This window comes from Streptomyces sp. NPDC042259 (assembly GCF_055582085.1).
This window is the reverse complement of the sequence record NZ_JBVJDW010000011.1, coordinates 131112-188782: the sequence shown is the minus strand read 5'-3', so window position 1 is coordinate 188782 and position 57671 is coordinate 131112. Positions and strand designations below refer to the sequence as shown.

Here is a 57671-nt window from a genome sequence, read left to right as displayed (position 1 = left end):
GCGGGTTGTGGACGCTGAGCTTCGACAGGTAGGGGGGTGGCCCGGTGCATAGGCCTGTGCGCAGGCCCTGCGAACTCTTTTCGGGAAATGGCGTGACTGGCACTGATGACGCCTGGCTTCGTGAGCGAAGCTTAGGGGTGACTCAATCGGCAGGTGAGCCTCTGCGCCGCCATGCTGTCGGCCCGTCAGCCGGAGCGGCTGCGGCTATCGCGTCGGCGGAAACAGAGCCGCTGCGGTATGAGCCGGGGCGTCGGCCCTCACGGCTTGGGGTCGGCTACGGAGTAGCCCATGGCTGGACGGTCCGCAGCCCGCTGTGAGCCGACGCTCCATTGATGTGCATCCCCCGCACCTCCGTCATATGACCGACCGCCGGTCATCGACTGGATATTTGCATGGGCAGCACAGCCGGTCAAGCGGAATGCGACCGGAGGCGCTGGTTTCGATCACTGGGCGCCGCGCGGCCTGATAAATGCAGCAGTGCAGGTGGGGCGGCAAATCGCGGGTATCGGCACGAGGGCAGTTGCACACCACACGAGGGGCAGTTGCACACCAGTCGCATGTCAGCCGAAGGTCAGGGACTGGTCAGCGAGTGTTGGCATAGTGAGGCGTGCAGCCCGGCCGAAGCGAGTCGGCTGCGGTCGGCCAGGACGCCACTGACAGCGTCCGCGTTCGACAAGGAGAGGTACCCGAAGTGGCCCAACGGGGGCTTGAGGTACTGCCTCAGCCGGGCTCCGGCCCGCGCAGGTTCGAATCCTGCCCTCTCCGCCCACCTGCGAAGGCCCTTATTGGATGCCAGGGGTCAGCGAATTCCGCCTCGCTCAATCCGGTGTACGTCCATGGCAGCCGCCGCCACAGGAATGACTCGTGAGGCTCGCCTCACAGGATGCTCGGCTGAAGGTTCCTGCCAAGGCAGAGCCCGGCGTGCCGGTGCGCTCGTGAGGCGCTCTGTATGTCACCGGGCCCATGGTCAGTTGCCATCTTTCGAGCCGTGGTGTCCACAGTCGGGTATTCCGCCTTGGGCGGCTGACGCGTAGGCACAGCAGACGTTGCTGCTGTGCCTACGGCTGGCGGGGCGGCTGTTCAGAATGCTTCAGGCTGGCGGAGATCCTGTATCAGCGCGTCGATGAGCTCTTCGGTGACGTGGTTCATCGTGTAGAGGTGCACGTAGGGGCGCTCTGCTCCGTCGACGTTCAGGGTTTCGGACGAAAGCGAGTACTTACGAACAATTTCCGCGTTAGGTCGCCGGAAGCGCACGGTCAGGGCCTGCGGGCTGCGTGCCACCCACAGGTCGATCGCCAGTTCGTCCTGGAGGGCGACGAGGCGGTCGTGGACGTGTCCAGCCATCCGCTGGGCGTGCACGGCCCTCCGTATCTGGTCATCGTAGGAGTTTCTGGCCAGGTGGTCCCACAGGACCAGGGCGGACAGCCCGTTGCGGGACCCGGCGAATGTGGTGTCTGAGGCCCCGATGTACTCCGCTGCCCTGGGCGGGATCATCTGCAGGCCCGTGCGGGTCATGAACACTCCGCAAGGCCAGGGGGCACCCATCCACTTGTGAGCGCTCATGGTGAGGCTGTGGACCTCGGGCAGACGGAAGTCGAAGACCGGAGGAGCCTCTGCGATGACGTCCGCGTCGCGGGCCATCTCCAGGAACGGCGCGTAGCCAGCGCCCAGTGCGCCGTCGACGTGGATCCAGTAGCCAGGGCGGACATCGTAGGCGCTGTCCTCACCGCGACCGTGGTAGACGCGACGTTCATCCAGGCCGTACTCGGCACAGATCTCACGGACGGTGCGGGCAGCCGTGGCGACGTCGTCGTAGGCGCCCTTGAAAGTGGAGCCGTAGTTGAGGTTGACCAGGATCGGGTAGCCCTTGCTGGCGAAGAATCGGACCAGTACGGCGAGCTTGTCCACGTCGATGGCGCCAGTGCCGTTCATGCCACCGACCGATGGCACCTCGGTGGGCCAGGGAGTGCCAGGGGCGAGAGGGTTCTCGTCCGGGTAGCGAGTGCTACCCACGGCGTGGAAGGTGTCGATGCCCAAGACCCGCACGGCCTTGGTCAAGGAGTAGTGGGTGTCCTGGGAGAAGAACGCGACAGGGTGGTAGGCGTTGGGGCTCTGTCCCTCCTGGCGGACGGCCTGGCCGTAGACCACGCCGGACGGGGCTTGCGTGCCGGATTCGACCTCCCTCAGCAGCAACCTTCCGGCCAGGAAGTCGCGGGCGTTCCACAGACCGTACAGGTTGCCCTCACTCGATCCCATGGTCAGCAGGTAGCCCCAGTAGGAGTCGGGGTCGTCGTCGCGGTGGGGCCACTTGGCGTTCCATAAGGACGCGAAGTAGTCGAGGACGGCCCGCTCGAGGACCTTGGAGTTCGTGGTGAACGCCCCTGACTGGTAGGGGTCCCCCACGTTGTTGAGGTGGCGGTCGAGGTAGTGCCCGAGGCGTTCCTTGAGACTGAGGTCGTTGTTGATCTGGTAGCCGATGAAGCTCTCGGCCTGCTGGTCCACATAGTTGCGGAACAGGGACTCGGCCTGGGCGTACTGCTCGGCGTCCAGGCCGCTCGCCGGCAGCTGCACCTTGGCGTAGGGGACTTCGGGGACCTCGGGGTAGGAGTCCCGTGGGTCACCGGCCGGAGCGGATACCTGGGGGATCTTCTCAAGGACGCTGAGGTGGCTGAAGGTCTTTTGCCACGGGGTGTCCTCGGGGCCGTATGGGAGATCGGGCATGGGGGCGTTCACTGATGTCGTCACGGTGTTTGCCTTGTCTCTTCTGAGGTCTCGTCCCGTAATCACCGCGTGCGCCGACGCGCTGTCGGTAGTGCCGCCGGCCCGGTCCGCCTCGCTGTCAGACGAGGCGGACCGGGCAGGGCACCGGAGTCAGGTCAGTCGGAGGATCTCGATGGCTTCCTCGAGGCCCATGTAGACCAGGCGGGCTGCGGCCATTTCGTCCGTCCACCGCTCGGCGGTCGTGTAGCGCTCCTCTGCGGAGGTGTCCAGCAGACGGCGGCCGGGCCATACCTCGTAGTCGCCGATGAGGTCGGCGTGCTGGTGCATGCCCTCCTGGAAGAGGTGTTCGCGCTCCATGATGTACTTCTTGTCAGGAATTGTGTCCCACAGCTCTCGACCGCGGACGATGATGTCCATCAGCCTTGCCCGGTACTCCGGGTGGCGCTGCAGGTGATCGCGGACGATGGAGCTGCCCACTGTCAGGTGGCGGATCTCGTCGATCGCGGCTCCGCGGGCGATGGCACTGGCGGCCGGGTCGATGAGGTTCCACTTACGCTCGCTCAGCTCCGCCGCCGGCGCGAGCACACCTTCGATGATGATCGTGAAAACGGCTACGCCGCCGATGAAGTCCTTCTCATCACGCACCGCCTGCAGGGCGAACTCCAGGATCGGGTCGAGGACCTCGTGCTTGTAGTCCGCTGACAGCTTGGCGATGGTCTTGTGGAGTTCCTCCTTGGGGACTCCCATCTCGACCAGGTGGTTGCGGAACACCATTGAGTGCCGGGCTTCGTCCATGAGCTGAGTCGCGAAGAAGTCCATCTCCGGGAGCCCGGTGGCGTGAGCCACGTAGTACGCGAGGGCTCGGGTGCCTTCGGCTTCGGCGACCGAACGGCACCCCAGCTCCAGCATCTGGGCGGCCCGCAGAGGGCCGTCCTTGCGCATGTGCTCGGGTGTCACCTCGTCAGCGGTGTGGCCGTTCTCTGCACGGTCGCGCAGCGTGCCCTGAGCCACTGCCTGGAACCAGTACGCTAGATCGCACTGCTCCGCCGTCAGGTCGAGGTTCATGGCGCCGTCGAGGAGGGTGGGGGCCTGGTCCCAGTCGGCCTCGGTAGGGATCGAGAGGGTCATGAAGTGGTCTTCCTTTCAGGAAATGCGCAGGTGAAGTAGAGGGGCGGCCTTATTCCAGGCCCGCCGGGGGGCTGGGCACGCGCCACCCCTGGCGCCGGACCACATCACGGAACTCGACGTCGTGAAGATGACCGGCGAAATTGACCAGCGGACGCCCGGGGCCTGTACGGGCACTGACGACCGTGGCGATCAGGAGTGCGTCGGCGTCTCCGACCAGGACCTGGTCGGAGAGGCGGCAGGTGAGCCGTGCCAGACAATCCCGCAGGACGGGAACACCGGATTCCTCGTCCGTCTCCCACTTGACGTGATCGAACTGACGCAGCCCGGCCGGCCGCTGCGGGTTGGCGAACCAGTCAGCCAGCAAGGCCTGGCGGGACGAGAGGACGTTGACCTCGAACTGCCCGCTCCGCGAGATCAGCTGCGTCATGAATGACTCACGGCGCAGACTGATCGACATCATCAGCGGGCGCTGCGAGACCACGCAGGCGGTGCTCACCGTAGCTCCGTGCACCGTGCCCTCGTGGGCGGCGGTCAGGACCGCCACCCCAGTGGGTATCTGGCGTGAGACGCTTCGCAGCCGTTGTCCCTCGGTCTCGGTCGCATGGTCCTGCGGAATGGTCGCAGCAGTGACTTGTGTGCTGCTCATGGCCCCGTCCTCACGACGCTGGAAGCGGTGGTGGTGTGGGCCCGAGGCTTGGCGAACAGGTTCTGGGAGAGCTTGGCGAACTCTGCGTTCGCCACAGGCTCGAAGGACAGCGCGAAGGGCTTCATGAAGTTGCCGAAGACTCCGCGGTCCGCGCAGAGGTGGATCGGGATGACCAGCAGCGCCCATTCCCAGCCGCTGACCACGACCCACAGTCCGAGGACTGCCCCCTGGGTCAGCAGGCTGTGCATGGTGTTGTACAGCACGTAATAGGTCTTTGGGATCTGTTTGTCCGGGCTCTTCCGGTAGGCGATAGCCCCGGGGATGTAGCCGATGAGGTCGATGTAGACGAACAGAAGGATCGCCGGGAACCAGCGGACGTCGCCGATGTGGGCGATGAAGAACCCGAGGGACACGGCGAGGCCGGCAAGATACTCGGCCCGGTGGAGGCGAACGGTCGTCGGTGACTCGAAAGAATTAACTTGATCCATGGTGAGGCCACCCGTCGGTGCTTGTCGTCGCGTAGCGCGGTTCAGATCTGCAGCGGTCCGCCGTTGAAGTACTCGACCAGGTGGGGGGACGAACTGGTCCGGCCGGGCGGATGGAAGGCAAGGGGGTGAAGCGCCGACGAGAGGTAGGCGACGTCCAAGGACTTGATGAAGGCGATGCCTCCAAGAAGCTCGACCGCCTGGTCAGCGATGGCCGCCAGCGCCTTTTGCACAGCGAAGCGGGTGGTCAGGCATCCGGCGACCGCCTCCTCGCCGGCGAGACCATCGCGGATCGCACGGGCCAGGCCTTCCGTCAGGGAGACGGCCGACTCCAGTTGAATCCCGAGGGCCGCCCGGTCGGTGATGCTGCCACGACTGCGTTCCATGACCATCTCGGTCAGAGCACTCGCAGCGCCGACGTAGGCGGAGGTGATCAGCATCTCGAACCAGACGAACGCGGCCGTCTGCAGGTCATTGAGACGCTCAGGGTCATCTGCGGTGCCGCGGATGACCAGGTGCTCGGGCACGTGGACATCCTCCAGGCGGACCTCGTCGCTCTGCGAGGCCGCGAGAATGGGGCTCTCCCAGAACGGGTGTACCGAGATGCCCTTCGAGTCGGCGGGAATGAGCAGCACGGCCAGCGACGTAGCACCGTCGGTGCTGGGCAGGGTGACGCTCGCGGTCAGCAGGTTCATGGAGTGCGAGAGGCTGCAGGGCTTCTTCGATCCGTTGAGGACAAAACCGTCCTCGACGGCCGTAGCCGACACCGATGGGTTGAGGATGTCCTGCTGGGTGCGTCCCTCGGCCCAGCCGGAAGCGAGCAGCAGCCCCTCCGGCGCAATGCGGGACAGCAGTTCCACCTGTGACGGGCTCGGGGGTACGACCCGTTCGGCCAGGGCGAACAGCATGGCCGCCGTGAAGTTGTGCATCGTGGCGGCGGCCGCGAGGGAGGGTGAGTAGGCACCGAGCGCCCGGGTCACCCGGACGGCGTCCAGGGCGTCGGCCCCCAGCCCCCCGTAGGCTGCCGGCACCAGCAGCCCGGCCCCGCCCTGGGAGCGGAATATGTCGAGGATGGGGCTGCCGGCCGTCTCCCTTTCCAGCAAGGGGATTTCCGAGAGTCCCTTGAGTAGCCCGGGGTGGAGACGGTCGGTCGTCTCGCGTGCAAGATCGAGGGAGCGCATGCGCGGAATCCTCCAGCGTCAGATCGAAAGCCGGTCGTACGGATGGGACTCGTTCGCCCATTTCGCGGTGAGATCCTGACACGGGGATCTGACTACCGCCTGATGCCTTCCTGACACACCGCTGCCAAGCACTCTGGAAACCAAGGCCTGACATCTCGATGACGCCCCGCTGACGGCGTCCTGCCTGTGCCTCGATTGCTATTGATGAAGGCTCATCACAGGCCGCACTATGGTGCTGCGCCTGACCTCATGCCCCCACGGGCTCGCACCTCCGGCTCTCGGTAGCAGCGGGCTCCAGGAACGCAAGGAGAATTTTGATGAGTGTGCGCACCCAAGATGCGGTTGGCGAAGTATCAGTCGATTATGTCCTCGCCGCTATCCGCGAGTACTCGGCATCCGAGAATCCGAGCTCATTTCTTGCCGTTAATGAAGGGAACTCCTACTTCACCCTTCCTGGCCGCCCCGGCGTCGTCGTCTACCGGCCGGCAGGAAACCACCTGATCCAGTTCGGCGGGCCGTTCGCCCCAGACGAGTCGTACGAGGACCTTCTGCTGGGCTTCCGCGCTTTCGCTGGAAGCCAGGGCCGGGCCGTGAGCTCGATCCAACTGCAGGAGCGAGACGCTCGGATCTACGCGCGCCATGGCTTCACCGTCAATCAGGTGGGAGCCTCCTATGCCGTCGACTTGAGTGCCTTCACCCTGGCCGGATCCCGGTACATGCAGCTCCGCAACAAGATCTCGAGGGCACTTCGCAGCGGGCTGACCATCGTCGAAGCCGACTACGAGCAGTGGGCACAGGGCGTCCTCGAAATCGACCGCCTCTGGCTCCCGATCAAGGGCGAAAGCGCCCGTCCGCTGGAGTACCTGGTCGGTCAGACAGGCGGTGACATGCAAAAGCACCGTCGGCTCTTCGTCGGCCACATCGAAGGCGAGCTGATCGGGTACGTTTCCTATTCCCCCGTGTACGGCTCCAACCCGGGGTGGATGCACGACCTGAGCCGACGTCGCCCCGACAGCCCGGCCGGCGTGATGGAGGCGATCAACAAGGCCGCCATCGACGTCTTCCGCAGCGAGGAAGTGCCGTGGCTCCATTTTGGCTTCACTCCCTTCACCAGCATGAGCGATGACAGGGAGGTAGAGGGACACAGTCTTGGATTCAAGTGGCTCATGCACCACCTGTGGGAGAATCAGATAATTTACCCGTCTTCGACGCAGCTCGCCTATAAGGAGAAGTGGAACCAGAGCCTGGTGCTCACCGAATACGCTGCCTTCGACGGCAAGGCGAGCCTTGAGGGATTCGTCAATGTCTGGCGAGCCGCAAACGCGATGTAGCCAAACCCCGTGCGTGCAGACCCGGTATTCACCTGTAGAGGAGAGCAGAATGTCAGGCGAAAATATCGTAGTCCCGTCAGTGCTTGAATCCGCGCAGCAGCGTACGGCGGAGTTGTTCATCCAGCTGTGTGGTGACCCTGACAGCAAGACGGTTGCGGCCGCCGCAGACGAGGCGCTGCACAAGCTGGACGACCTGCTGGCCGCCACTACCGGACGTGCCGTGTAGGACCGTGGTCTCACGGTGGGGCTGGCCCTGGAAAGCCTTCCGGTTGCTGGGTAACACTCGTGAGGAAGGTAGGGATTTCGGCGGCGGGGTTACGCATCTCCTTGCTGGCCGTGTGCACGGCGGTGGTCTCGAAATGCCATGCCTTGGACGGTGGCCGGTCATGGATGCCTGCGTCAGGTGGACGTAGCCGCCGGGGCTGTGCTCTGCGGAGAGGGTCAGATCGTGCTCGAAGAGCACCAGATACACGCTCCTTCCCAGCCCCGGAAGTCCTCGGCCACTCAGGAGAGCTAGGGCGCTTCGTTTAGATCACTGGGCAGACCACGGGAGAGTGCTTGGGGACACGTTCGTCGCTGGTGCCACGACGTGATGTTGCGTCACACCGGCGGGAGAGCTGGGTCCCAGGCGGCCCGAGCACCAGCGGTGTCCGCCTGGTGCCGGTCCACGAACTCGGTCAGGGTACGGGCGAATACTTCGGGCAGCTCGAAGGGCAGTGCATGCCCGCTGTCCAGCACCAGGTAGCGGGCACCGGCGATTGCGTTGGCCAACTCTTTTTGGTGGTGTGGAGGGACGATCAGGTCCTGGGACCCGGACACGACCAGGGTGGGCGCGTTGATCCGGGCCAGCGCCGCGGTGATGTCCACCCGTGTGTTCAACGCGGCTTGACGGGCCATGCCTTCCGCGTCGAACAGTTCATTGAAGCCGGCTACGCCCTGCTCGAAGTCCTCGATCCGGCGCCTGGTGAGCGTCCCGGCGCCGATCGCGGTGACCTGCAACACCCGCGAGAGCAGGTCCTTGTCCGCGCGTAGCAGCCGCTGCCACAGGTCGAACTGGAACTGCTGCCACGGGTCGGTCACCGCCCAGCCCGCATGCAGGAAGAGGGAACGCACCCGTTGGGGGCTCTCTCCGGCGACAGCGGCTGCGACCGTTGCCCCCAGGGAGTGCCCAGCCAGGTGGAAGGTGTCCAGGCCCGCCGCGTCCACGGCGCCCAGCACCTGGGCGACCAGGTCGTCGACGGTCAGCGGTGAGCCGGTGTCGGTGGTGGCGCCCGAGCCGGACAAGGTCGGGGCAACGATGGTGTAGCGGTTCTGGAGGGCATCGATCACCGGGCCCCAGTTGCCCTCGGGTGTGGCGCCGGTCCCGTGCACCAGCACAAGGGCAGGGCCCGAGCCGACGACCAGACAGTCGACGGCACTGTCACCACCGGAGGTTGGGACATGAACGGTCTTGTACGGCATGGCGGTTGAGCCTTTCAGTCGCGGGCGGTCGAGACGCTGAAGACCCGGGTGTCGGCGATTCAGGCTCGGCCAGCCGGGGCGCAGAGGAAAACTGGCCGGTTGCCTGACCCCTCGCGCCGAGCGGGGACAGGGAGCAATTGATGCATGCGCTCTTTGCGGGCGATTGCAATAGTTGCAGACGCTTGCTATTTGCACAATGGGATAGATAAATTCGATTGGATCAGCCAGTCGTTGGTCTGGGTATGCCGTTGGCTGATGCGCAGTGGGCGCGGATCGAGCCGTTCCTTCCGGACCGGAGGGAAGCGGGGTGGCCGGTGGCGTGACCACCGGGAGGTGATCGATGCGATCGCCTGGACCGGATCGCAGTGGGTTCACCTACCGGAGAGGTATGGCAACTGGAGGGGCGTCTACGACCGGCTGCGGATGTGGGCCGTTGACGGCACGTGGGGGCGGGTTTTCCGCACTGATGGCCCAGGCCGACGCCGACAAGGACCTGAAGTGGGCTGTGGCGGTGGACTCCACGATCGTGCGAGCTCACCAGCACGCCGCCGGGGCCCGCAGATAAAGGGGCCCTGGTCGGCGAGCCGGACGACCACGCCATCAGCCGGTCCCGCGGCGGACTGACCACGAAGATCCATCTCGCAGCCGCCGGTGACTGCCGACCGCTGGCCTTCGTCCTGACCGCCGGACAGGCCGGGGACGCACCCGCTTTCGCGGACGGGATGGCCCATGTGCGCCTTCCCCACCGCCGCGGACGTCCTCGCACCAGGCCGGGCATCGTCCTGGCCGACAGGACAGCAAACCGCCTGGTGGCCGCAGATGTCCCCGCCCGCAGCAACAGGACCGCTTCCACGCCCATACAGACAGAACCGCACCTGGTTCCGAGCACTCACGCCCAAACTGCTGGGCGCGAGCCAGCCTCGTCTTGTCAACAGGGCTCTCGGGCCCGGGCACGCTCAAAGGCACGGCTCGCGCCCGGAGAACGGCAGCTACCGCCGACGTTCGCTTCCCATTAGGCGCACTCCTCACCCGCGATCCGCGAGCACCTACGCAGGCGCGGGATCCGAGCGGTCGTCCCTGTCCCCGCTGATCAGCGGGGACACCCTGCGCGTCGGGGGCAGTCGCGGCGGCAGACCATTCGCCTTCGACCGCAAGGTCTACAAGCAGCGCAACACCGTCGAGAGGCCCATCAATCGCCTCAAGCAGTGGTGCGGCATCGCCACCCGCTACGAGAAGACCGCACCTATCTACCTGACCGGACTGCACGTCGCAGGCATCTCCTCTGGTCTACCCGGTGATCCAAACGAAACTGCCTAGCCGTCGAGGCCGTCGCCGCCCCGGTTTCGCACCAACGTCACGTCGTTCACCCATTGCCCACGGGCCTTCACGAGGAAGTCGAGCCTTGGGTGACTCCCGAACGGCCGTGCCGACTCGAAGAACAGCCGGTGGACGGGCCCCAGCCCAGGGTTTCCGACCCGGCCCCGCGGGACCGCCGGCGTCGCCATAGTCGATCACCCAAACAGACTGGAAGGCTATGCGATGAACGGGGCCTTCTGCGGCCGACATCGTCACGGCGGTGAGGCCCGCGTGCAGGCTGCCCATGAGTTCCGCCGTCGGCACAACATGTCGCAGGCCCGGAGACGTGTGGGGGGGGCTACCGCCAGATGGCGGCAGCCCCCCCACACGTTTATATGACCTGGTCAGTCGCAACGACCGTCAGGTCCGATCCTGCTGAAGCCGGTGTAGGGCACCAGGGCTGGGGGAACAGCGATCGATCCGTCGCCCTGTTGGTACTGCTCGAGGATCGCCACCACGGTCCGGCCAATGGGTAGCCCTGAGCCGTTGAGGGTGGACAGGTACTCCCTCTTGGGCCCGCGGCGTACCTGGATGCCGGCCCGGCGGGCCTGGAACGGGCCGCAATCCGAGACCGAGGAGATTTCGCGGAAGGTATCCTGGCTCGGCAGCCACACCTCGAGATCGAATGTTCGGCGAGCCGAGAACCCGAGGTCACCGGCGCGCAAATCGATGACGCGGTAATGCAGCCCCAGGCGTTTGAGGCATTCCTCCGCATGGGCGAGCAGCAGCTGGAGCTGGTCGGCTGCGTCTTCTGATGTGCACAGCCGCACGAGTTCTACCTTGGCGAACTGGTGGAGCCGGATGAGCCCACGAGTGTCCCGCCCGTACGAGCCCGCTTCCGAGCGGAAGCACGCGGTGTGAGCGGTCAGTGCCAGAGGCAGGTCCGCGACCGGGAGGGTCTCATCTCGGTAGAGGTTGACCAGCGGGACTTCGGCCGTCGGGATCAGGTAGAGATCGCGGTCCTCGGCCACCTGCGTCTTGAAGAGATCGTCCTCGAACTTCGGCAGCTGGCCCGTGCCGGTCATGGTCTCCCGGGTCACCAGGTGCGGGACGCTGTACTCCCGATAGCCGTGCTCCTTGGTGTGCAGGTCGAGAAGGAAGTTGGCCAGAGCTCTTTCGAGGAGCGCCCCGGCCTGCACGGCGACCGCGAAACGCGCTCCGGAGAGCTTGCCGGCCCGCCCGAGGTCGAGGATCCCTGTGGCGGTTCCCAGGTCCACATGATCCCGGGGAGGGAAGTCGAGCTGTGGGGGCCGTCCCCAGCGCCGGACCTCGACTGCGGGGTCCTCCGGGCCGCCATTGGGCGCCTCGTCCAGCGGTAAATTCGGGATAGTGAGCAGCAGGTCCTTGAGCTCGGCGTCCAGCGTTCGCTGGCTGTCCTCGGCTTTGCGGATGCGTTCCTTCAGCTCCCGGGCCGCTTCGACTCCGGCACGGCGGTCCTCCTCGCTGGTCTCACTTCTGCGCAGTCGTCGCGAGATGGTGTTGAGGTCTGCGCGCAGGTCGTCCCGGGCGGCGATTGCCTCCGCACGCCCGCGGACGAGGGCGCGGAGGGCAGCGTGGTCGAGGATGTAGCCTCGGCGCGCCAAGCGCTGTTCTGCTGCGCCATCAGGCGACAAGAGGGCGTGCGGATCATGCACGTCGTAATACCTCCTTGGACGGGCGGACAGCGTCGTGTCCCTAGATGGCCAGGGCTTTCTCGAGCAGGGGAACGAGGTCATCCGGCCCGAGCTTCGTGAGAGCGGACCACGCTTCGGCGATGTCTTCCGGTCCGTCGGCGGCCAGGAATTTGTCCGTCACCAAAGCGCGGTGTTGGACACGCAGAGTGGGGCCGATACCGCCGTGGGGGATGGAGAGCTCCCGGGCGTAGCAACGGCCGTCGCGCATCTGCACCGTGACACGGGCGGGCGTCGGTTTGACGGCTTGGGTGAAGTCCTTGAGGGGCGGGCCCACCTCGCCGGCCAGGTCCGGCATGCCGTCGCCGCCGAAATCCCGTAGCCACTGGGTGCTGCGGTCTCCCGCCTGGCGGATGGCCTCGCCCATCGGCGCGTCCCCCGTCATCAGTGCCTTGGTCATGGCCTCGTTGTGAACCAGCCGGACCTTCGAGGCCAGCGCCCACCTCTCGGTTTGGTCAACGGCTGGGGGGTAGAAGTCCTCGATGCCCAGGTGGCCGGTCAGCAGTGCCGTCGCCACTGGGTAGGGGGTGGTGAGCACCATGGCGCCGATGGGCGTGCGGGGGCCGTCGAGGTAGGGCTGCGCCTTGCGTGCCGCGAAGAGGGTGTAAAGGGATCCTTCGACGATGATCTCCTGCACGTCGTCGGTGCTCCACTGCCCCATCAGGGAGTGCAGCTCGGCCGCGCAGTCGATGGCCGCGTCGATGCCGGGCCCGCCCGGGTGGAGCTTGAAGGAGAGTGTCTCTGTATGCCAGCGTCGGCCTAGGCCGGCGGTGACCGCCTCGGGCAGCGGCACTGTCGCGAATCGGGCGAGGAAGCCGTCCGGGTGTTCGACGATGTCGGTGGCGCCTTGGAGACCACTGGCTGCCGCGTCACAGGCGTCCATGGCCATGCGCACGGCCACGGGGACGTGCAGGAGGCGGGCGTCGCTGATGATGAAGCCGTGCATCAGCGTCCAGGGGGGCGTGCTCAGGGCCAGGGCCAGGGCGTTGCGCCACTGGTGTGGGGACGCCTTTTCGCTGGCCAGACGCCCGGCGACCGCGCCGACCAGGTGTGTGTGCAGGGCGGTCTGTCCCCGGAACGGTCCGAGTGTGGCGGATGCGGTGATGCGGGCCGCGCACTCGTTGGCCACGATCACCGAGAGCAGGAGGTCTTCCCCGGTCAGCCGCAGGGCATGGGCGAACGCGAGAGGAACTGCCACCGTCGACGGGCCCAGATGGCCCGCGTAGGCGGTGTCGTCGAGGTTCAACCAGGCGCCGGCGCCGGCCAGTACCCGGGCGGATTGGGCTGTGTCCGGTTGGAATGGGGCGCCGAGGGCGTTGGCGAGGCGTTTGCCTTCGCTCTGCTGGAGGCCCACGCGGATGGCCGCCATCTGGGACAGGATGTGGCTCGCCGCGAATTCCACGACTCGTTCGGGCACCTCGTGCAGTTGCAGGGTGCTGGCCCAGTCCGCCAGCTCCTCCAGCACGGTCCGCTGGTCGGGGCGGGAGTTGGGGCTGGCCGGTGTCTGGTCCATGATCATGCCTCTGTCGGGTGGGGGGTTACGAACACGGGGAGCACCTGTGGCAGGACGTCGATCGTGATGGACGTGGCGTCGCCGGGTAGCACTTCGCCGTCGTGCTCGAAGCGCAGAGGTTCGCCGTCGGTACGTTCGACGGTGATGCTTTTGCCCCGCCGGTAGGTGACGTGCTCGGATGCCACGTGGGCACCGCCTTGGCGCATGAGGTCGAGGGCGGTCTGCGCCGGGATGCCGGCTCCGATCACGCAGACATCGAGCAGTCCGTCGTCCGGCGCGGAGAACGGCATGGTCTCGTAGACGCCGGCGCGGTAGCGTCCGCCGCCGACGTTGACGAGGACGGTGTCTCCGGCGTGCACGGGGCAGCCGTCGACGAGGACCCGTCCCGGGTAGGGGGAAAAGCGGGTGAGGACTGATTGGATCGCGGCCTGGTAGCGGGCCCTGCCGGCGACGGGGATGGTCAGGGCCTCGGCTGTGGCTTCGGCGAACAGTCCTGTGCTCGCGCCGAGAACGACGAGGCGGGAGGTGCCTGCGATCTTCGCGAGGTCGTAGGTGCGCAGCTCGCGGCCTTCGCCGGTGAGACTGGCGGTGAGGGCTGTCTGCCAGGGCACGTCCTGCCAGAAGTGCCGGTAGTTCGAATTGCCTGTGCCGCCGGGCAGCACGAGCAGGGCGGGCGGCTGAGCGCCGCTGTCGCTGGCCTCGAGCAGCCCGGTTACGACTTCGCGGACGGTGCCGTCGCCGCCTATGGAGACGATTGTGGTGGGGCGCTGTTCTGTCTCGTCCAGTGCGCATTGGCGTGCCAGCTGCGTCGCATGACCGCGGTTCTCGGTCCAGAGCACTTGCACGTGGCCGGCGTGGGAGCTGCACATGCTCTCGACCTCCGAGACGAGGTCGCTGCTGGTGGATCCGGCTCTCGGGTTGGCAATCACAGTTACCCGGCGGTCTTCTTTGGCCATGATGCCGCTGTCGGTCAAGGAACCTTCTCCTGCCTCGCGCAGACGGATTTCGAAGAAGAGCAGGAGGGGCCCTGCAGGGGCGGAGAGGGCAGGATTCGAACCTGCGTGGGCTTTCACCCGGCTAGGCGCGGTCGCCTGGCCCCCGTTGGGCCACTTCGGGTACCTCTCCAGAAGCGCCTGCCCTGGGGACCTCCGGGGCCCGGGGCAGGCACCGCTGGGTTGAACTGTGCCCGAGGCCTCTGACTGGCCCCTGACAGCCACCTGACTGCCAGGGCAGGCTCATCCCGAAAAGGGCGTCAGCGGTGGCCGACGGTGATCGGCAACTGCTGGAGGGCGTGGGACCTGAAGGACTTCCGCCACTGGAGGGCGCCCTCGGGAACTGCGAGGTCGATGCGGGAGAAACGTTGCAGCAGGGTTGCCAGCGCGATCTGTACTTCCATCCGCGCCAGTGGTGCCCCGAGGCAGTAGTGGATGCCGTAGCCCAGGGCAAGGTGTGCGTTGTCCGGGCGCCGGATGTCGAACTCATCGGGGTCGCTGAACCGTGCGGGGTCGCGGTTGGCCGAGCTCAGGGCGAGCATCACGGTGTCGCCGGCAGGGATCGTGACACCGCCGATGACCACGTCCTCGGTCGGGAAGCGCCGGATGGCCAGCTGATTGGCGTGGGTGAAGCGCAGGATCTCTTCCACCGCGGCCGGCAGGCACCCGGGATCGGCGCGCACGGTGGCGAGCTGTTCGGGATGACGGAGCAGGGCCAGCAGCCCGCTGCTGATGAGGTGCTGGGTGTTCTCGCTTCCGGTCCACAGGAGCAAGAAAGCGAGGGAAAGGAGCTCGTTCTCGGTGAGCCGGTCCCCCTGGTCGCGCGCTGCGATCAACCGGGAGAGAAGGTCATCCCCCGGGGTGACGCGACGCAGGGCGATCAGGTCCAGGAGGTAGCCATGGATGTGCTCGACGGCTTCGGCGACCTGGCCGGGGTATTCCGGGGCCAGCATGGCGCCGGCCCACCGGGAGAACGGTCGGCGGATTTCGTCAGGGACGCCGAGGAGGTCGCCGATGATGACCAGGGGCAGCGGGTTGGCATAGTCGGCGACGAGGTCTGCTTCGCCACGTTCTGCGATGGTGTCGGCCAGCTGCTCGGCGACGGCGTGGACACGGTCCTTCATGCTCTCGACGTGCCGCGGCGTGAAGGTCTTGGCCACTAGACGGCGCAGCCGCAAATGGTCGGGGCCATCCATGTTGAGGAGGTTGGTGTCCAGAGCCGGCGGCAGTGTGAATCCTTTGTAGCCGGTACCCGAGTGCGCCTTGTCCACGGTCAAGCGGCGGTCGTTCAGAGCGGTACGCACGTCGGCTTCCCGGGTGACGAGCCAGATGGGAGATCCGTCGGGGGTTGTCACCCGGTGCACGGGGCCGCTTTCGCGCAGGCGGGCGTGCATGGGGTACGGATCTGTGAATGATGCTGCGTCGAACGGCATGGGAAGTGTCTTGTCCGTCATGAGGATTCCTGGGTGGGTGCAGTGATGGTCATGGCCGGGAGGCCCGCAGTGGCGTGGTTGGGGATCTCGCGGAAGGCGCGGGCGAGTTTGCGCTGGAAGGCCAGCTCTGCGGCAAGGTCCGGAGGATCTGCCGCCCGCGGTGAGGCAACGTGTTCAGTGGGTCTTTCATCGTGGGCTTTTGCCTGTAGTGCGGAGGCAAGCTGAGCTGCTTCGATCACGGCGGCGAGATCGGTTTCGGACAGGCCTGTCGTCGGCGGGTCGCGCCGGGCACGTTCGGCTACGGAGGGGTCCATCCAGACGCGAAGAGCCCATTGCGCGTCTCGGATCTCGACGATGAGGCGGTAGAGACGGGTCCGCAGGTCGGTGCCGCGTTCCAGGTGGAGTACGGGGGCAGGTACCTGGGCGGTGACGGCGCGGTGCAGTGGCCTCAGTTCCCAGTAGGCGCGTTGGAATTCGATGCGCTGCCATATCCGGCTGAGGTGAGGGCCCCAGTCGGGGAGGGTCCACCCTGTCACCCGGATGACCGCTGAAATGGCGACGGCGATGGGAGCGACCGGCTCCCATGCTTGCCCGTTGCTGCCCAGCTGGCCGGCGACGATGTCGGCGATGCGGCAGAGGGCGTAGATGAGACCGAATGGGACGGCCAGGGAAATCATGAGCAAGCCGCGCCGCAGCCAGGGGGTGGGGGCGACCTTCGCGTGCTGCCATCCGAGGAAGAGCATGTCGATCTGGTTCGCGCCGTAGCCGAGCAGATAGACGCTCAGGTAGGCGGGATAGTACTGGGCGTGTGTGACGGCGAAGTTGGCCGACTGCTCCCCCACACCGCTGGCTAGCGAGAACAGGGCCACCATCGCTACCAGGATCACCGCGATGGCGCTGAGTCGTGGCACCGCCTTGCGCCAGGCGATGCTCGGCTCGTGGGACAGGTGCAGCAGTACGAGCTGCTGGCAGGCCACCTGCAGGATGACGCAACTCTGAGTGAACAGCCCGGAGAAGTTGACGATGCCCACGGCGTGACTCGTCGCTGTCCATACCACCGGGGTGGAGACGGTGTACGTGAGGACCAGAAAGAAGAAATTTCCGACCAAGGCGACCTGAACGACGGATCGGTCAGTGAGCAGGATCCGTAACTTGTATAAGAGAGCCAGAAAGGCGATGACGGCACACAGCGGATATAAGCTGCCGTTCAGGTTCTGCTGAAAATTATTCATTTCTCCCTCGATCCGGTCTTTCCAGCGCGGAGAGACGCGCAGCTAATTCCTGTGCTTCCGGGGGCACCATGGGAATCTGCTCCACGTTCCACGCGCCGATCCTGCGGCCGATGAGCGAACCGACCAGCTCGGCTTCGATCTCGGCTTCGGAGTGAGAGTGCTCGCGTCCCAGGACCCGGCGGATGAAGTCCGGGTCCAGCGAAGGCAGCAGCAGCTGGGAGACCTCTGCGGTCATCACCGGGGCTGAGCGGTGGCCGCAGAGCAGGTGTCCGATCTCATGCAGGACCACCTGATGCTGGTGGACGGGCGCCAGGAGCTGCTCGTAGACGATGAAGTCGGCGTCGTCGAGGGACACCCACAGGCCGTCGGGGCTCCCGGGCGGCAGTCCGAGCGGAAGGAGATGAATGGGGCGTCCGGTCATCTGGCTGATGCGCGCGCAGAGTGCCTGCACAGAGACCTTGTCGTGCTCAGGCAGTTCCAGCGAACTCACGAGCTGCTCACACCGCTGCTGGAGCCTTCTGCTGTCGGCTCGACGCCACCACACTGTAGGAAGCTACTTGTTCCGGGCGCCGGGATCCGGGTGGCCGTTGGCGGGGTCCGGCAGGTTCTGCAGGGTGTTGCCCGCCGCCTGCGCGGCGGCGATGATGCCCTTGACCAGTTCCGACAATTCGGAGACCGAGGCGTTCGCCGCACCCGGCACTGCCGCGGAGCGCAGCGCCACGGTGTGCACCGTCTGCTGCCTCAGCGCCCTGACCGTCTCCAGCTCCGCGTTGACCTCGCGGAAGACCTGCTCGTCGAGGAAGTAGGCCGGGCGGCGGATGCCGAGGCTCTGGGCTACCTTCATCAGGGTCTCGATAGTCAGGTTCGTTCCGTCGGCTGACTCCGCCGACGCCAGGGTGCGCTTGGACACCCCTGCGCGTTCGGCGAGTTTGGCCAGGCTGAAGGGGCCCTCTGGATGGCTGTGGCGGATGTACCGGAGCCGCAGGGCGATCGTGGACTTCGCCAGGTGGGCCATGTCCTCGGCGGGGTGGTCCGACGGTCCCGGGGATGCTCCCTGCTGATTCCCTGACACTTCATCACCACCCGCCTTTCCATTGCAACATAATGCACCGATTGCGCAGCATGTTGCAACGTTGCACGCTCGGGCTCTATGGTCCTCGTGGCGGGGGAAGCAACCTCAACGGGGGGCTACTACAACATGCTGAACAGGCATCGGCATCAGGGCGAGAAGACCGCTACCGGGGGCGGACCACCCCGAGGCGCACGGCCCAAAACGCGTCACCCCATAGCGCTGTGTATGAGCACGTGACGCTCCCTGGTTGACGTGTGAGTCGGCGTAACTTGCCTGCCCGGTCCCACCATACCCAAATAGGTGCATGATGCACCGTCTGTGGGTGCGTCAGTTTGAGCAGCTGTTGCTGGGCGGGAACCGGCGAGCAGCCGTCCTGGGCTCAAAAGGACGCGCAGCGGCATCTCGGCACACCCGGGATCCCGTGGCCGCAACAGCCCGGCGCTCATCGACCTGCACGAAGGGCGCGCTCGCAACGCAGTTCTCGTGAACTCGCAGTTCACACGCCCTTGCCACTCAGGCCCGCGCTTGACCGCTGGGCCGCGCAGTTCCTGCGCCTATCCCCATGTCTGCTGACGCGAGGAGAGAGTGATGACCTGACCGTGAAGGGGGCGGACAATGCCGCCCCCAGTCGCTTCCGGTGTTACAGCACCGTCTGAAGCGACCCTCACGTCACCGCTCGGCTTGGCGGCCCAGCGGTCCCTCGAACAGCCCGGTTGGCGCCGGTCCGTTTGAGGTCAATCACCCCTTGAATGCCTCAAGGGTTTTGCACGGTCCGCAGGCTGCGGACCGTTGTGTCCCCATGAGAGGAACAGCGCTCATCATGCCCGACCGGGCTGACATCTGTCAGCTTCCGCACCAGTCGAAAATCATCCCGTGGCGTCTTGACTCCAGGGCGTGCGCCGCCTGGTGCGCGCTCCCCCCGGTGACCGGGGCCGTCGACGGGCCGCTGAGACCACCCCTCCCTCAGCACCAGAGTCGTTCGTCGACAGCATCCTCCCGCACGGTGACGAATCGGCCATCCCTCAATGCCCTCCAACTCAGCAAGAGCATGCGGGTGCGTCTGCTCACGGCGGTGCGCGCGTTACTGGAGACCGTGACAGGGCTCCCGGACACAGCGCGGCTGGGCACGGTAGTACTGGCAGCGAAGGCCCGCGCCTCCTCCTCCCAAAGCCGCATCTGGGCCGCTGAACTGGGGCGCTGGCTCGGCGTATCCGAATCGACCATCGACCACACCGTGCTGCCGGCCCTCAGAGAGGCGGGAGTTCTCATGACCCGGCCGGTGATGAATACCTCGGGCCGAGTCACGGGACTGGAATATGTGGCCCTGCCGCTATGGCGGGCTCACCAGGCCAAGGACACCAAGAACCCCTTGATGCTGTCCCAGAGGGAGCTGGCCACCCTGCTCCGGTTATGCGAAGCCCTGTTCGGGCCCGGCTGGAACCCCATGGACCGACCGGCAACAGAGCCCGGTTTGCTGGCGGGCCGGCACGGGCGGGGAGCTGCCACCGACCGGCTCGGTCTCCTGCTGATGGTGCTGACCACCCGGCCAAGCGGATGGATGCAGCTGTGCGGCGGCGCCGTGGACACCAAGCGCGGCCGGCCGGCCGCGACGGTGGCCCGACTGCTGGACTGCTCCACCTCGGCCGGGGCAAAGGTCCTGGCACGGCTCGCCCAGAACGGGGCCGTCGAAGTGATCCGCAGGAAGACCCAGTCCGGGCTGCGAGCCCGGTGCCGTGTGAAAGTGCCGGCCGTCGCACAGGCCCATGGCCGGGCTCCAGAACCGCTACCCACTGTCCTCCCGGCAGCCACCTGCGGCGCCCAGCCTCCGGCCAGCCCCGACGCTTCGGCGCCAGGCAGAACGCAACCGTCAGAGCGCCCTGCTGATACACCCGGAGGTGGCGGCCCGACGACTCGGCTCTCTCCAGGCACACCACCTGGACATACGCCGCACGACCACGGCACCACGCCAGAAAACACAGGGCACCCTGCTACTGCCCTGCTCCACACACACCACGCTTCTCTGGTCACGGGCAGAGGTAATAGTGCTGGTGATCTCGGGTTATCCGGCGAAGCCGCTTCGGGGGTGACCCGCCGTCGGCCGGTACGCGTGCCCGCGCGCAAGGACCGTTCTCGGCGGAGTGGGACTTTGGGGCGACAACCGCGGCTGCCCCGTCCACCGCAAGACCTGGAGATCGCGCTGGCACCGGTGGAGCCGTTGTGGGCGCGCCTGCAACACGGTACGGCCCAAGCCCTCATCGTCACCGCGACACGTGCCGAGCTGCTCCACATCGCCGGCCTGACGGACAGTGACAGAGCTCATCAGATCCTGGCCGACCGGCTGACCCGCCGCCTGGACCAGCAGGGAGGTGCGCATACCGTCAGTGACCCCGTGGGCTGGCTGCTCGCCCGCGGCCTGGCCCGGCGGCCCGGCTGCCCGGACCCGCGCTGTGACGAGGGCACCCGGCTGGACACCGGCGCCGACTGCGAGTCCTGCCGTTCCCTGATCGCCGACCGGCGGGCCGTACGGACATCCACCGCCCTCCAGGTCGCGGCCGACATGCCGCAGGCGACAGCAGAGCAAAGACGGGCTGCCTGCGAACAGCGTCTGCGCGCGCGACTTGCGGAGGACGCGGCCCGCGAAGCGGTCGCCCGTGAGCGGGCCGACACCGAGCGAGCCGCCCGACGGGCGGCTGCCGCTCAGGCCCGTGGACAAGCCGCCTCCGACCAGCTCCACCGGCGCATGACGCACTGCGAGGGCTGTGGTGTGCAGGGGGCCCCGGAGGAGTGCGTGGTGTGCGCTGCGCACCAGGCTGCGGAAGCAGCGGTGGAGGAGACAGTCGTGACGGTCCTCGCGGCGTCGTACAGGAGCACCGGCGAGGATCACGTTGCCGGGCAGGTCGAGGCGGCCGTCAAAGGCGAGCTCCAGCGTGTGTGCGAACGCGCCCGCGCTGACGGGGCGAGCGATGAGTCACTAAGGGCCCTGGCCCGGTTGACGGCCGAGACGACCACGGCCGAGTACCGGCGCTCCGCTTTGGAACTGCTCGCCCGCTCCTCTGAAGCCGAGACAGAAGGGCACCAGGTGTACGCGGCATGGATGCGCGGCGGGCGCGGCTACGCCACCCGCCAAGCCGCTCACGCTGCTGCCGTGAAGGCCGCTGAGGAGGCCCGGGCTCGCGTGGCCAGACAGCTGTTCTCCGACAGGCTGGCTGTGGTGCGGGCCTGGAGATCCCGAGCCGCTCAGCGCCACGTACCCGCTCGAGGGACGTACGCGGTAGGTGCGGCGGCGGCCCGCGCCGCTCTTCGTGCCGCGCGGGCCCCATTCGACGCAAAATGACCTGAAACGGGGGCGCGCCGGCAAGCCTCCGGGTCTGTCTGCGGCTTTTGCCCAGGCCGCAGACGGACCCGGGGGGCGGCTAGGCGGCGGCAGCCGTCGCGGCACCGGTTTCGGAGTCGAGCAGGACGGACATGACGTATCCGGCCAGCCCGTGGACCGAGGGGTAGTTCCACAGGGCCGTGACGGGCAGCCTGATGGCGAAAAGCTTCTCCAACTGGCTGCACACCACGACCGACATCACGGAGTCGAGGCCGAGCTCCGTGAGCGGCTGCCCGTAATCCAGCTCGTCCACCGGAATCTTCATCTCCCGTGCCATGCGGGCGCCGATCTCAGCAGCGACCCGCTCAGCCAACGCCTCCCCGGGCAGGTCCCGCCAGGACAATGACAGCTTGGCAGCGTCGGCGGATGCGTTCTCCTCAACGCCCCCTGCGTCGTCGATCGCTGCGGTCTCAGCGGCTTGTGCCTTGTTCCGCAGGGCGCCGAAGCGGGTACCGGGCAACCAGGCGAGCAGGGCTCCCTGCTCGTCGCTGATGGTGATGTCCACCGTGTCCGTTTCGGGGTCGACGAGGTGGATGTCGACGACGCCGACTTCCGGGGCTTCGCCCACCACGCGGACTTCGCGGATGTGGGACGGCATACGGACGGTGGGCGGGCCGCCGTAGATGATCGGTACCACGCCGAGCGCGGCGTCCAGTAACGGAGCCCAGGTCACCTGGTCACCGGCTACCGCGGGGGCGTGGATGCGAGCACGCACCACCTGGTCTCCCAGCTGCAGGTCCTCCACGGTCCACGGCCAGGCGATGCCCTCCACACCGATGGCATCGAGCCGCGACATCACCATGGAGGGGTCCGCGGCAGCCAGGTCCTCCGGAGGCGACACCCTGGCCACGGACGCCGGAAACGCCGAGGCGTGGCCTGACAGCGTGGAGGCGTAGGAGTGGGTCAGCCAGTTCCCCGGACCCTGCTCCGCGTCGAGCGGACGGGTACTCAACCGCAGCGTGGAGCCTTCCTGGACTACCTGCACCTCCCGCGCGGTGGCCAGAGCGATCGGGAAACGAAGGTGCACGTCATACAGTGCCTTGGCCCTTCCATGGCCTGCGGCGGTCTCCAAGAAGGTGTGGATGATCGACGAAGCCGGAACAATCGACGTGCCATGCAGAGCATGGCCGCCCGGGAAAGGACGGCTGGCGTCGTCGAGGTAGGTGTTCCACAACCGCAGCGGCGTCGGCGAGGCCACATCCACCGGCCGGCCGAGCAGCGCATGCCCGGTCACATCGTGCTGCTGCACAGGGACCGCAGCAGCCGGAAGGACCGCGTCCAGCCAGTGCCGGCGGTGTTGCCACGCGATCGGCGGCAACTCGGCGGCCCCGCCCTCGGGATGCGCCAGCGACCAGTCGGGCCCGGCACCGTGGCAGTACAGCTCCCCCATGTTCGTCACCAGTGTCGCCACCTCGGGCTGGTCACGACGCAAGGAATGGACGACGCAACTGTCCGCCACCTCCAGGTGCTTCAGGGTCTCCCCGACGGAGTGGGCGACCACGGGGTGGGGAGAGATCTCCAGGAACCGCCGGTGGCCGTCTTCAACAGCCGCAGTGACCGCTTCATGCAGCCGGACGGGGTTGCGGAGATTCGCCGCCCAGTAATCGGCGCCGTACGCGGCCCGAGTCCGGGGATCCTCCAAAGCCGTGGTGTACAGAGGTATGCCCGGCGCCCGCGGATCGAGATCCACCAGAGCCGCCCGCAGGCCTCCGGCCAGCGCGTCCATGTGAGAACTGTGGAACGCCACATCGGAGTTGACCGGCCGGACCGGGATGCCGCTTCCCCGCCACTCCGTCACCAGTTCGGCAACCGCCTCAGCGTCACCGGAGACCACCGCCGAATCGGGCGACGAGGCGATGGCCGCGTTCACGCCGGCGCGGCCATCGAGCCGCGCAGCCACCTCCTCGAACGACAGCCCCACCATGACCATGGCGCCCTTGCCCGCGACCTGGCGCAGCAGCGCGGAACGGCGGCAGCTGAGCCGGGCCCCGTCCTCAAGGCTCAAGGCCCCCGCGACAACGGCCGCCGCGATCTCTCCCACAGAGTGCCCGATCACAGCAGCGGGGTGGTGCCCGAACGACCGCCACACCTCGGCCAGCGCGACCTGCATGGCGAAGATCATCGACTGGGCCCGGTCCACCGAGGCGAAGTCGCCGTCGGCGATGGCCTGCCGGGCCGAGAATCCCAGCTCGCTGACGAAGACGGGATCCAGCTGGTCGATGACCGCAGCGAAAGCGGCACTGGTCTGCAGAAGCTGGGCACCCATACCGGACCACTGGGAGCCATGCCCAGAGAAGACCCAGACGGGGGCCGCCGCCGGCGACGCCTTCCCCTCGATGACGCCGTCGGCCGCCACATCGTCACTCGCGGCGAGGGCGCGCAGGCCCGAGACGAGCGACATATGGTCCTGTGCCACGACCGCGCCACGGTAGCCCAGATGCGAACGGCCCGTCGCCAACGTACGGCCGACCGACGCCAACGGGACCTCGGCATGCCGCTCAAGCCAGTCCGCGAGCCGCAGAGCGTATGCGGCTACCCCGGCGCGAGACCGGTAGGAGACGGGGAAAAGCCGCGGAGCATCCAGCTCAGAGTTCTGGAGAACGCTGAACTCCGGGGCCTCCTCCAGCACGATGTGACCAATCGTCCCGCCGTAGCCGTAGCCGGAAACCCCCGCCCGCCGAGGATCCGCACCCCTGGGCCACTTCCGGTGCTCGGTGACAAGCCTCAGTCCCCACTCCTCCCACGGGATGTCCGGGCTGGGACCGCTCGCCATCACCGTTGCGGCCATCTCCGCCTCCCGCAGCATCAAGACCGCCTTGATCACGCCAGCCACGCCGGACGCGGGCTCCGCATGCCCGATATTCGACTTCACCGACCCGATGAAGCACGGCTCATCAGCCAGACGCCCGGCGCCGAACACCGCATGCAGGCCTGACGCCTCCACCGGGTCACCAAGCCGGGTACCAGTGCCATGCGCCTCGATAAAACCAGCAGTGGCCGGGTCCAGGCCCGCCCGCTCCCACGCCAGGCGCAGCAGGTCACGCTGCGCATCCGGGTTGGGCGCCATGATGCCGCTGGTGTGCCCGTCCTGGGCAACCGCTGAACCCTTGATCACAGCATGGATGCGGTCCCCGTCCCGCTGAGCGTCAGAAAGACGCTTCAGGACGAGCACACCGCACCCTTCGGCCCGGCCATATCCATCACCCTCAGCGTCGAAGGGCTTGCTCCGCCCGTCCGGAGACAACGCTCCCGCCGCCTCCAGGGTGAGGGTGTACGCAGGCGACAGAATGATGTTCACACCACCGGCAAGCGCGAGCGACGTCTCACCCGTCAGCAGCGCCTGGCACGCCAGATGGATGGCCACGAGAGAGGCCGAGCACGCCGAATCGAGGACGAAGCTGGGCCCGTGCAGGTCCAGGACGTGCGAGACCCGGTTGGCAATGCCTGTCAGCTGGGCGCCGATGCCGGTCCACGGCTCGATCCTCGGAAGGTCCTCCAGCAGCCGACGGCCGTAGTCGTCCGAGCAGGTACCGATGTACACACCCGCGTCAGAGCCGCCCACAGCCCGGGGCGCCATGCCGGCGTGCTCCAGAGCCTCCCACGCGACCTCCAGCACCAGACGCTGCTGAGGGTCCATGAACTCGGCCTCGCGAGGCGTGATCCCAAAGAACTCCGCGTCGAACCCGTCGACATCACCGATGAAGTTCCCGGGCCGGTCCGCCCTCCGCAAAGCCTCGGAGAACTCCGGGTTGACCTTGGTGTACGGACGCCAACGGTCCTCAGGCGTCGGCTCCACCGCCACCTTGCCGCCGACCAAGAAGTCCCAGAACGCCTCCGGTGAATCGATCCCGCCCGGAAATCGACATCCCATTCCGACGATGGCCACCGAATCTTGATTCCACATTTCACTCCTTGATCCACCATTGAGGTAGCGGTGAGACCGCACATGGATGCACTTGCCAACGGCCATAGCAACGAAAAGCAGGGGACGGCGGTGGCATCTGCCCACACCATCCCCGCGCATGTCCCCGAAGCCCTGACGTTTCTTAGGAAGCCAGTCGGCGCGCCGGGCGCCTGAAATCTTCCGGCAGTGCCGACGGAAGGTCTGAGAAATTGCTTTCGCCCAGCTGGGGCAGCAACGCGCAGGACAAGCCATAGTGTGCGGCTGTGCACTCTCTGCGCCCTTGGCGACGAGCCTGACCAGCAGGGCACTGACTCATGTCAGCTCGTCCGTTGGCGGAGAGGGCAGGATTCGAACCTGCGTGGGCATAACCCGACCGTGAGCTGTTTGCTCTGGTCCCCGATAAGCCACTCCGGGCACCTCTCCGTGATTCGGTCCGGATAGCGGCCCGCTCACAGAGGTAATCTTGGCACCTTGCTCTGACACGGCCCTGACACGTAGCTGACTGGCATCCCAGAGGAACAAAGAGGCATGGTCCTGGCACCCCTCGGCGGGTCGTCAGCCACCTGGCGGCGGCCGTCGCCGCGCCCCAGGCCAGACCGTCCTGGGGCGCGGGGCGCCAGGCGGGCGGGAACGGAGCGGCCCTCATCCGGTCCGCCAGGCGGGCCAGGGCTCGCAGGCAGGGGGCGGCGGCTGTCGAGGCGAGCTGTTGCCACGCCCGCCACGGCGCGATACGGACGGCCCGGGCGAAGTCGCTCCCGCGCTTGAACGCCTGGACGCGGTACCCGGCGAGGAACTGGTCCACCCGTTGACTGCTGACCGCGGCGAGGACGTTGTCGCCACCGCGCCCCATCAGGTGCGCGGCGGATCCGTGGGCAGCAACGGGGACGAGCCGCGCGGCAAGGCCAGACAGCACCCAGAGCGACATCAACGGCAGGGTCCGTCACCGGCAACGTCCCGGGGTCCTCCAGGCCGCCGAAGTGCGCCACCCCTGCGTGCCGGCCGGTCGATGACCGTGTGCGTGATACCGCGTACCTCGGCGGCGACGCGGCGGGCGTAGAAGACGTCGTCGTCCTCAGCCATCCGCGCGTCGGTGTAGGTGATGGCGACCACCGGCCGCTCGCGCACCGCGAGCGGGGACATTGCGCACACTCCTGTCCCGGCCGCTCCCGCCACCCCTGCCCACAGCGGCGGTGCCCCTCACGCTGGGCGGCGAGGTGTGGTTGCGCGTGCTGGACCGCCGACCGGTGACCGGTGACCGGTGACCGGTGACCGGGGTCAACGCGCACTATCGAATTCGATGACGGACGCAATGACAAGAGCAACAGGGACAACAGGCACAAGGACAACACGAGGGGGCGGCATGCGTCTCGCGCAATCCGTGTCGACGCTGGACACAGACGACGGCACGGTCCTGCTCCACGAGCGCGACGGCAAGTTCTACCAATTCAACGCCACCGGCTCGGAAGTGCTGTCCCGCCTGCTGGCAGGTGAGCGCCTGCCCGATGTGGTCAGTGGGATCGCGGAGCGTTCGGGTGCGGTCCGGGTGCGGTGCACCGAGACGTCACCACACTGATCGACCGGCTGCGCGACGCGGGTCTGGTGCCGCCATGACGGCCAAGGCCACCGCCCAGGCGCTGGACCGCCCGCCGCTGCCGGGCTGGCGGCCGCGCGTTCCCGCCTACGCCGCGGTGTGCCTCGCCGCACCGCTGGCCCACCGCCCGCCCGCTGTGATCCTGCGGATTCTGAGCCTCGTAGGGCGCGGGGCGGACTACGCGTCGGTGTGCGCGTACCGGGCTGCCGTCGTCGCCGTCAGCCCCGGCTGCCGCGGCCAGCAGGGCTGTCTGCGCCGCTCACTGGCGGTGGTGCTGCTGGCCCGGCTGTACGGGCAGCGCCCCGACTGGTGCGTGGGCATGCGGACGAGCCCGTTCGCCGCCCACGCCTGGGCCGAGGTCGACGGCCGCCCGGCCGGCGAGGAGGCGGGCTGCGAGGTGGGTTCGTACCGGATGCTCCTGAGCAGCCGACCCGCCGCGTGAACGGAAACTGGGGAGGGAGATCAGGATGACAAGAGGGCGATGACCAGTGACGTCGCGGCGGGGAGGCTGTCGTGCTTACTCGGGAGCCGGATCGGTCGTCATGGTGGGCCGCACATAGATCCACAGCTGATCGACTTCGCTGAATCCGGCGGATTCGTACAGGGCATTGGCCGCCGTCCGGTCGCGCTCGCCCCCGGGGGGTTCGTCGTCGTCGACGTAGAGGATCGCGTCGGTGGCTCCGAGGCCGGTGAGCGTGTCGAGGGCGGAGCCGAGTAGCGCGCGTCCCAGGCCCTGCCTGCGGGCTTCGGGTCCGACCTCGATCCACCACAAGACGCCGATGCCCTGGACGGGTTCGCCGATGACCGCCTCGGCCACCGTTCGGCCGTCTCTGTGCACCTGCAGTTGCCGTGCCGTCTTCCGCTCGGGCTCTGGGGCGATCCGGACGTTGTCCGCCTGCGGCAGGCCGGGGCGCGGCAGGGCGGCGTGCATGTATCTCCAGAGGCGTTCGCCGATGAACCCGGCGCGTTCCAGTGCCGCGCGGGTCACCGGCCGGTGACCGACCGGCAGCGCCTCCAGTCCCAGGGTGAGCGCGGTCGCGAACTGGAAGGCTTCGACGGGGCGGGGCGCCAGCTCTGCCAGGGCATGGGCGATCAGTTCCTCGGCTACGGCCGCGTTCTCACGGCAGTGGGCCCACAGGATCAGTCCGGTGTCGTCTTTCGAGCGCAGTGCGCAGGAAATGACGCCCACGACGTCGCCGTCGGCGGTGGTGGCCACCTGTACGGTCGGCGGGTCGAGTTCGGCCCACCAGTTGTCGTCGACGGGCGACTCGCCGCGTAAGGCCTGCGCGAGCATGCCGGGTGTGGCTTCCGGCTGGCCCGGGAGCCTGTCGGCGTTGATAAGGGCCAGGACGGCCGTCCGGTCGGCCGCCCGGTACGGGCGGAGCGTTAGGCGTGTCATGGTTACCACACTGGTCACCGGGTCCTCTTCTGTCCAGGACGGCCCCAGGACGGCCGGTTGCTCGTCGCCCGTACCGGTCACTACTCGGCGTTCTGCAGGGTGGCCAGGGAGATGGGCTCGATGTCGCCGATCAGCAGGCTGATGGTCTGGTCGAGGCTCCTGAGCAGCCTTGCTTCCTCCCGATGCCCGGCCACGATCTCCTGAAGGACCAGCAGGTCGGCGACGATTCGATCGGTCGCCCGGTACGGGTGCTCGTGGTCGGCGGCCGGCATGCTGAGACCATCGTCGAGGTGGGGAATCGCCCGGCTCAGCCGGGCCCTCGCGTCCGGCGCCCGGGCTGGTTCCCCGATGTTCGAGACGGCGAGTTCCGAGGCTGTTCTCTCCGCCTGCGCCCTGAGCCAGAGGTCCTTCAAAGAGCCCTGGGCGTGCAGCACCTTATCGCTGAGGAAGGCGAATTCCCGGCTCGGCCAGCGTTCCGCTTTTTCGATTTTCGATACGGTGGAACCGCTGTGCATCACTCGTTCCCCGAGGGCCGTTTGGGAAAGCCCCCGCCGCTTCCGGAATGCGCGTAGTTCCGCCCCGAAGCGATGGCGTACCGACGCGCAGGGAGTTAATTCACGTAAGGGTCGTCCCACTGTCAGTGCTCCCCCTAACCAAGCGCATGAGCCGGGCCGCAAAAGGTCCGGGCGCATAGGACAGGTCCAGATCAAGGTAACGCAAAATCGACATCGGAAGGCTGAGATCTGGATCACGTTCGCGGCGCTGGTCCACTATCGACCACTCGTCGGCCGTCGCTGCAGGTCGAAGACCCCTGCCCACGTCGGCTGAGGTGATCTTGTACGAAAACTGTCCGATTACGGACGGCCCGCACCGGCATCTCTCGTGGTAATGGGTTCGTCAAGTCAGGAATCGTACATTGCCGCTGTCCAATTCAGGGTATTGATTTCCGCGGCGTCCGCACGTTGTCATGAATGGCGAAGGGAATCGGCTCATGGGTGTGCCGATCACCTTCATCGGAAATCGGGATTCGTATCACCGATTTTTCCCACCATCAAGGAGGTAGCGATGTCGAAGAAGAGCAAGCCGGGCGACGGTATTCGCGGCAAGGGCGTCCGGGGACGCTTCATGTTCATGGACGAGACCCCGGAGGTGGAGGCCACCACCTCGATCCGGGATTCTCTGGCCGACCTGGCCGAGACGCTGGAAAGCGAAGCCCGCAAGTAACCAGAGGCAGGTGACGGCGTGCCGTACGAGCGGATCTCCCGACGCAGACTCGCACTGTGGTTGACCTGGCCGGCCATCAGGGGCGAGTTCGGCCCGGCCCATCCCTTCGAGGACGGTCCGGATTTGGCGACGGAACCTCCGTGGCCCCGGGGCGAACCCGGTATGCGAAATCTGCGCACGGAGTTCCTAGCCTCGCTACGGCGCGCTGTCGGGAACAGCGAGGGGGTCGCGGTCGCCACCTCCGGCGGGCTCGACTCCCTCGCCGTTCTGGCCAACCTCATTCTCGAGCACGGTGATCAGCGCCGGATCACCGCTGTCGCCATCGAGATGATCGACGACCGGGGAAAGTCCAACATCCCCCTCGTCCGGAACCTGCTCGAGGGAATCGGTCTGCAGTGCGACCTGCGGATCGTACCGATCTCCCGCCGACCGACGGGGACCCCGGAATGGCATGCGGAAGGACCACGTCTCGACGCCCTGCCCGATGCCAACCGGCTTCTGGTGGAACTCGCCCACGAGGCGGGCGCGGACGTGCTGCTCACCGGCGACGGCGCCGACGAACTCCTGGGCAGCGGGCAATACCTGACACCCCACCTATTACGCAACGGAAACGTGCGCGCACTGCCGGACTACTGGCGTGATCACCGCGGCGAGTATCAGCCCACGAAGAAACTCGAGGCGCTCGCCGTGATCTCGCCCCTCCTCGGCCGACGGCGCCGGGCGATGACGTACCTGGCCTGTTCCTGGCCGGAGCTGTGCAGCAATCCACCGCACAATTTCCTCGCCGAACCGTACCGTGGAATCGCCACCGCATGGACGAAGTCCTGGATAGGTTCGCTGGTACGGTTGCACGAACGACACCATGATTCCCTGGCCGCCATGGAGGCGTGGAGCGACCTCTATCCACACCAACGGCTACGCACAGCCGGTCTGGTGCGCAACGAGGACCCCTTCCTGGATCCGGCCTTCGTCGAGCGGGCGAAGCGACTGCCGCTGCACCGGCGCTACGACCCGAGCTACCCGCACCCGTACTGGCGGATGAAATCCCAGGTGATCAAGCTGATGCCCCCGGGCGCCCTGGCCCACCTCCCCACCACCAAACAAATCTTCAGCCGGGCCATCGTCAGCCGCGTGGATCCCGCCGAACTATCGGCGAAACATCTGCTGGAGAGCGGCATCCTCAGCGCCCGCGCGCTGTCAGGGGACCTGGATCCCATGGTGGCGACCCGCATCCTCGAGGTCGAGCAATGGCTGGCCACGGCCATGGAACTCGGTTACGAACTGATCGACTAATCACTTTGCGGAGCCATGGACGAAACCTCGAAAGTCAGCCGCGTCACCTTCCGTACCCTGCTGGCCTGGACGCGGGGCAGCAGGCGACGGCTGCTGTTCGCTCTGCTCTGCGCCCTGGCCGGATCCGGACTCGGGCTGGCCCAGCCTCTGATCGTCAACCGGACCATCGAGGCGGCGACGGCGGGGCGGACCGTCACCGGACTCTTGTGGCTGCTCGCCGCCGTCTTCGCAGGCCAAGCCGCATTGCAGGCCTGGTCGACGTTCCGGCTCGACCAGGCCGGCGAGGGCGTCGTCCAGCGGCTGCGCAGGGCGATGGTCGACCAGTTGCTGCGCTTGCGCATGGCCGTCTACGACCGGCACCGGCTGGGCGACCTGATCTCCCGCACCACCACCGACACCACCCTTCTGCGCGATGTGCTCGCCACCGACGTGGTGAACGCGATCGTCAACTCCATCGTCGTGGTCGGCGGCGTGGGCATGATGTTCTGGCTGGATCCGATACTCGCCGGGGTGGTCATGGCAGTCGTCATCGGATCCGGAGCGGTGATGGCACTCGTACTCAAGGGCATCCGCCGCGAGACTCAGGCCGCGCAGGAAGCCACCGGCTCCCTCGCCGCCGAGCTGGAACGCGTCCTCAGCGCCATCCGCACCGTGCGCATCAACCGTGCCGAGGCACGCGAATCCGCGGCGCTGGCCCGTAGCACCGACGACATCTACGGTCACAACGTCAAGGCCGCCCGTCTGACCGCCGTGGTCTCACCCGCCATCGAACTCGCGGTGCAGGGCTCGCTGATCGTGGTCATCGTCGTGGGCCTGGCCAGGGTCGCGTCCGGGGATATGGCCGTCGGCGAGCTGGTGGCCTTCCTCCTCTACGTGAACTACCTGGCCATACCGATGGCCGGGCTGTTCGACATCGCTCCCGCACTGCAAGCCGGCCTCGCGGCGCTGCAGCGCATCCAGGAGGTCCTGGATCTGCCGGTCGAAACGGACCGGCTCCGGACGGACCGCCCGCGGACGGACCAGCTTCGGAAGCAGCCCGCCGCCGCCTCCGCCTCCGGGCTCGTGCTGCGTGGCCTCCGGTTCCGCTACACCGATCGCGAGATTCTCAAGGGGGCGTCGTTCCGGGTGCCCCGCCACAGCTTCACGGCCATCGCAGGGCCGTCCGGGGCCGGCAAGAGCACGATCTTCAGCCTGCTCGGACGGTTCTACGAACCCGCGGCCGGGACCATCACCCTCGACGGACGCGACGCCAACACCGAGCACACCACGGGCGAATGGCGGTCCCGCATCGGCCTGGTCGAGCAGCATTCACCGCTGATGTACGGCACTCTGCGCGACAACCTCACCTACGCGGCACCGGACGCCGACGAAGCGTGGCTGCACCGGGTGGTGGAGATGGCGGGCCTGTCCGCCTTGGTGAAGCGGCTGCCTGACGGCCTCGACACCCCCGTAGGGGAACACGGCTCGTCGTTGTCCGGTGGCGAACAACAGCGCGTGGCGATCGCTCGTGCCCTGCTGGCCCGGCCGGAGATCCTTTTGCTGGACGAGCCCACCTCGCATCTGGACGCCGCCCATGAGCAGCTCCTGGCGCAGACTCTGCACCTCATCTCCAAGGAGTGCACGCTGCTGGTCATCGCCCACCGGCTGTCCACGATCCGGTCCGCCGACCAGGTCGTCGTGCTGGACGGCGGGCGGGTGGTTGCCGCCGGCGGCTACGACGAGATACGGGACCACCTGCCCGCGCAGCACGCGGCCGCCTGACTCCGGCGCAGGCCGGAGGCGCGTAGTCGTAGAGAGAGGGGGTGCGCGTGCTCGACTGCAATGGCGGCTCACCTCCGCCTGCGCAGAGAGCACTAGGGCGTGTTGCGAAAGTGGATCAAGGTCGTGAAATGATCACGCGCCGTGGGGCGTGGTGATCTGACGAACGGCCAGTGGGCCCGGCTTGAACCGTTGTTGCCGACGGGCAAGAAGCCAGGGCGGCCGCCGACATGGACGCGTCGGCAGCTGATCGACGGCATACGGTGGCGGACCAGGACTGGTGCACCGTGGCGTGATCTCCCAGAGCGGTACGGACCGTGGGACCGGGCCTACGACCTCTTTCGACGGTGGCAGCGCGACGGCACCTGGAAGCGGATCTTCGAGCAACTGCAGGCCGAGGCCGATGCGAAGGGCCTGATCACCTGGGACGTCAGCGTGGACTCCACGATCGCCCGCGCCCACCAGCACTCCGCCGGGGCTCGCAAAAGGGGGATCTGCAGAAGGAGCCTCCTGGTGGCGTCGACACCGAGCCCGACGACCACGGCCTCGGACGCTCGCGTGGCGGGTTGACCACCAAGCTGCACCTCGCGGTCGAGCAGGGGCAGAAGCCGCTGTCCCTGCTCGTCATCGCGGGCCAAAGGCATGACAGTCCGCAGTTCCAACCTGTACTGGAGGGCCTCCGGGTGCCCCGCATCGGCCCGGGCCGACCTCGCACCAGGCCGGACAAGGTCCGCGCCGATAAGGCGTACGGCTCTCGCGCAAACCGCGCCTACCTGCGCAGACGAGGCGTCCCCTGCACGATCCCGGAGAAGTCCGACCATGTCCGCAACCGCAAGAAGCTCGGCTCCCGAGGCGGCCGACCGCCCAAGTTCGACAAGGCCGACTACAAAGAGCGCCACGCGGTGGAGTGCGGGATCAACCGGCTGAAGCGCCACCGAGCCGTGGCCACGAGATATGACAAACTTGCCGTCCGCTATGAGGCAACAGTGCTGGTCGCGCCATCAACGAGTGGCTATGACCAACAGCCTTCCCGCCGCCTCTCAAAGCTTGCCCAGCTGATCCTTCCGGACTCTCGTCGTGTCGGATGCCGGCCACCGATCACACGGGCTTGACCACTCGGAAGCGTTCGGCGACGACGAGAGTGTCATCGGTAATGTCGGGGGTGCGACCCAGGAACTCGCTCACGCCATCGCTCTGGAAGAACTCTTCGTGGGCTGCTCGCCACTGTGCAACGTCGGAGTAGCCGCGCCCCTCGGCTCGCGCGAAGTCATCGTCGATTTCCTTCATGGGAACGACCCGCACGTCAACGAGTTCGATCGTGACGGCCGGACGACCCTCGGAATCGAGCACTGAGAACCGCTGGCCGCTCTGCGGCACTGCCTCTCCGGCGTGCTCATAGATCTCCAGGAGGCCTGTGAGCGCGGTCTTCTGACCGCTCAGGATCGCCGCCACGCCACGGTCACGTTCTGGTCCGGGAAAAGCGAGTTCAAGAGTCGGAAGATCGTCATGCCCCATCGGGAGATGGTACGAACCCGGGTCGCGTTGATCAATGGCCGCTTGTCCCGACACCCACAGCAAGCACTTTCGCAACACGCCCTAGTTCCCCACCGCCTTGCTGAGTTGGATCGACAGGCGCGAAGATTCGCAGGTTGTCGAAGCCAGGGGAGGCGCAGTGAGTCTAGGAACGGTGGCGATAACGGGGGCTGCGGGCACCATCGGCTCCGTGGCGCGGGAGGCGCTGCGAAGCGAGGCGGCGCGGTTGACCCTGCTCGACCGGGTGTCGATGCGCCCGGAGGCCGAGACCGAGGATGTGCGCACCGTGGATCTGCGGGACGCCGCCGCCGTGGAATCGGCCCTTGCCGGAGCCGACCGCGTGCTCCACTTGGGCGGGATCCCCGACGAGGCGCCTCTCCCCGATCTGCTCGAAGCCAACGTGCTCGGCACCCACCACGTCCTAGAGGCGGCGCGGCGCACAGGGATCGAGCGAGTGGTGCTGGCCAGCAGCAACCGGGTGACCGGCTTCTACCCTGCCGCGCACCTCACCCGCCCCCAGGAGTCGGTACGCCCTGACGGGCTCTACGGGGTGAGCAAAGCCGCTGCCGAAGCGCTCGGACGCCTGTATGCCGACAAGTTCGATCTGTCCGTCGTCTGCCTGCGCATCGGCAGCTTCGAGCATTTGCCCACCGAATCCCGGCACCTGGCGACCTGGCTGAGCCCGCGCGACGCCGTCGGCTACATCCGGGCCGCCCTGACCGCACCACTCCCAACCCGCTTCGCCACCGCGTACGCCGTCTCCGCCAACACCCGCCGCTTCTGGGAACTCCCCGACCCGGCAGAACTGGCCTACACCCCCGTCGACAACGCCGAACTCCACGCCGCGGACATCCCCGCAGCAGACATCCCGATCGACCCGGCCGCGCCCCAGGCCGGCCCCTACGCCCTGCCCGAGTTCACCCTCAAGCACTTGCGGCCTTGACGCTCACAGCCATGCCCGACATACATGCTGGCAGCACGTGGAGGACCTTGGCGGCCGGGGCGGAGACGCGGACCTCGTACGGCGCCGGGCTCACCCGCGGCGGCGGCGGGCTCCGCCAGGTCGACGGCATCGCTGTCGTCGTAGCCGGAGGCGACGAACGCGTCGACGGCCTGGGCGTGCGCGATGCGGCCCTGCCAGTCCTGGACGACCTCGTAGAGCCCGGCCAGGGAGAACGTGCGGCGGGATTCCTCGAGGGCGGCCGACCACTCGCGCTCGAACGCCGGCACCCAGCGGTCCGCGCGCTTGTCGGCGCGCAGCTGGGCGAGGAGTTCGGCCGGCGCCCCGGGCGCGGGGGCTTACGGGGTGAGGGGGGCGTGGTCGGGCTGCGCGCTCATTTGGTCCTCCAGGCGGGTCCTCCCCGTGTCTGTCGGCGCGGGTGCTGTCCCGGTCGAGTGGTCGGTGGGCGGGGGTTGCGCGGCTAACCGCTGCGCGCTCCAGAGCGTGCTGCCCGTCTCGCCCCCCGCGACACCAGGGGCGCGAGCACTCCATGCTCCGCCGACCGCATGCCAGCCCGGCATGCCCGACCGAACGGAACACTGCCGTGTCGACCCTGCTCCTGCTCGTGCTGCTGTTCTTGGTCCTCGTCATCCTCCTGGTGGCCGGCGCCCTCGCTTACCTTGCGCACCAGCGCCCGGCGCTGGTGGCTTCGCTGACGCTCGCCATGGGCGGCGTGACGGTGGTGGTGACGGTCGTGGGCGTCATCGTCAACCGGTGACGCCGGCTCGCGGCCGTCGCAAAAGGTACGCGTGCGTGCCAGGGGGCTGGAGGGCCTCGGGTGGCTGCTGCGGCGCTGCGCGATGCACCGACCGCCGGCGGTGGCTCGATTGGTTCAGATACGCCCGGCGTCGCCGCCGCGATGATCGGCCGCCTCGTCCACCACGCGGAGGTCATCAGCCTCCGAGGCGACAGCTTCCGCATGCGCGGACGCGAACAGCAGCAGCAAATAGCAAGATCAACTGACGCATCGGAGGTCAATTCTCGACCGTCGACACTGGGTCAGGATTCGCGCGTCGCCGACTACAGTGACCTGCCCCGCCATCGCTTCGCCAGTGTGGACCAGAACACGGAGCAGATCACCGACGCCGACCCGCGCGAGGCCGAGGACGCGAGGCCGAGGACCCGGCACGTTGCATCCGGGCCCGAAGACCGTGGAAGGTACGGTTGCACCGCCCGTCTCCGTCCACCGCCGGAGTCGGCATCACGGCGGTCACCATCCGCGCGGACCTCTCACGCGGGCGCTGGCCCGCTGCCGACTCCGACGAACACGGCGTCAACGGCTGGTACCGCAAGACCGCGCAGACCACGCTCGCCAGCAGGCGCGGATACCGGCAGGTCAGTAACTGACCTGCCGTGCAGCGGGGTGCCCCAGACGCACATGGCCTGCCGCTGCTGAGGACCCCGTATTCCTAGAGAGCGTGGCCCTCAGCAGTTGCACGATTAGTCAGTCGCCGACGAAAAGCAGGTAGCCGGACAGTCGGATTGCCCGTCGCGCAGCGTCAAGGACACGCTGGACGGTAGGGGTCAACGCCTCTCCAGGAAGGCTCTCCAGCTCTGAAACAAGCCTGTACAGCTGAGTCGTATTGAACATCGTGTCGCCGTACTTCGACACGCCATACAGCAGACTCGTTTCCGGTGCCGCCTCGCAGGTTCGACTGAATGACCCATCGGCGTCATCGCCGAGCGCCTCCACCTGCTCACGCCTGACATCTTTCACATAGATGTCCAAACTCACTCGGTTCTCCTCTTTCGAGCGCTAGGGCTTAGGGATGGGGAACATCGTAATGACATCACCGTACTTGCTGTGAACCAGCATTACCCACGATGTCAGTTGCGAGCCTTGGTTCTCCGAGGTGAACCCCACATTATCTCCGTAGTCGAAAACCCGCTCGTAGTAGTGGCTCTTGTTGGGTCCCTTCATCTCAGCCTCAAGCCCCTTGTTGAAGATCTTCTCAAGATCCTCGTTGGTGACGCTGTCCTTGAAAACTCCCTTAGCGGGAGTGACATGTGCCCCACCGCGGAAGTGGTAGTCCCTGATGTCGTCAATGGCTCTTTCGTCCAACTCGGGGACATCGAAACCACAGGGCAATGGCAACCCTGCCGAGATCTTCTGATTGGCCCCCTTGGCTGCCCCAAACGAGTTCGTCTGCGCGAACTTACCGTCTCGGCAAGGCGGCTTGGACTCCTTCTTACGCTTCTCGATGACCTTCCTGAGTCGGTCAATGGTGCTCTTACCAGCTCGGGATTCCTCGAAAAACTTACCAATGCCTGCACTGATTCGGACGACTGCCACACTGATCGCCGGAAGCTTGGTAAAAAGCGTGAGCGCGGACAGAGCATTCACCAGCGTCCAAAAGCAACCTTCGACATCGCCGGACGAGAAGCACTTTTTGGCGTCTGTCACACCAAAAACGTCGAGCAGGATTTGACCGCCATTAGCCTTCACCCAGTCGATGACATTTTGGGAGGCGGAAAGCTTTGCCTGCCGAAATTCGTCCACGCACTGCTGTCCGCAGGTGGCTAAAAGAATCGCTTCGTCATCTTTTGGCAATTCTGGACCGGTGTCCGGGCTACCGACCTCCACACGCCGCTTGCGTTCTTCTTCGTGGCGTTTTCGCGCGGCTTCCTCAGCGCGGGTGGCCGCTTGATCGGCCGCCTTGGCGTGGTCGCGAGCGTTCTCCGCGTCTTTCTCGGCGGCTGTGGCGTCCTTATCAGCCGTAGCGGCAACGTCGCGCGCAGTGCTTGCGCCCCTCTCCGCGCTGTCGGCTGCCTTACGGGCGCTGCCGGCGTCTCTTTCAGCGTCGGTGGCGCTGCGGCGCGCGGCAGTGGCGTCGGACTCAGCTCCGCTGGCGGCGTTGGCGGCCATCAAGGCATCGGTTTTTGCCTGAGCGTCGTACTTCTCGGTGTTGGCTTCGGCCTTTTGTGCTGCTGCTGCGGCCTCTGCTGCTTGGGCGGCGTACACACGGGCATCTTCGAGTGACTGCGCCGCTCTGGCTGCGTCTTCGGCGGCGTTCGCCATCGCCACGGCCGCAGCCTTGGCATCCTTGTCCGCCTTGGCAGCCTGCGCCCGTGCTTCCTTCGCGGCTCGGGCCGCTTCCGCCGCCTTAGCCTTAGCTGCCGCAGCCTGCTGCTGTGCGAGCGTCTTGGCTGACTGACCAACCAGGACAGCGAGCCCTGCTGAAGGGTCGCGGAGCTGATAAGGACTGGCGAGACCGATTGCCGTGTTGGCGGCCTCAGTTACCCCGGCCGCGGAGTCACGGGCTGCAGCCGCAGCTTCGGCCGTTGCGTATGCATGGCCGGTCGCATCAGCACTGGACTTCCGTGCCGCATTGGCCTCGGCACGAGCTGCGGTGGCTTCCTTACGAGCCGTGATGGCGGCTTCCGCTGCCGCCTTAGCCAGCTTCTCAGCCTCTCGCACATTACGCGCAGCGTGCTCGGAAGCCTCGATTGCTTCGGCCGCTGCGGCATGCGCAGTCAGGACCGCTGCACCCGTCACGGCAGCGTCAGCCGCTGCACCATCCGCCGCAGCACGCGCCCGCTGTGCGGAAGCTTCGGCCTTAGTGGCAGCTTCGCGTGCGCCGATTGCTGCTTCGGTCGCCTCGTTCGCGGCTGAGCGGGCCTTGGACGCGGCGTCGGCGGCGTCCGATGCCTCCGCTTTAGCCGTATTCGCTGCGGTTCTCGCTTCTTTAGCGTCCGCAGTGCCCTCAGCCGCAGCGGCAGCCGCTTCAAGTGCCTTGGCACGTGACCCAGCGCTGTTCTTCTTCCGTTCCGCGGCTTCAGCCGCATCCCGTGCCACAGAAGCCCTGTTCTCAGCCTCTTCCGCGTCATCGGCCTTGTCCGACGCGGTCTTGCCTGCCGCCTGCGCTCCGCTCAGAGCGGACGCCGCGCGCTCCCTTTGTTCCTTGGCCTTCCCGTCTGCCTCCGACGCCTTGGAGCGATACTCGTCGGCTTGCGTCCGGTACTTGGCGGCATCTCGCTGTTCCTGCTCGGCGATGAGTCGCTTGTCGTGGGCGTCACTTGCCGCCTTCTTGGCCTTGCTTTCCGCAGCCTCCGCTTTCGCCTGAGCTGCCAGGGCCTTGCGGGCTTGCCCCTTGGCGTCCTCGGCCTGCTTTGCCGCTCCGGCCGCCGCGTCCTTGGCCTGAGCGGCAGCTTCTTCCGCTCGCACACGGTGGTATTCCGCCTGGACCGCATGCGACTGAGTTTCCGCGAGCGACGCGAGAGTCTTACTGTCCTCCGCCGTGGCTACGGTGGCGTTCTTCGCCGTGAGGGCAGCCAGGGCAGCCGCCTCGGTGGCCGCTGCGGACGCCTTACCGACCTGAGCCGACTGCAGGGCGTAGGTCAGACCTCGCCCCCGCGGCACGTTGGCAGCGTCGGCGATTTCATCAGCCTGCAGCTGTGCCTTGTTGATTCTGGCAGTCAGGTACTTGGACCGTGGGATCAGATCGTTTGCTTCGCCGGCAGCTTTGGTCGCCTTCTGCTGAGCCGACTTCAGCACACTCGAAGCGTGCTTGAATACTTCAGGCCCGGGGCGGTAGGCAGACGTGGGATCTTTCTTGATCCTTTCCCGCCAGTACTTTTCCCACTTCAGGACACTGTCCGCCACCCATGCCTGACCGACTGCCGTGAACATCTTCCGGGAGGCAGTCTTCATGAACCCGACGGCATCAGCCTCCAGAGCCACGATGTCGTTGCGGGGCTCTGCCTGCGCGGCAAGTTCTGCCTGCCACTCCTGATTCGCGGTGGAAACGACAGAGTCGAAGGTTGTCTTGAACGGGTCCAACGGATTCTTGCTATCGCACTGGGCCCAGCGCATCTTGAGCGCTTCGACTTCGGTGCGGTACTCCGCCGATCCTTCGACTGGGGGTGTCTTCAGGTAGCCGCCGTACTGAATGAACTGACGGTAGTCGGCTGCGCTTCCATCCTGGCCGTTGGCCCAGTAGAAGGTACGCAGGTCTTCGTTGAAGTCGCCTCGGACCAGTTGCTGAACTTGCTCGACAGCAGCCTTGCTCGGCTTGGGGACCGGATCCCAACTAAGATCGACGCCAGCGTCTGCGTATACCTGATTTACGAGTCCGCGAAAGTCCGGGGCGTGCCGCAGGTCGGTGCCGGACAGAGGCCACTTCGCGAGCGGCGCAAGCTGACTCTCCCAGGTGCCCTGTTCGTCCCCCCAACCTGCCCTGCCGGCCTCGTTGGACGCCCGGTCGCGAGCTGCGGCCTCTCCTAGCTTCCCTCTGCCTGCCATCCAGTCGGGCAGTACGTCATGGAGGCCCTCATCAGGTCCCTCCATTAAGGCTTGCGCCACCTTCTTGGACTCCGGCCCAACCCAGTGGTAGAAGGCGCCGAAAGCACAGCGGTCCGTGCGACCCGCGGTTCCGAGACTGGAACGCGGCTCTTCCTTTTCCTGCGCGGACGTGCGCTTCGCCGAAGCCGGCGACAGGGCAGACGGAGGTGCTGCCTGCGCGGCGACGGTGAGTGTCAGCGAAGCAACCGTCGCGAGCGTCAGGGCACGCATGGCACGCGGTTGCATCCCTTGTGATCCGTCGTTACGGAATAATCTTCGTTTGCTCGGTAATCTGAGCGGCATGAATCCTCATGGATGTGTGAGAGTGATTTTTTGCAGCACTTAGACGCGCCGACGTTAGGCTGTCTCTTCCCTTAGCCTCTGAGTTGCAACGCTTGCATGCCCGATGCCCATCGGAATTAGGCTGGAACTAGCTGGGTGGGAGCTGTAACCCAGAAAGCCAGTACTGGCAGGTCAAACGTTCAGTTCGCCAGTCGCATGGTCGACTTCGCCAATTGGTAGGCGGGAAGCATGCGCTCATGCTGGGCGGTATCGAGGCCGCCTAGATGCAAGATGATGGCGCCGTCAGGGGTTTCCACGGCGAGGGCCCGCTCTCGCTTAGGTTCCGGCAAGCCGGGCGCCGCGTTGAGATAGGTAACCTCTACCGCAGGAAGCTCCCCAGCCTTGGTTTTCCTGTAAACGACATTGCTGAGGTGCTTTTCGTCAGTCACGAAAGATTCCAGCGCCTGCCGCGAGCCGGTATCGGAGGACACTCGGTTCCATACACGCATGAACCCGACTTGCCCGGCGGGTTTCGCATCGATCTCACAGGCTAGTTGGGCAGGGCCCTGCTTCACTGGGCCGCCGACCGCCTCGGCCTCAACAGGTTTCGGCTGCCACGATTGCGCGATTCGGAAGGTGACTTTCAGCCGGCACGGACTTTCTTTCCCGCCGAGCTGCTCCCGCCCCGTCGCCGCCTTCACCGTGTCACGCCATACGCCGCCCACTTGATCGCCTCCCGGCGACGAATCGGGTTTCGCGGCACCGGACTGCGAAGTGCACCCAGCGAGGGCGCCAGAAAAAAGCACAGCGCTTGCAAGCGCCCGTAAGACGGTCCGATCCCTCATACCCCACCCCTAGAACGGCCACCCCCCAGTGGATCAAGCCGAGCAAAATTAACTGCAGGGGCCAGCGACCGTCAAGTAATTACTATGAGTAACGGGCAGGGGAACGGCTGAATATAGCGTTGCAAACCGACCGTGTTTGCAGGTGCTTGGTTCATACAGAAATGCCGCATGGGGGTCACGGCGGCGTATCACCCTCGCGCGCCCCCGGAGGCCCGTATGCCCATCCCTGCAGCGTGCTTCGGCGCCGAGAACCACGCATGGCGCCGCGCGCCGGACGGGAATGCGTCGACCCCGACGCCAGAGCTCACTCCCACTGAGGGCGGCCGTGCGGCCGATGTACCTCCAAGGCTTGTGTCCAGCTGACCGATTCCCGCCCTCTGGCCGCCCGGCCCCTGGTGGCCAATCCACACGACGCACCCCGCCGCATTCGCTTGACCGCCCTCCGCAGAGCCCAGCGGGGGTCGTGTCGGCACTCCGACCCCCACAGCGACGTTCGCAAGGTATATTGGTAATCTGACCTATGATTCAAAGGCCATCAAGCTGAATTGTCGGCAAGTCTGAAATAGGCCCTGGAGCGCGACGGCGAACCCGGTCGACTCGCGCCCGTCCCGTCGCGCGGCTGCGGCACCAGGTGAGCCGCCTGCACCAGCGGCCGGGAGCTCCCACGCGCGCTCGGAGACCAACGCGCCGATCGCGGCCCAAGGCCCATCCGCTCGCGACCGTCGCGCCGCACCATACGGACCGACCGCGGCTTTGCCTCGCCTTCTGCCCGCTGTCGTTCTTCGGCGCCGCCTCCCTAGCGGCCCGCAGCGCGACCCGGACCAGGTCGACCCCGGAGATCCCGCATTTCTGGACCGCGCCGCGCGGCCCACCAGGCACAACACGGTCACGCCGGTCACCGCCGGGCCCCGACGCGGTGATGTGGCCGCACACCGCCGCATCCTCGATGCCCGGACCCATTCCGCACTCGTGACCCGCCGCCCGCCAGTGCTGCCGTCTCCAGGAAACCATCCCGGTCATGCCGAAGCCTGCCGCACCCTCCGCGTCAGCACGGGTCGGTGCAGCGTGTAAGGCGAGTCGACTTCGTGGACCGCGCCCGCTCGGGCCCGGGTGCGCCGTACGGTCGTGCCACGGATGGAGGCCGGGCGGTGACGCCGAGTCAGGGAAGCGGGAGGGGATCCGAGAATGGTCAATGCCCGTACGTACCCGTTGTGGCGGGACCTCGCGATGAGCGAGGATCTCCCCAAGGAAGCCCTCAAGACGGTGATCGACGCCCTGTGCACCCCGGCGAGGAGCCCGCACGGCTTCGACCGCCGGGACGAGGAGTGGGGGGAGAAGGCGCTGAAGGCTGCGACGCCCGCGCTGCTGGCCCGCACGACGGCCCAGCGGCTACGGGGCCAGCTCCTGCTGCACGCCGACCAGTCGATGATGCTGCCGTCGGCGGCCGGGATATCCCAGGCACGGTCGGCCATCAGACCCTGGAGCACGAGGGCGAACTGGGTCGGCTCGCGCCCGTCGCGTCCCACCCTTGCCGCGGGCCTTGGCGGCCTCACGGGCCTGGTGCAGTGCGGCCCCGGCCAGGTCGACGCCGAATAGCTCTTCCGGCTCCCTCGCCTACTAGCGTGCTTGCCCCAGAGGAGTAGATCGCCGGGTGAGCCGCCCAGTCATACCCGGCCGGCACCTTCGCCCTGGTCACCTCGGGAACGGTCCAGACTGACGGTTGCGAGCCGGTCGACGTGATGCCACGCGACGCGACGTGACGGGGGCAGCCAGACGTCTCGTCCGGCCCTCCACGCACTGACCCCGGTGCCACTGGTCTGGGTGACGCCGTCGGCAATGTGTCATGGAGGACCTCCGCTACGGCGGAGCGAAGTGATTTTAGCTCCGTTCGCCCGGTATGCGTATGAGGGATCTCCGAGTGGGCGGAGTGGGTGCCAGCCGACTGTACCGGGCGACACTGACAATTCTGCCGAGCTCACGGGACCCGGTTGCGCGCGCTCGGCGCGCACGCTTAGCGTCGCTTTCTCGGGATGCTTCGGCGGCCGACAACTTCCTTACGCCAGCGCATCGTTGGCGCTTCCCGTGGTGATGGAGGGGCATCTTGCCTGTCTGTAATACGGCTGACCAGCCGTGCGTCACGTTGGTCCTCCGCGAGGACATGGACCCGGGGGAGCTGAAGGCTCTCTTACCCGGTGCCGTACCCGGCGCCTACTACGAGACCGGACTGCTGGGCGCTCTGCTGGGCGCGCATATGGCCTGCGACCTGGAGGCGCCGAATCCGGCGGTGGAGTCGATGCTCCGCAGGCTGCTGACCGCGCTCGCCATCCGCGTCGGAGGGCTGGACGTGGCGGAGCAGCCGGTGTGGGAGGAGCGCTTCGACGCTCTGCTGTCCGTCGGCCGTTTCGACACCGAGGCCGTCAACGGATACTTCGACCGGTGGCGGCATCGGTTCGACCTCTACGACCGCCACCGTCCATTTCTCCAGGACCCGCGGCTGGCCGATGAGTGCTCGCGGCGGGCCGCTCCGGGGAAGCTGGTAATGCCCCGCCCGTCAGGGGCGAACCAGCCGTGGCTGGACCACACCCCGCAGGAAGAGCCGGTGCCCTCGGCGGAGGCACTGGGATGGGTGCTGGCCTGGCGTGGATACGGCCCCTCGGGTACGGGTGCGCAGCGGCAGCACGGTGGGGTGAATTCCAAGAATATGAGGGCCGCGCCGTTGAGGTCGCTGGTGTCCTTCCACCCACTGGGGGCGAGCCTGTTCACGTCGCTGGTGCTTTCCTGCCCGCCTCCGACCGGCACCGGGGACGTCGCCGGTGATCTGGCGCCGTGGGAGCGGGAGGAACTGGAGGACCCGCTGCTGCCCGCGCCCGCCCAGGGGCCGGTGTCCCTACTGACCGGCAGGACGGCACATCACGTACTGCTGGCTCCGGACGAGAGTGGTGCGCGGGCGGTGGCGTGCTGGGTGGCGTGGGGCAGCCGCACGGACCTGCCGGCCGCTCGGGATCCCTTTGTCGTGGACCGGGCCAAAGGCGGCCCGGCGCGCGCGAACTGGCGCCGCTCGCTGCTCCGGGATTTTGATGCCTTCATTCATGCCAAGGACCCTGCGGCGGTCGGCGTCAAGGGGATGATGCTGCCCGGTTGGCTGTCGGTGTACGCGGACCTGCCGCAGGAGGTCCTCGAGGCCCTGCCGGATGTGCGGGTCAGGGCACTGGGGTGCCACCAGGAGAAACAAGACCGTGACGAGCATTGGTACGCGGTGACCACCCCGGCGAGCATCGCTCCCTACCTGCCCTCGCGGCACCCCCAGAGGGCGGCCCGCGTCGCTCAGATACGCCTCGCCGCTGAGATGACGGCTGCGGACATGGCCAGGTGCCTGCGGTCTGCGTGGAAGCAGTTGTCTCCGGGGGAGAAGACCTGTCCGTGGGCGGACGATGCCACCGCGCAGTTCTGGGACCGGGCGGAGTCCGCCTTCTGGACGGCGATCGCCGACGACGACGCCCCGCCTCCGCGCTTCAGGGCGCTGGCGTTGGAGATCTACGACGCCATCACCCGTCCAGCGGCGACCACTCCCCAAGGATTGCATCCCATTGCGCAGGCCCGCTCGGCTCTGGCGTACCCCCGTTCCGGAAGGAAGAAAGCCGCGTGACTGCCGAACCCCTGCCAGCATCGTTGCAGCCCGCTGGAGCCGTAACACCGAATCCGCTGGACCGGTACGAGAAGTTCCTTCGCACGGTCCGCAAAGCGTGTTCCACGCCGGGCGGACGGGCTGCCCTGCGTCAAGGGCTGGCCGACGAACTGGCCTCCCCGTGGCAGCTCTACATGCACCTCCTGCCCGCCGGCGGCATCCCGGCCCATACCGCCACCCGCGAAGCCGAGCAGCCCTACCTGCTCGTGGCATGCCTGTACGCGGTCCACGACGCCCCCAACCCGGCCACCGCCAAGACCAACCCACCCCCTCCCCCCAAGCCAGCCGACAAGCACAAAAACCTCGGCTGGTCCTACGCACGTGCCGCGGCCACCGGTGCCATGCGACAGCAGAACGCCGCCGACGCCCTGTCCTACCTCGCTCAGCTCGACACCGAGGACCTCTACCGCGATCTGCCCGGCGCGATCTCGTTGCTGCGCGCCCAGCGCGTTCCGGTGCACTGGCCGGTGCTGCTGCGCGACCTGACCCGCTGGCCCTCCTGGGCCGACGACGTCCGCATCGACTGGGCCCGCGCCTTCCACACCCCCGCCCGCTCCACCGAGGAGAACACGAAGTGACCACCCCCGCGTCCGGCAACCTCTACGTCGACGTCCACTTGATCCAGTCCTACCCCTACTCGAACCTGAACCGGGACCGGCAGGGGGCCCCGAAGTCTGCCAAGTACGGCGGTGTGATGCGCGCCAGGCAGTCCTCGCAGAACGGCAAGCGGCACACCCGGCGGGCGGTGGAGAACGCCACCGGCATCCGCGCACTGCGGACCCGCGGCGTGCCCAAGGCTGTCGCCAGGCGTCTGGCGGACCGGGGGTGGGACAAGGAGACCGCGCTGATCGCCGGACAGATGCTCATCCTGGCTGCGGGGGTCAAGGGTCTGGGGATCGCCGACAGCCAGGGCACCAACGCCTTGTTGTTCCTTCCCGAAAGCGCGCTGGACGAGCTGGCAGAGCTGGCCGATGCCCACCGCGGTGAGATCACCCAGGCGGTGTATGACATCCAGACGGAGGCGGAGAAGGCCGCGAAGAAGACCACGCGCAAGACCGCCCCCGCACAGGAGGAGCCGGAGGACGGTGACGAAGACGAGCCGGTCCTCGGTGAGGGCAGCCTGCTGGCCAAGTACGCCGCGAAGGTCCTGACCAAGGCCGACGTCCTGGCCATCCTGCAGAGCAGGAACGCCTCCGTCGCCGCGTTCGGCCGGATGCTCGCCAACGAGGCCGGCTCCACCGTGGACGGCGCCGTCCAGATGGCCCACGGGCTCAGCACCCATGCCGCCACCACCCAGCTGGACTACTTCACGGCCGTCGACGACATCCCCCAGGACGAAGGAACGGAAACCGGCGCCGGGCACATGGGCGACAACCGCTACACCTCCGCCACCTTCTACCGCTACGCCTGCCTGAACGTCACCGAACTGATCGGCAATCTCGATGGCGACACCGAGACGGCGCAGAGCGTGACCGCCGAGTTCCTCCGCGCTTTCGTCACCACCGTCCTGCCCGCGAAGTCGTCCGGCACCGCGCCGTTCACCGTCCCCCATCTCGTCTATGCAGCAGTGCGTTCCGACCGCCCGGTCAGCCTGGTCGGCGCGTACGAGACCCCCGTCCCCGACACCTCGGACGGCTACATCCCAGCCTCGCTGACCAAGCTGGCCGAACACGCCGCCGCTCACCACCGTTTCCTGGGCACGGAGGGCCTGATCACCCACGCCCACAGCGGGCTCACCGACCAGACCTTCTCGGCGCTCGGCGACCGGCTCGACGGTCTCGACGAGCTGGTCGCGCGAGTAGCGGCCACCGTGGCCCAGGAGAAGGCATGAACGGCCTGCTCCTGCACCTCTCCGGCCCGCAGCAGTCCTGGGGAAACGACGCAGATTTCGACGTCCGCACCACCCACCGCTGGCCCACCCGATCCGCCCTGACCGGTCTGCTCGCCTGCGCCCTCGGGCGCCCGCGCGACAGCGACAACAGCGACCTGGCCGAACTGGGATACACCATCCGCATCGACCGGCCCGGCCAAAGAGAGATGGACTTCCACACCATCGGCGGCGGCTACGCCCGGCACCTCACCCCACCCACAGCCGACGGCAAATTCAAGAAACTCGGCGAGGGCACCATCCTCACCGAACGCTGGTACCTCACCGACGCCGCCTTCACCGTCGCGGTCACCGGCCCGCCATCCGTCACCCACATCTGCGGAGCCGCACTCCAGCGACCCAAGTTCGGGCTCAGCCTGGGGCGCCGCTCCTGCACACCAGACACCCCCATCCTGCTGCGCGCCGACGTCCCCGATGCGGTGGGCGAACTTGACCGCCTGCCGCTGCACCGGCTCCCCAGCCGCGACGTCCCGGAGCCGGTGACCTTCATCTACGACACGGCACCCGAACCCGGAGCGAAACCGGACACCGAAGTCCGGGACCGGCCCGGCCCCCGGCGCACCTTTACACGCAGGCCCGTATGGCAACGAGAACGCCTACTTCCGCACGCTCGGGAAGCCGGCCGCGGAACCCAGTGGATCGACGAACTCACCGCATACCGAGAGGCAGCAGCCGCGTGACCACCGCCCCCGCCACCCGCAGCCTGCACCTGGCCCAGCTGCACCTGGAAGCCCGCAGCCACGCCGTCCACCAGGACTTGAAGGACGCTTCCCGCCTGCACAACACCGTCCAGGCCCTCTTCCCGGACACCCTCGGCAGCACTCCGCGCGCCGCCACGCACACCCTCTACCGACTCGAGCGCGAGCAAGCCGGTGCCGTCCTCCTCATCCAGTCCACCCTGCCCATCAACCGCAACGCCCTCCCCCACGGGTACGCCCGCCACGTCGCCTACCGGGATCTTGGCCCCCTCCTGGACTGGGTCGCCGAAGGCCGGCGTGTGCGATACCGCATCGACGCGAACCCGATCAAAACAGCTTTCATCCAGGGCAAACGCGGCAAACGCACTCCAGTGACCGGAGACGAAGCCTTGGCGTGGTGGGAACGCCAAGCCCACAAGGCAGGCATGACCAGCCAACTCGCACTGGACCTCCCCCAGCCGCCCGTACGGGCCACCCGCAACGGCACCAAACCGGTCCTCCTGAAAGCGATCCGCTTCGAAGGCGTCGCCACCGTCACCGACCCCGACGCCCTGCGCACCGCCATCACCCTCGGCATCGGCCAAGGCCGCGCCTACGGCCTGGGCCTGCTCTCCATCGCCCCCTACCGCCCCTGACAACCCAGCAGAACCACCACCGGGGTCCGAAACGCGCCGCCTCGGACCCCGGCAGAGAGGAAGAGACCCGCCCTTGCTCCCCGCTCCGTTCGAACACCGCCTGTGGGGCAAGGCCAAAGGCCTCGACGACGGCCCCTACCCCCTGGGCTGCCACGCCATCGACACCGCCGTCATGGCCACCGCCCTATGGGACCGCTACCTCACCCCACGCCAACGCCACGTCATCACCCACGGATGGGGCCTCAGCGCAACCCAGGCCCGCCAGTTCCTCGTCTGCCTCGCCGGCCTTCACGACCTCGGGAAAATCACCCCCGGCTTCCAGGCCTGCGCCCCCGCAGCCGACCAGCTCACCGGCCTCCCCGGCTACGAACCTGCCCCCACGGCCTTCCGCACCCCCAGCCACCAACGGGCAGCACACCTCACCCTGCCCGACCTCCTCCACCGCACCCAGGGCCTGTCCCTGACCGGCCGCCCCCTCAACATGGCAGCCCAGCAGATCGCACAGATCATCGGCGGCCACCACGGCACCTACCCGCCCGCCCTCTCCCACCAGGGCGGGGAGCTCTCCTGCCCCCTAGCCGCAGTACCCGGCCTGGGAGACAAGGAATGGGACGCCCAGCGCGAGCACCTCATCCACCTGATCCACCACCTCTTCGGCACACCCAAATACCCCACCCGAACAGCGACCGGACCCGCCGCCGTCGTGACCACCGGCCTGATCGTCCTCGCCGACTGGCTTGCCTCCCAACTCCCCTGGATCCGCGACCGCCAACGACGCTGGAACAAAGACCACCCCCGAACCTGGGAAGCCCACGTCCGTCGCGCCCGCCGCGCCGCCCCCAAAGCACTACGAGAAGCCCAGCTCACCCCACCCACCTGGCGCCGCCGCAGAACCTTCCCCACCCTCTTCCCACACCTCCAAGGCCACAAGCTCCACCCGACCCAGGAAAGCCTCGCCAAACAGCTACCAACCCTGACAAACGGCCCCGGGCTGCTGCTCATCACCGCACCACCGGGCGAAGGAAAAACCGAAGCCGCCCTCTTCGCCGAACGAATCATGGGGCCCGCCGCCGGCACCAAAGGCCTGGCCTTCCTCCTGCCCACCATGGCCACCACCGACGCCATGTGGACCCGCGTACGCGACCACACCCGCGCCAACTGCCACACCCCACCCCCCGTCGCACTACTCCACGCCATGGCATGGCTCGACGCCACCTACACCCCCGACGACCTCCACAGCGCCACCTGCGACCCCGGTACCGTCACCGAATGGCTACGCGGCCGCCACCGCGGCTTCCTCACCGGCATCGCCGTCGGCACCTGGGACCAAGCCGCCCTCGCCGTCCTGCCCCACCGCCACATGGCCATGCGCTGGCTCGGCCTGTCCGGCAAAACCGTCATCATCGACGAGGCTCACGCCTACGACGCCCACGGCCACGCACTCACCCTCCGCCTCCTGCAATGGCTCGGCGCCCTTGGCGTCCCCGTCATCCTGCTCTCCGCCACCGTCACCGGCGACACCGCAGCAGCCCTCGTCCACGCCTACCGCCACGGCGCCGGCCACACCGACACCCCACCCCTCACCCTCAGCTACCCAGGCTGGACCCACACCGACCACACCACCGGCACCATCACCACCTCCGAAACACTCGGCTCCCACCGCGCCCACACCCTCACCATCAACACCCTCCACTGCACCCCCACCCACCACCCCGACAAACCCACAGGACGAGCCCGCACCCTCCTCAACCTCCTCAGCCCCCTCCAAACGACCTCCACCGGCTGCGCACTGATCATCTGCAACACCGTCGCCGACGCCCAAGCCACCAAAGACCTCCTCACCACCGCCTGGAGCACCACCAACCAGCCACCCCTGGTCCGTCTCCTGCACGCCCGCATGCCCGCCCGACAACGAGCCGCCATCACCCGCCGCGTCCAACGCTGGACCGGCCCCCGCGGCAAACGCCCCGCCCGCCCCTTCGTCGTCATCAGCACCCAAGTCGCCGAACAGTCCCTCGACGTCGACTTCGACCTCGTCATCAGCGACCTCGCCCCCCTCGCCCTCCTCCTCCAACGCGCCGGCCGCGGCCACCGGCACCACCGCACCGACCGCCCCGCCTGGGCCCCCACAGGCGAACCACGCCTAGCCGTCCTCATCCCCACCGGCCAGCTCCCACCCCGCCACTGGGGAGAGATCTACCCTCCATCCCTCCTGCGCCGCACCCGCGACCTCCTCGACACCTTCGAAGGCCACGACAAGCACATCAGCGTCCCCGAAGACACCCAGCAACTCGTCGACCAGGTCTACGGGCCGGAATTCGCCGGAGCCGACGACTCCGACCGCATCGCCGAAGACATGCAACGCGCAGCCGTCGCCCACCTCCACATGATTCCCCCGCCCGCCACCGTTCGGGACCTCCACCCTCTGACCAACACCGACGAACACCCCGACCAGATCACCACCCGGCTAGGCGCCGACAGCATTCGCATCCTCCCCACCTACCGCACAGCCGACGGCCAGCACTGGCTACACCCCACCCACCACACGGACCGCACAGCCCTGCCCCAACACATCGACCCCGAAGACCGGCGCACCATCAGAAAGCTGATGAACGCGACCATCCCCATCAACAGCCAATGGCTCACCGACCGCGGCCCTGCCACCAACCCACCACAGGAGTGGTCCGCCATCCCAGGAATCCGCGACCTCACACTCGTCCCCCACCCCGTCACCCGCACCACGGTCAGCACCTACCGAGCAGGAAGAAAAACCATCATCCTCGACCCACAGAACGGACTCATGCGCCAATAGGGGACCCGCTGCCCCATCCGCACACGGCAGAGCACACCGCCACGGACTCTGACGACCAGCCCGACGACGCACCTCCGCCCAGACAGAGAGCAAGCCCTGCGCCCTCGCAACGGAGTCGTCAGCCTCGGCTCACCACCGCCTGCACGGAAACGACGTCACCATGAGCGGGATGCTGTGTTCCTGTGCCAGCTCACCTCCGCTCGAGCGAAACGGTCACTCCCACCATGAGACCCGAGCGCGGATCGACGACTCACCTCCGCCTGCGCGGAGCGGACCGCTCGTTGAAGGAGATGCCCCGTCATGACCTCGGCTCACCTCCGCTCGCGCGGAGAGCACGCAAAAGGGCTAGAACGCGCTGCTCGACAAAACGGTTCACCTCTGCTCGCGCGGAGACATTTCCATGGATCGAGCGCCACCACCACGCGACGGCTCACCTCCGCCTGCGCGGAGAGCACCCCACCCTGTACTTCAGCGCCGACATGAGCGCCGGCTCACCTCCGCTCGCGCGGAGAGCACCCTTCGCGACCTGCGACGTTGGAAGGGCTTTGCCTATTCGTGATTTAAAGAACTGGGCGCTGCGCCCATTCAATCGCACGCGGAGACCAGGCCTGGAGCATCTGGTCAGAGCGCTTGCCGGCTGGCTCACCTCGCCTGAGGGTGGCCAGCTCACCCCCGCCCGCGCGGAGAGCACGGCCTGATCATTCCTCGCAGGCCCAAGGGGTATTGCGCACATCCGCTCGCGCGGAGAGCACTTCGCGACCTGGGGCGTTGTGGGGGCTTTGCCAATTCATGACTTCAAGGAATGGGCTTCTGTGCCCATTGAATCTGATCGCTTGCCTCATGGAGGCTATTCAGTGGTTCCGGAGCAGGAGCGCTGGCATGACGAGAACTGGGCAAGTGTGCCCGCGTCCCCCTCGCCGGAGGCCAGGCCGTCCGTTCCCCTCCGTTTGGCTCGACGCAGCTGTGGCCAGCCTCGGCTCACCTCCGCTCGCGCGGAGAGCACAGCCGAGCGCGGTCCTCCGTCGTCGCCCCCCCCACGGCTCACCTCCGCCTGCGCGGAGCGGACGTGTTCCGTCCGCGGCTCACTGCGCGGTCTTCCGGCTCACCTCCGCCTGCGCGGAGAGCACCGGGTGAACACCAGGACCGGGGACTGCTCGTCCGGCTCACCTCCGCCTGCGCGGAGCGGACCCCTTCGCGACCTGGGGCGTTGTGGGGGCTTTGCTAATTCGTGACTTCAAGGAACGGGCTTCTGCGTCCATTGAATCTGATCGCTTGCCTCATGGCGGCTGTTCAGTGGTTCCGGACCGGGAGCGCTGGCAAGACGAACTGGGCAGCGTCCTGGCGTCCCCCTCGCCGGAGGCCAGGCCGCCCGTTCCCCTCCGTTTGTGCGAAGAGGCTTCCTGCGGTTTTCCCTTGAGCTGCGGCCCCCGGGCTCACCTCCGCTCGCGCGGAGAGCCCGGCCGCTGTCAGTACCTCGTCGTACCCTCGGCCGACTCACCTCCGCTTGCGCGGAGCGGACCGCGCCGCAGAGATGCACGAGATGTACGAAGCCGGCTCACCTCCGCCTGCGCGGAGCGGACTGACGTCGGCAACGGTCTGCGGCTGGAGCCTGCGGCTCACCTCCGCCTGCGCGGAGCAGACCTGCGCTGGGTCGTCCAGGGCGCCGTCGACGTCGGCGCACCTCCGCTCGCGCGGAGAGCACGCCTTAACGGCCTCCGTGAGGGCCTTGCGCTCCGGCTCACCTCCGCCTGCGCGGAGCGGACCCTTCGCGACCTGGGATGTTGGAAGGGCTTTGCCTATTCGTGATTCAAAGAACTGGGCGCTGCGCCCATTCAATCGCACGCGGAGACTAGGCCTGGAGCATCTGGTCAGAGCGCTTGCCGGCTGGCTCGCCTCGCCTGAGGGTGGCCAGCTCACCCCCGCCCGCGCGAAGAGCACGCCTTCATGAACAGGCCGCGCCACGACACGGACGGCTCACCTCCGCTCGCGCGGAGAGCACCCTTCGCGACCTGGGGCGTTGTGGGAGCTTTGCCGATTCATGACTTCAAGGAGCAGGCTCTACGTCCATTGAATCTGATCCCTTGCCTCATGGCGGCTGTTCATCGGTTCCAGAGCACGACGCGACGCCGGCCTGGGACGCCCCCGTATCCGGCTCACCTCCGCCTGCGAGGAGCGGACACAGCGGCGGCGGAACGCATCCAGCTCGATCGCTTCCATCGGCAGCATCAACGGCTCATCCAAGTCTGCCCTGCCGAGCACCGCCGTCTGGATTTGTCGCCTGTCCGTGCGCACACGCTCCCCCGTCCCCCAGGTGCAGCAGTTCGGGCACTCCCTGTGCTGTGGGGTGTGCCGCGAAGACGGGCATGAGGCCATGCACCAGGCCTTCGCAGCGGGGGGCGCCGATGCGGGTGGCCATGCTGAGCGCTTGGTGGGCGGTGGCGGCGGCGTGGTCGATTTCGCCGCAGTGGAGGAGGCTCTCGGCCTCGTAGGCGAGGAAGACAGCACGGGTCTTGAGGCGGGCGTCGGGCAGCATGCGGGTGCCCTCTTCGATGAGCTGCTGGGCGCGCCGGTGGTGGCCGAGGTCGAGGAGGCAGCGGCCGGTGTCGACTGCGATGTCCGTCGAGGCGTGCCAGGCGCACCAGGCCGGGGCGGGGCTGCTGGGGGCGGCGTCGAGGAACTTCTCGGCGGCCCCGAGCGCGCGGGTGCAGGCGAGTTCCTCGCCGAGGGCGGCGTGTGCGCGGGCTTTGCGGAGGTTGAGCAGTGAGCGTGCGGTGGGGTGGCCGGCTCGGCTGATGGCGCGGTCGAGGATGGTCACGGCCGTGCGCGGGTCGCGCAGCCACGTCTGCTGGTAAGCCAAATCGGAGAGAACGCCTGCGCCCAGGTCGTGGTCCGCGCATTGGTGGGCGCTGTGGAGGGCGCTGTGCCACAGCCGGGCGGCCGAGGCGTGGTGGCCGTGGTCGAACCGGTGCCATCCGGCGGTCTGTGCGACCCGCGCGGCGAGGGCGTGCAGGCGGCGGCCGACGGCCTGGGTGCAGCGGCCTTCGTCGAGCAGGCCGGTGATGGTCTGGAGGTGTCCGGCCAGCAGGGGGCCGAGGTGCTGGCGCTGTTCGGTGGGGAGGCTGTTGAGCCACTGGCTGTGGCGTTCCAGCCCGGCGACGATCTCCGCGTCCACGCGGCGGCCGCGCAGGGTGGTGGCCACGGTCTGCGGGTCGCGTTCGGCCCACTGGTAGGCGAGGCCGGCGAGTGCGGCGGGGGTGAAGGCGACGAAGCTGCGGCGGTCCATGAGGGAACCCAGGGCCTCTCGGAGTGCGGGGACGGTGCTGGAGGGGCCGAGAGGCAGCGGGGCGTCCATGCCGGGGAGCCAGTGGGGCCAGCCGAGGGCACGTACGGTGCTGGGGTCGATGCCGAAGACGTCGGCAAGGAGGGCCTGGGATTCGTCGTCGGGGATGACGCGCCCGGACTCCCGTTTCGACACCCGCTGGGCGATGGCTCCCGACCGCAGTCCCCGGCCCGCTGCTGCCTGCCGGATCAGGCGGGCGAGGTCGGTCTGTGACCAGCCTTTCGCGATCCGGGCGTAGGCGAGTGGGTGGCGGATTGGTGTGTCCACGCGTCCCATCCCATCATCGGCAGGGCCCCGCAGCCTACCGCTTCGGCGGCCAGGGCTACACCGGGGCCAGCTCCCCAACACCTGTACGGACAACGAGTGTTGACGCTCTACTCGGTTGCGACTCAGCGCAGCGGACCGCAACCGCCGGACCCGGAGCGAGCAACCCCCGGGGGCCGCGACGAGACGGTATCCGCCGCGCGCTTCCCGCCCACCCCAGAGGGGGTTTCTCCGTGGATCAGTACGCGCCACGCCGCGCCCGGCTGCTGACATCATCCAGGCCTTTACCGGCCTTCACCGTCGTAGGATCGACCGGTCCCTGGCTCCACTGCGCTGACGGACGCCGGATCCTCGACGGATCGAGCGGGCTTCTGTGCGTGAACGTGGGCCAGCGCAGCCCCGCGGTCTTCGCCCGCATCGAGCGGCAGTTCCAGCGTTACTCGTTCGGGGGCGCCGCCGTCGTCCGGCCCGATATCCAGATGGAGCTGATGGACCGCCTGTGCCGTGCGGTGGGCCGGTGAACGGGGCTGGGTTCGGCGAACGAGGTCCTCGCACCGCGATCCTCGACCGTCTCCTCCACTACTTCCCCCCTGTGACGTGACCGTCATCAACGGCCCCAGCTACCGGCTGAAGAACCGACTCGTTGCCATCGAGCGCGACACATGGCCTGACCTGGATGACGTCCCGGTCCTGTCAGCGGACTACACAGGTCTCTGGCATGGGCAGGCTCCACTCGCCCAGTTCCGCGACAAGAACTTCCCGGGCCAATCGCCGTACCTGCTGCCACCCCTCGTCAGTGGACAGCGCATCCTTGGCCCACCGGCCGACGTCTTCCTGACTGCTCATCTCATGGAAAATCACGCCAACCGCTCGCAACTCAGGCAAAACCTCCCCTCCGAGAAGCCCCTCCTCCACCAAACGCCCGGCCAGGCGGAAGGCATCGTCGAAGTCCAGCGCGATCTCATCCGCAAGGACGCCGTGCTGGTCCAGCCAGGCCACCTGAACCGAGGCCTCAGCCGCCAACACGGTCAGCGACTCGATGAGCAAGCGTCGACGGAACGAAGGACCAGGGCTCTCCACATCACGATCCTCCCACGGGCATACCTGCACGGAGGCCCTACCTTGGGCAGGACAAACACGCGCGCATCCGCAACTCACCTCCGCCTGCGCGGAGCGGACGTCGGCCTGGTCAACTACGCACCCGACCCCGGCGGCTCACCTCCGCCTGAGCGGAGCGGACGGGTCGATGCCGCCCTTGGAGTCCATGGTCGACGGCTCACCTCCGCTCGCGCGGAGAGCACGCAGTCCTGGCCTTCTGGCCGAAGCTCGCCGACGGCTCACCTCCGCCTGCGCGGAGAGCACACGCCCTTCATAACCTCCCCTTCGGGGAATGGCGGCTCACCTCCGCCTGCGCGGAGCGGACCCCCACGCGGCCTTCGCGAGCTGGCACACCACCGGCTCACCTCCGCCTGCGCGGAGCGGACCGGGCCACCCCTGTCGCACGGTGGACGTCGGCCGGCTCACCTCCGCCTGCGCGGAGCGGACGGTGCCGCCGGTGGTGTCGCGCCGCTGAACAGCGGCTCACCTCCGCCTGCGCGGAGCGGACGACTGGCGAATGGTGGTGCCGTCGTCCGACGACGGCTCACCTCCGCCTGCGCGGAGCGGACCCTTCGCGACCTGGGATGTTTGAGGGGCTTTGCTAATTCGTGACTTCTAGGAACGGGTTTCTGTGCCCATTGAATCTGGTCGACGGCCTTGTGGCGGCTGTTCAGTAGTTCCGGACCGGGAGCGCTGGCAGGACGAGGACTGGGCTAGCGTCCTGGCGTCCCCCTCGCCGGAGGCCAGGCCGCCCGTTCCCCTCCGTTGGCGTGAAGAGGATTCCTGAGGGTTTCCCTTGAGCTGCGGCCCCCGGGCTCACCTCCGCCTGCGCGGAGCGGACGAATACACCCGCGTCCGGGACCGGTGTCACGGCGGCTCACCTCCGCCTGCGCGGAGCGGACAGAGCGACCCGGGGCGACCATTCGTCGATCTGCGGCTCACCTCCGCCTGCGCGGAGCGGACCCTTCGCGACCTGGGGTGTTTGAGGGGCTTTGCCAATTCGTGACTTCAAGGACCGGGCTTCTGCGCCCATTGGACCTCATCGCTTGCCTCATGGCGGCTATTCAGTGGTTCCGGAGCAGGAGCGCTGCCAGGACGAGAACTGGCAAGCGTCCTGGCGTCCCCCTCGCCGGAGGCCAGGCCGCCCGTTCCCCTCCGTTGGCGTGAAGAGGATTCCTGAGGGTTTCCCTTGAGCTGCGGCCCCCGGGCTCACCTCCGCCTGCGCGGAGCGGACGAATACACCCGCGTCCGGGACCGGTGTCACGGCGGCTCACCTCCGCCTGCGCGGAGCGGACAGAGCGACCCGGGGCGACCATTCGTCGATCTGCGGCTCACCTCCGCCTGCGCGGAGCGGACCCTTCGCGACCTGGGGTGTTTGAGGGGCTTTGCTAATTCGTGACTTCAAGGACCGGGCTTCTGCGCCCATTGGACCTCATCGCTTGCCTCATGGAGGCTATTCAGTGGTTCCGGAGCAGGAGCGCTGCCAGGACGAGAACTGGCAAGCGTCCTGGCGTCCCCCTCGCCGGAGGCCAGGCCGCCCGTTCCCC

Annotated in this window: 43 protein-coding genes, 2 tRNA genes, 5 pseudogenes and 1 CRISPR repeat array; of the genes and pseudogenes, 24 read left to right on the top strand and 26 right to left on the bottom strand. The window is 67.4% G+C overall.

Annotated features, from left to right (window positions below; all coding sequences use genetic code 11):
- The first annotated feature begins 676 nt into the window (after positions 1-676).
- Positions 677-765 (top strand) — tRNA-Ser (locus tag ACZ6MA_RS26720).
- Between the two features lie 315 nt (positions 766-1080).
- Here ACZ6MA_RS26720 and ACZ6MA_RS26715 read toward each other — a convergent pair.
- The 5 genes from ACZ6MA_RS26715 to ACZ6MA_RS26695 form a co-directional block, all read right to left on the bottom strand.
- Entirely contained in the window at positions 1081-2721 is a 1641-nt protein-coding gene (locus tag ACZ6MA_RS26715) for a pyridoxal-dependent decarboxylase (RefSeq protein WP_469436559.1), read from the bottom strand.
- A 150-nt stretch (positions 2722-2871) separates the two neighbouring features.
- Positions 2872-3849: a VlmB-like protein gene (locus ACZ6MA_RS26710; protein ID WP_469436557.1), complete on the bottom strand. Its 978-nt coding sequence runs from the start codon at positions 3847-3849 to the stop codon at positions 2872-2874.
- Between the two features lie 49 nt (positions 3850-3898).
- A complete protein-coding gene (locus ACZ6MA_RS26705) occupies positions 3899-4495 on the bottom strand; it encodes a flavin reductase family protein (RefSeq protein ID WP_469436555.1) in 597 nt (198 codons plus the stop codon).
- Positions 4492-4983: a hypothetical protein gene (locus ACZ6MA_RS26700; protein WP_469436554.1), complete on the bottom strand. Its 492-nt coding sequence runs from the start codon at positions 4981-4983 to the stop codon at positions 4492-4494. The genes ACZ6MA_RS26705 and ACZ6MA_RS26700 overlap by 4 nt, the downstream gene beginning before the upstream one ends.
- A 41-nt stretch (positions 4984-5024) precedes the next feature.
- Complete coding sequence (locus tag ACZ6MA_RS26695) at positions 5025-6161, bottom strand: acyl-CoA dehydrogenase family protein (protein ID WP_469436552.1); 1137 nt, start codon at positions 6159-6161, stop codon at positions 5025-5027.
- Positions 6162-6478: 317 nt separating this feature from the next.
- On the opposite strand from ACZ6MA_RS26695, the gene ACZ6MA_RS26690 reads away from it, so the two are divergent.
- Together ACZ6MA_RS26690 and ACZ6MA_RS26685 are read left to right on the top strand one after the other, a co-directional pair.
- Positions 6479-7492 (top strand): phosphatidylglycerol lysyltransferase domain-containing protein, encoded by a 1014-nt coding sequence (locus tag ACZ6MA_RS26690; RefSeq protein ID WP_469436550.1) that lies wholly within the window; start codon positions 6479-6481, stop codon positions 7490-7492.
- 49 nt (positions 7493-7541) lie between these two features.
- On the top strand, positions 7542-7718 hold the full coding sequence (locus ACZ6MA_RS26685; protein ID WP_469436548.1) for an ABC transporter ATP-binding protein: 177 nt from the start codon (positions 7542-7544) through the stop codon (positions 7716-7718).
- Positions 7719-8092: 374 nt separating this feature from the next.
- On the opposite strand, the gene ACZ6MA_RS26680 is transcribed toward ACZ6MA_RS26685, so the two are convergent.
- On the bottom strand, positions 8093-8953 hold the full coding sequence (locus ACZ6MA_RS26680) for an alpha/beta fold hydrolase (RefSeq protein WP_469436547.1): 861 nt from the start codon (positions 8951-8953) through the stop codon (positions 8093-8095).
- 242 nt (positions 8954-9195) lie between these two features.
- Between ACZ6MA_RS26680 and ACZ6MA_RS26675 the strand changes: the two are divergent.
- Positions 9196-9747: pseudogene (locus tag ACZ6MA_RS26675) on the top strand (IS5 family transposase); the annotation flags it as partial.
- 222 nt (positions 9748-9969) lie between these two features.
- Positions 9970-10270, top strand: a pseudogene (locus ACZ6MA_RS26670) (transposase); the annotation flags it as partial.
- 383 nt (positions 10271-10653) lie between these two features.
- Here ACZ6MA_RS26670 and serS read toward each other — a convergent pair.
- From serS to ACZ6MA_RS26630, 8 genes and pseudogenes are all read right to left on the bottom strand, one after another.
- Positions 10654-11943: a serine--tRNA ligase gene (gene serS, locus ACZ6MA_RS26665; RefSeq protein WP_469436545.1), complete on the bottom strand. Its 1290-nt coding sequence runs from the start codon at positions 11941-11943 to the stop codon at positions 10654-10656.
- Between the two features lie 40 nt (positions 11944-11983).
- The gene (locus ACZ6MA_RS26660; RefSeq protein WP_469436543.1) at positions 11984-13492 is read right to left on the bottom strand and encodes an MmgE/PrpD family protein; all 1509 of its coding nucleotides are present in this window, start codon (positions 13490-13492) and stop codon (positions 11984-11986) included.
- 2 nt (positions 13493-13494) lie between these two features.
- Positions 13495-14466, bottom strand: a complete 972-nt coding sequence (locus ACZ6MA_RS26655) for a diacylglycerol/lipid kinase family protein (RefSeq protein ID WP_469436541.1) — start codon at positions 14464-14466, stop codon at positions 13495-13497.
- Between the two features lie 62 nt (positions 14467-14528).
- Positions 14529-14617 (bottom strand): annotated as a pseudogene (locus ACZ6MA_RS26650).
- A 127-nt stretch (positions 14618-14744) separates the two neighbouring features.
- Positions 14745-15878, bottom strand: coding sequence for a cytochrome P450 family protein (locus ACZ6MA_RS26645; RefSeq protein ID WP_469436540.1), 1134 nt, complete (start codon positions 15876-15878; stop codon positions 14745-14747).
- Between the two features lie 56 nt (positions 15879-15934).
- The gene (locus tag ACZ6MA_RS26640; RefSeq protein WP_469436539.1) at positions 15935-17149 is read right to left on the bottom strand and encodes an MAB_1171c family putative transporter; all 1215 of its coding nucleotides are present in this window, start codon (positions 17147-17149) and stop codon (positions 15935-15937) included.
- Positions 17142-17639 carry a ParH-like protein gene (locus ACZ6MA_RS26635; RefSeq protein WP_356453606.1) on the bottom strand — a complete coding sequence of 166 codons (498 nt, stop codon included), beginning with the start codon at positions 17637-17639 and terminating at the stop codon, positions 17142-17144. Before ACZ6MA_RS26635 ends, ACZ6MA_RS26640 begins: the two co-directional genes overlap by 8 nt.
- Before the next feature lie 63 nt (positions 17640-17702).
- Complete coding sequence (locus ACZ6MA_RS26630) at positions 17703-18221, bottom strand: helix-turn-helix domain-containing protein (protein WP_469436538.1); 519 nt, start codon at positions 18219-18221, stop codon at positions 17703-17705.
- A gap of 2146 nt (positions 18222-20367) precedes the next feature.
- On the opposite strand from ACZ6MA_RS26630, the gene ACZ6MA_RS26625 reads away from it, so the two are divergent.
- On the top strand, positions 20368-21555 hold the full coding sequence (locus ACZ6MA_RS26625) for a hypothetical protein (RefSeq protein WP_469436536.1): 1188 nt from the start codon (positions 20368-20370) through the stop codon (positions 21553-21555).
- A gap of 79 nt (positions 21556-21634) precedes the next feature.
- On the opposite strand, the gene ACZ6MA_RS26620 is transcribed toward ACZ6MA_RS26625, so the two are convergent.
- The 3 genes from ACZ6MA_RS26620 to ACZ6MA_RS26610 form a co-directional block, all read right to left on the bottom strand.
- Entirely contained in the window at positions 21635-25480 is a 3846-nt protein-coding gene (locus tag ACZ6MA_RS26620) for a type I polyketide synthase (protein ID WP_469436535.1), read from the bottom strand.
- A gap of 348 nt (positions 25481-25828) precedes the next feature.
- A tRNA-OTHER gene (locus ACZ6MA_RS26615) sits at positions 25829-25909 on the bottom strand.
- 513 nt (positions 25910-26422) lie between these two features.
- Positions 26423-26638 carry a hypothetical protein gene (locus tag ACZ6MA_RS26610; RefSeq protein ID WP_469436534.1) on the bottom strand — a complete coding sequence of 72 codons (216 nt, stop codon included), beginning with the start codon at positions 26636-26638 and terminating at the stop codon, positions 26423-26425.
- Positions 26639-26858: 220 nt separating this feature from the next.
- On the opposite strand from ACZ6MA_RS26610, the gene ACZ6MA_RS26605 reads away from it, so the two are divergent.
- Positions 26859-27071 carry a PqqD family protein gene (locus ACZ6MA_RS26605; protein ID WP_469436533.1) on the top strand — a complete coding sequence of 71 codons (213 nt, stop codon included), beginning with the start codon at positions 26859-26861 and terminating at the stop codon, positions 27069-27071.
- Between the two features lie 34 nt (positions 27072-27105).
- Positions 27106-27531, top strand: coding sequence for a lasso peptide biosynthesis B2 protein (locus tag ACZ6MA_RS26600; protein WP_469436531.1), 426 nt, complete (start codon positions 27106-27108; stop codon positions 27529-27531).
- Between the two features lie 75 nt (positions 27532-27606).
- Here the strand turns inward: ACZ6MA_RS26600 and ACZ6MA_RS26595 are convergent, their stop codons facing one another.
- Both ACZ6MA_RS26595 and ACZ6MA_RS26590 read right to left on the bottom strand, forming a co-directional pair.
- On the bottom strand, positions 27607-28488 hold the full coding sequence (locus ACZ6MA_RS26595) for a GNAT family N-acetyltransferase (protein ID WP_469436530.1): 882 nt from the start codon (positions 28486-28488) through the stop codon (positions 27607-27609).
- An 80-nt stretch (positions 28489-28568) separates the two neighbouring features.
- Positions 28569-29180 carry a helix-turn-helix transcriptional regulator gene (locus tag ACZ6MA_RS26590; RefSeq protein ID WP_469436528.1) on the bottom strand — a complete coding sequence of 204 codons (612 nt, stop codon included), beginning with the start codon at positions 29178-29180 and terminating at the stop codon, positions 28569-28571.
- Between the two features lie 373 nt (positions 29181-29553).
- Here ACZ6MA_RS26590 and ACZ6MA_RS26585 point away from each other — a divergent pair, with 373 nt between their 5' ends.
- From ACZ6MA_RS26585 to ACZ6MA_RS26570, 4 genes and pseudogenes are all read left to right on the top strand, one after another.
- Positions 29554-29712, top strand: a complete 159-nt coding sequence (locus ACZ6MA_RS26585; RefSeq protein ID WP_469436526.1) for a triculamin-like lasso peptide — start codon at positions 29554-29556, stop codon at positions 29710-29712.
- A 162-nt stretch (positions 29713-29874) separates the two neighbouring features.
- Positions 29875-31005: an asparagine synthase-related protein gene (locus ACZ6MA_RS26580; RefSeq protein ID WP_469436524.1), complete on the top strand. Its 1131-nt coding sequence runs from the start codon at positions 29875-29877 to the stop codon at positions 31003-31005.
- 15 nt (positions 31006-31020) lie between these two features.
- The gene (locus ACZ6MA_RS26575; protein WP_469436523.1) at positions 31021-32766 is read left to right on the top strand and encodes an ABC transporter ATP-binding protein; all 1746 of its coding nucleotides are present in this window, start codon (positions 31021-31023) and stop codon (positions 32764-32766) included.
- Between the two features lie 141 nt (positions 32767-32907).
- Positions 32908-33761: pseudogene (locus ACZ6MA_RS26570) on the top strand (IS5 family transposase); the annotation flags it as partial.
- 100 nt (positions 33762-33861) lie between these two features.
- Here the strand turns inward: ACZ6MA_RS26570 and ACZ6MA_RS26565 are convergent.
- Positions 33862-34278 carry an ASCH domain-containing protein gene (locus ACZ6MA_RS26565; RefSeq protein WP_307530672.1) on the bottom strand — a complete coding sequence of 139 codons (417 nt, stop codon included), beginning with the start codon at positions 34276-34278 and terminating at the stop codon, positions 33862-33864.
- 157 nt (positions 34279-34435) lie between these two features.
- On the opposite strand from ACZ6MA_RS26565, the gene ACZ6MA_RS26560 reads away from it, so the two are divergent.
- Positions 34436-35239 (top strand): NAD-dependent epimerase/dehydratase family protein, encoded by an 804-nt coding sequence (locus ACZ6MA_RS26560; protein WP_469436521.1) that lies wholly within the window; start codon positions 34436-34438, stop codon positions 35237-35239.
- On the opposite strand, the gene ACZ6MA_RS26555 is transcribed toward ACZ6MA_RS26560, so the two are convergent.
- Entirely contained in the window at positions 35197-35526 is a 330-nt protein-coding gene (locus ACZ6MA_RS26555) for a DUF6247 family protein (RefSeq protein ID WP_469436519.1), read from the bottom strand. The genes ACZ6MA_RS26560 and ACZ6MA_RS26555 overlap by 43 nt on opposite strands.
- A gap of 314 nt (positions 35527-35840) precedes the next feature.
- Between ACZ6MA_RS26555 and ACZ6MA_RS26550 the strand changes: the two genes are divergently transcribed.
- Together ACZ6MA_RS26550 and ACZ6MA_RS26545 are read left to right on the top strand one after the other, a co-directional pair.
- Entirely contained in the window at positions 35841-36014 is a 174-nt protein-coding gene (locus ACZ6MA_RS26550) for a hypothetical protein (protein WP_469436518.1), read from the top strand.
- A gap of 446 nt (positions 36015-36460) precedes the next feature.
- A complete protein-coding gene (locus ACZ6MA_RS26545; protein ID WP_469436517.1) occupies positions 36461-36643 on the top strand; it encodes a hypothetical protein in 183 nt (60 codons plus the stop codon).
- Positions 36644-36740: 97 nt separating this feature from the next.
- On the opposite strand, the gene ACZ6MA_RS26540 is transcribed toward ACZ6MA_RS26545, so the two are convergent.
- The 3 genes from ACZ6MA_RS26540 to ACZ6MA_RS26530 form a co-directional block, all read right to left on the bottom strand.
- Positions 36741-37031: a hypothetical protein gene (locus tag ACZ6MA_RS26540; RefSeq protein WP_469436515.1), complete on the bottom strand. Its 291-nt coding sequence runs from the start codon at positions 37029-37031 to the stop codon at positions 36741-36743.
- 21 nt (positions 37032-37052) lie between these two features.
- The gene (locus ACZ6MA_RS26535; RefSeq protein ID WP_469436513.1) at positions 37053-40808 is read right to left on the bottom strand and encodes a hypothetical protein; all 3756 of its coding nucleotides are present in this window, start codon (positions 40806-40808) and stop codon (positions 37053-37055) included.
- Positions 40809-41059: 251 nt separating this feature from the next.
- On the bottom strand, positions 41060-41584 hold the full coding sequence (locus ACZ6MA_RS26530; protein ID WP_469436512.1) for a lipoprotein: 525 nt from the start codon (positions 41582-41584) through the stop codon (positions 41060-41062).
- Positions 41585-42889: 1305 nt separating this feature from the next.
- On the opposite strand from ACZ6MA_RS26530, the gene ACZ6MA_RS26525 reads away from it, so the two are divergent.
- The 7 genes from ACZ6MA_RS26525 (at position 42890) to cas3 (ending at position 51422) form a co-directional block, all read left to right on the top strand.
- On the top strand, positions 42890-43300 hold the full coding sequence (locus ACZ6MA_RS26525) for a hypothetical protein (RefSeq protein WP_469436511.1): 411 nt from the start codon (positions 42890-42892) through the stop codon (positions 43298-43300).
- 505 nt (positions 43301-43805) lie between these two features.
- Entirely contained in the window at positions 43806-45350 is a 1545-nt protein-coding gene (casA, locus tag ACZ6MA_RS26520; protein WP_469436510.1) for a type I-E CRISPR-associated protein Cse1/CasA, read from the top strand.
- Entirely contained in the window at positions 45347-45967 is a 621-nt protein-coding gene (casB, locus tag ACZ6MA_RS26515) for a type I-E CRISPR-associated protein Cse2/CasB (protein WP_469436508.1), read from the top strand. Before casA ends, casB begins: the two co-directional genes overlap by 4 nt.
- Positions 45964-47220 (top strand): type I-E CRISPR-associated protein Cas7/Cse4/CasC, encoded by a 1257-nt coding sequence (gene cas7e, locus ACZ6MA_RS26510; RefSeq protein WP_469436507.1) that lies wholly within the window; start codon positions 45964-45966, stop codon positions 47218-47220. The genes casB and cas7e overlap by 4 nt, the downstream gene beginning before the upstream one ends.
- Entirely contained in the window at positions 47217-47957 is a 741-nt protein-coding gene (gene cas5e / locus ACZ6MA_RS26505) for a type I-E CRISPR-associated protein Cas5/CasD (protein WP_469436506.1), read from the top strand. Before cas7e ends, cas5e begins: the two co-directional genes overlap by 4 nt.
- Positions 47954-48610 (top strand): type I-E CRISPR-associated protein Cas6/Cse3/CasE, encoded by a 657-nt coding sequence (gene cas6e / locus ACZ6MA_RS26500; protein WP_361936011.1) that lies wholly within the window; start codon positions 47954-47956, stop codon positions 48608-48610. Before cas5e ends, cas6e begins: the two co-directional genes overlap by 4 nt.
- Positions 48611-48683: 73 nt before the next feature.
- Entirely contained in the window at positions 48684-51422 is a 2739-nt protein-coding gene (gene cas3 / locus ACZ6MA_RS26495; protein WP_469436504.1) for a CRISPR-associated helicase Cas3', read from the top strand.
- A gap of 2233 nt (positions 51423-53655) precedes the next feature.
- Here the strand turns inward: cas3 and ACZ6MA_RS26490 are convergent.
- Positions 53656-55029, bottom strand: coding sequence for a helix-turn-helix transcriptional regulator (locus tag ACZ6MA_RS26490; RefSeq protein ID WP_469436503.1), 1374 nt, complete (start codon positions 55027-55029; stop codon positions 53656-53658).
- A gap of 374 nt (positions 55030-55403) precedes the next feature.
- Here ACZ6MA_RS26490 and ACZ6MA_RS26485 point away from each other — a divergent pair, with 374 nt between their 5' ends.
- Together ACZ6MA_RS26485 and ACZ6MA_RS26480 are read left to right on the top strand one after the other, a co-directional pair.
- On the top strand, positions 55404-55547 hold the full coding sequence (locus tag ACZ6MA_RS26485; RefSeq protein WP_469436501.1) for a hypothetical protein: 144 nt from the start codon (positions 55404-55406) through the stop codon (positions 55545-55547).
- Between the two features lie 29 nt (positions 55548-55576).
- A pseudogene (locus ACZ6MA_RS26480) lies at positions 55577-55689 on the top strand (AAA family ATPase); the annotation flags it as partial.
- A 30-nt stretch (positions 55690-55719) separates the two neighbouring features.
- Here ACZ6MA_RS26480 and ACZ6MA_RS26475 read toward each other — a convergent pair.
- A complete protein-coding gene (locus ACZ6MA_RS26475) occupies positions 55720-56073 on the bottom strand; it encodes a hypothetical protein (protein ID WP_469436499.1) in 354 nt (117 codons plus the stop codon).
- A gap of 104 nt (positions 56074-56177) precedes the next feature.
- A CRISPR array of direct repeats spans positions 56178-56693; the repeat unit is 28 nt; unit sequence GGCTCACCTCCGCCTGCGCGGAGCGGAC.
- Positions 56694-57671 lie beyond the last annotated feature (978 nt).

Bases quoted from the DNA above. Each gene is read 5' to 3' on its own strand.
- ACZ6MA_RS26715 (WP_469436559.1), bottom strand. From the start codon at position 2,721: ATGCCCGATCTCCCATACGGCCCCGAGGACACCCCGTGGCAAAAGACC.
- ACZ6MA_RS26710 (WP_469436557.1), bottom strand. From the start codon at position 3,849: ATGACCCTCTCGATCCCTACCGAGGCCGACTGGGACCAGGCCCCCACC.
- ACZ6MA_RS26705 (WP_469436555.1), bottom strand. From the start codon at position 4,495: ATGAGCAGCACACAAGTCACTGCTGCGACCATTCCGCAGGACCATGCG.
- ACZ6MA_RS26700 (WP_469436554.1), bottom strand. From the start codon at position 4,983: ATGGATCAAGTTAATTCTTTCGAGTCACCGACGACCGTTCGCCTCCAC.
- ACZ6MA_RS26695 (WP_469436552.1), bottom strand. From the start codon at position 6,161: ATGCGCTCCCTCGATCTTGCACGCGAGACGACCGACCGTCTCCACCCC.
- ACZ6MA_RS26690 (WP_469436550.1), top strand. From the start codon at position 6,479: ATGAGTGTGCGCACCCAAGATGCGGTTGGCGAAGTATCAGTCGATTAT.
- ACZ6MA_RS26685 (WP_469436548.1), top strand. From the start codon at position 7,542: ATGTCAGGCGAAAATATCGTAGTCCCGTCAGTGCTTGAATCCGCGCAG.
- ACZ6MA_RS26680 (WP_469436547.1), bottom strand. From the start codon at position 8,953: ATGCCGTACAAGACCGTTCATGTCCCAACCTCCGGTGGTGACAGTGCC.
- ACZ6MA_RS26660 (WP_469436543.1), bottom strand. From the start codon at position 13,492: ATGGACCAGACACCGGCCAGCCCCAACTCCCGCCCCGACCAGCGGACC.
- ACZ6MA_RS26645 (WP_469436540.1), bottom strand. From the start codon at position 15,878: ATGCACGCCCGCCTGCGCGAAAGCGGCCCCGTGCACCGGGTGACAACC.
- ACZ6MA_RS26640 (WP_469436539.1), bottom strand. From the start codon at position 17,149: ATGAATAATTTTCAGCAGAACCTGAACGGCAGCTTATATCCGCTGTGT.
- ACZ6MA_RS26610 (WP_469436534.1), bottom strand. From the start codon at position 26,638: ATGTCCCCGCTCGCGGTGCGCGAGCGGCCGGTGGTCGCCATCACCTAC.
- ACZ6MA_RS26605 (WP_469436533.1), top strand. From the start codon at position 26,859: ATGCGTCTCGCGCAATCCGTGTCGACGCTGGACACAGACGACGGCACG.
- ACZ6MA_RS26600 (WP_469436531.1), top strand. From the start codon at position 27,106: ATGACGGCCAAGGCCACCGCCCAGGCGCTGGACCGCCCGCCGCTGCCG.
- ACZ6MA_RS26595 (WP_469436530.1), bottom strand. From the start codon at position 28,488: ATGACACGCCTAACGCTCCGCCCGTACCGGGCGGCCGACCGGACGGCC.
- ACZ6MA_RS26590 (WP_469436528.1), bottom strand. From the start codon at position 29,180: ATGCGCCCGGACCTTTTGCGGCCCGGCTCATGCGCTTGGTTAGGGGGA.
- ACZ6MA_RS26585 (WP_469436526.1), top strand. From the start codon at position 29,554: ATGTCGAAGAAGAGCAAGCCGGGCGACGGTATTCGCGGCAAGGGCGTC.
- ACZ6MA_RS26580 (WP_469436524.1), top strand. From the start codon at position 29,875: ATGCGAAATCTGCGCACGGAGTTCCTAGCCTCGCTACGGCGCGCTGTC.
- ACZ6MA_RS26575 (WP_469436523.1), top strand. From the start codon at position 31,021: ATGGACGAAACCTCGAAAGTCAGCCGCGTCACCTTCCGTACCCTGCTG.
- ACZ6MA_RS26565 (WP_307530672.1), bottom strand. From the start codon at position 34,278: ATGGGGCATGACGATCTTCCGACTCTTGAACTCGCTTTTCCCGGACCA.
- ACZ6MA_RS26535 (WP_469436513.1), bottom strand. From the start codon at position 40,808: ATGCGTGCCCTGACGCTCGCGACGGTTGCTTCGCTGACACTCACCGTC.
- ACZ6MA_RS26525 (WP_469436511.1), top strand. From the start codon at position 42,890: ATGGTCAATGCCCGTACGTACCCGTTGTGGCGGGACCTCGCGATGAGC.
- cas5e (WP_469436506.1), top strand. From the start codon at position 47,217: ATGAACGGCCTGCTCCTGCACCTCTCCGGCCCGCAGCAGTCCTGGGGA.